Here is a 56665-nt window from a genome sequence, read left to right on the forward strand (position 1 = left end):
CCTGTTTGTTGCACATTACCTGATGGATGCCTCGACGCCGCAAAGCCGGGAGGCTTTCCTGGCGCAGGTAAGGCAGAAGCTGAAGGCGTTCTAGCGCTTTTCCTTCTCCCCGCTTGCGGGGAGAAGGTGGCCCAACGGGCCGGATGAGGGGCAGAACTCCCCTCGAACAGTTTGTACTGCCCCTCATCTGCCTGCCGGCATCTTCTCCCCGTAAACGGGGAGAAGAGAACTAAATCCGCACCCTCTCTGCCTTCGGATCATACATCGGCTTCAGCGAGGCTTCGGCATTGAAGCGTTCTCCTGCAATCTCGATCTCATAGCGGGAGCCGAGGACATCCGCTTCGCTCTCACCTTTGGCCGGCACATAACCCATGCCGACGGCACCGCCGAGATGGTGGCCGTAGTTGCCTGACGTGATGGTCCCGACGATCTTGCCGTCGCGCACGATCGCCTCATTGTGGAACAGCAGTGGTTCGGGGTCGGTCAGGCGAAACTGCGCCAGGCGGCGCTCCAGCCCGGCATCCTTCTTCGCCAGCACGGCGTCGCGGCCGATGAAATCACCTTTTGCCGTCTTCACCGCAAAACCGAGGCCGGCCTCCAGCACATGATCCTCGTCGGTGATGTCATGGCCGAAATGGCGAAAGGCCTTTTCGATGCGGCAGGAATCCAGCGTATGGAGGCCGCAGAGTTTCAAGTCCAGCTCTCTGCCCGCCTCCTCGATCCTCTCGAACACATGTGCGGCCTGGTCGGTCGGGACATAGAGTTCCCAGCCAAGCTCGCCGACATAGGTGACACGGTGGGCACGGGCGAGCCCCATGCCGACCTCGACTTCCTGAAATGTGCCGAATGGATTGTTTTCGTTCGAGAAATCGTTCGGGCTCACCTTTCGAATCAAGTCGCGTGAACGCGGCCCCATGAGACAAAGGACGGATTCTGCGGCTGTCACATCCGTGATGACGACGAACTCATCCTTCACATGCCTGCGCATCCAGGCGAGATCGCGCTGCAACGTGGCGCCCGGAACAACTGAGAAGAAAGCCGTCTCGGAAAGTCGCGAGACGGTCAGGTCGCTCTCGATGCCACCGCGCCGGTTGAGCATCTGCGTGTAGACGATCTTGCCCGGCGCGACATCGAGATCATTGGCGCAGAGCCGTTGCAGGAAGGCGAGGGCATCGCGTCCTTCGATCCGGATCTTGCCGAATGAGGTCATGTCGAACAGGCCGACATTGTTGCGCACGGACAGATGTTCCTCGCGCTGATTGTCGAACCAGTTCTGGCGTTTCCAGGAATAGCGGTATTCGCGTTCCTGTCCGTCCCTGGCGAACCAGTTGGCGCGTTCCCAGCCGGCGACCTCGCCGAACACGGCGCCGCGCGCCTTCAGATGCTCATGAATGGGCGAGCGTCGCACGCCACGCGACGTGACCACCTGCCGGTAGGGGAAATGGTCCGCATAAAGCAGGCCAAGCGTCTCGGAGACACGCTCTTTCAGATAGGCACGGTTCTTCTGGAAGGGCTGGGCGCGGCGGATGTCGACCTCCCAGAGGTCGAATGGCGCCTCGCCGTCGTTGATCCACTGTGCCAGCGCCATGCCAGCGCCACCCGAAGAGACGATGCCGATCGAGTTGTAGCCGGCGGCGACCCAGTAGCCGCCGAGTTCCGGCGCTTCGCCAAGATAATAGCGATCGTCCGGCGTGAAGCTCTCCGGGCCGTTGAAGAAAGTGTGGATGCCGGCGGTGCCCAGCATCGGCATGCGATTCACGCCCATTTCGAGGATAGGCTCGAAATGCTCGAAATCCTCGGGCAACTGGTCGAAGCAGAAATCTTCGCGGATGCCTTCCATGCCCCAGGGTTTCGCCCTCGGTTCGAAGGCGCCGAGCATCATCTTGCCGGCATCCTCCTTGTAGTAGGCGCATTCGTCCGGCACGCGCAGCACCGGCAGGCGGGTAAGCCCGGCGATCGGTTCGGTGACCAGATAGAAATGCTCGCAGGCGTGCAGTGGAATGGTGACGCCGTTTCGTGCGCCCAGTTCGCGCGCCCACATGCCGGCGCAGTTGATGACCACATCGGTCTCGATCGTCCCCCGATCTTCGCCCTGCGCCCAGGACACACCGGAGACGCGTCCGTTTCTGGTGTGAACCCTGGTGACCTTGACGTTCTCGACGATCCTGGCGCCACGCTGGCGTGCACCCTTTGCCAAAGCCATGGCGATGTTGGCAGGGTCGCATTGGCCATCGAGCGGCAGATGCACGGCGCCGACCACGTCCGACACGTTGAGATGGGGGTACATCTCCTTGACTTCGCTGGGAGAAATCTCGCGTACGTCGACGTCAAACGCACGGGCAAGCGACGCCTGCCTGTAGATCTCGTGTTTGCGTTCTTCGGTCAGGGCGACGGTGATGGAGCCGACCTGGCGCATGCCGGTACCGACGCCGGTTTCTTCTTCGAGCTTGACGTAGAGGTCGGCGGAGTACTTGGCCAGCCGTGTCATGTTCTGCGAGGCACGCAATTGGCCGATCAGGCCAGCGGCGTGCCAGGTCGTGCCTGACGTCAGCTGCTTTCGCTCCAGCAGCACGATGTCGGTCCAGCCGAGTTTGGCCAGATGGTAGGCGACCGAGCAGCCGGACACGCCGCCGCCGATGATGACGGCGCGGGCTTTGGAGGGCAGAACGCTCATGCGGCCTCACGTCGATAGGTGGAAACGAAACGGCGCAGCCTTTCGGCCGCTTCGAGAAGGATGGGTTCAGGCTGACAGAGGCTGATGCGAATATGGCCGGCCGCGGCGTCGCCAAAGGAGGATCCCGGCATGACACCGACATTCTCGCGATCAAGGAAAGCCCAGGCGAATTTCTCGTCGTCCGGCTCGACGGCGCTGATGTCGAGCATGGCATACATGCCGCCCTCCGAGCCGCGAACGGTCACGTTGTTCATGCCGCGCACCGCGTCAAGGAAGAGCTTGCGCCGTCCGGCATACAGCGCGGCGATCTGTTCCACGCCATAGTCATTGTTCAGCGCTTCGATGGCTGCGCGGCTGACAAAATCGGTCAGGCCGTAAGTGGTGACAAGATTGAGGCTGATCAGCCGTGTTATCAGTTCCTGGGGCCCGGTCAGCCATCCCAGGCGCCAGCCGGTCATGCCGTGGCTCTTCGACATCGAATTGACGACCAGCGTGCGCTCGTCCATGCCGGGCAGGGCGCGCGGCGAAAGATGCTCGCTATCGCCGAGTGTCCAATACACCTCATCACTCAGCAACCACAGATCGTGGTGGCGGCAGATGTCGGCGATGCTTTGGAGCGATTTCCTGGAGTAGACCGCGCCCGTGGGATTGTTGGGCGTGTTGATCAGCATGGCCCGCGTATTTGGCCGGACTGCGGCCTCGATTGTTTTAGGGTCTGGTTGGAAGCCGTCGGTGGCGCGGGTCTCGACGACCGTAAAATCGGCGCCGGCAGCGCGGAATGTGCCCGGGTAGGTGGCGTAGTAGGGCGCCACGACAATGGCGTGGTCGCCCGGGTCGAGCACGCCTTGCACGGCGGCATAAAGCGACGCCTGGCCGCCAGGTGTGGCAATGACCTGTTCGGGGCTCGTCGCGACGCCGGTGCATCGCGCGGAGATTCGCGCCATCGCCTCACGCAGTGCCGGAATGCCAGGCAACTGGGTGTAGTGGTGGTGGCCGGCCCGCAGCGCGGCAACTCCGGCTTCAACCGTCTCGGTGGGGGTGTGGAAGTCATGGTCGCCGACCGAGAGCATGATGATGTCCTGGCCGGCCTCCAGGCGTTGCCAGGCGGCGAAATGCACCTCCCAGCCATCCTTGCCGGAAGGCGTGATGCCGGAAATGCGGGAAGAGGGTTTCGGCATGTCAGGTTCCTGCAGTTGCAGAGGTCGTCGAACCGGATCTGGTGAGCACCAACCTGCGACCGTCATTGAGCAAGGGTACCAGAGAGCCATATCCGGCAATGGTTGGATGCGGTGTTTCAACCGCGTGCCTGTGCGTGGCGGTGATGACCACGACCTTGGTGCCGGCTGCCTCGGCGGCCTGGATGCCTGCCGGTGCGTCCTCGAAAACCAGGCAATCCTGCGGTTTCAGGCCGAGCCTGTCGGCGGCAAGCAGGAAGCAATCGGGCGCGGGCTTGCCGTTGGTCACGTCTTCTCCGGTAATCATCAGCGATGGTATGGGCAGGCCGGTGGCTTCCAGCCTGCGGATCGCCAGCCGGCGCGGCGACGAGGTGACGATCGCCCAGCGCTGCGGCGGCAGTGCGCTGAGGAACGCGGCAGCACCTGGAATAGCCTCGATGCCTTTGACATCTTCGAACTCCGCCTGGGTCAGCGCTTCGACCTCGGCCATGACGTCGATGCCCGGGAGGTTCAAGCGACGGATCGTTTCCACCGCCCGCACGCCGTGGATGGTGGGCAGAAATGTCTCGACATCAAGTCCGTGCTTTTGCGCCCACGCCGCCCAGACCCGCTCGGCAGCCGCGATCGAACTCAGGATCGTGCCGTCCATGTCGAAGAGGAAGGCGCCGAAGGCGTGATCAGGAAAGGGAAGGGTCATTATGCGCGTAGCCTTTGATTTTCGGGGTCCCACAAGGGTCTGTCTTCCTGGACCGTCGCCTTGAAGCGGTCGCCGAAAATCTCGATGTCGATTTCGGTGCCCGGCACGGCCAGATCGGCGCGCACCATGCCGAGTGCAATGGATTTGTCCACCCTGTAGCCCCAGCCTCCCGAAGTGGTTTCACCAACGATCGCCCCGTCATGCCAAAGCGTGGACATGTAAGGTGCGTCGCATTCCCCGGGTGCCTGGATGACCAGCGTCGCAAAACGTTTCTTCACACCCTGCTGTTTTTCGTTGAGCAGTGCTGCCTTGCCACGGAAATCCGGTTTGTCCCATTTGACGAAGCGTTCGAGCCCACCCTGCAGGATGGTGTAATCAGTCGAGAGGTCGCCCTTCCAGGCGCGGTAGCCCTTTTCGAGACGCAGGCTGTCGAGGGCGAACATGCCAAACGGTTTCAGGCCATGCCTCTGTCCGGCAGCCCAGACGGCGTCGAACACGGTGGCAGTATCCTCGACCTTGGTGTGCAGCTCCCAGCCGAGTTCGCCGGCGAAGGAAACGCGCACCAGTTGCAGCCACCGGCCGCCAATCTGACAGGATTGATGCGAGAGCCAGGGTTGGCTCAGATCAGCGTCCGTCACATCGGCCAGTATTGCGCGCGAATTCGGGCCGGACAGGATCTGGCAGGAAAAGCTCTCCGTCATGTCCTGCAGCGTGATGTCAGTGCTCTCGGGCAATTGCTTCGACAGCCACTCGAAATCGTGCAACTGCGCCACCGCGGCGGTGATCAGGAAGAAGGAATCCTCTTCCAGTGCCATGATCGACATCTCGGTGACGATACGGCCCTTGTCATCGGCGAAGTAACCGAGCCCGATGCGGCCGGGCTTTGGCACCACACCCGTGATCAAAGTGGACAGCCAGGCGCGGGCACCGGGACCTTTAAGACGGAAACGGCTGAAGCCGGGCAGATCGAGAATGCCGGCGGCGTCGCGCACGGCCAGGCATTCCTCGCGAATGCGTGGCTCCCAAGGTCCTGAGCGGGCGAAGGTCTGTGTCGACCGTTCCGAGATGTCGTCGCCGGGCTTGGCGTACCAGGTTGCGCGCTCCCAGCCGTTATAGGCGCCGAACTGTGCCCCCATGGCCTTGAGGCGTTCATGCAGCGGCGAAAGTTTGCGGTCGCGCACCGCAGGCCAGGCATGACGTGGGAACTGGATGGCGTATTCGTGGCCATAGACTTCCATGCCCTTGGCGACGGCATAGTCCTGCGCCGATCCGAACGCGGTGAAGCGGCGCGGATCGCATGACCACATGTCCCATTCGGTCTGGCCTTGCGTCACCCATTCGGCCAGCACCTTGCCGGCGCCGCCCGCCTGGGCGATGCCGAAGGTGAAGACGCAGGCTTCGAACGCGTTGGGTACGCCCGGCATCGGCCCAAGCAACGGATTGCCGTCCGGCGCGTAGGGGATCGGGCCGTTGATGACCTTTGAGAGGCCGGCAGTGCCGAGGATCGGGACCCGCTCGATGGCATCGTTGAGGTACCATTCCAGCCGCTCGAGATCGTCCGGAAACAGCTGGAACGAGAAGTCGGCGGGCATAGGGTCGCCGGGAGTGGCCCAGTGCGCGTGGCAATTGCGCTCATAGGGGCCAAGATTCATGCCGTTCTTCTCCTGGCGCAGATAATAGGAAGAATCGACATCTCGCAGCAGCGGCAGCTTGTGGCCCGCTTCCTTGGACCAGGCGGCAAGCTCGGGGATTTCGTCGAAGAGAATATACTGATGGCTCATCACCATCATTGGCACCTCGCGACCGAACATCCTGCCTACTTCGGCGGCACGATAGCCGGCTGCGTTGACGACGTATTCGCAACGGATTTCGCCTTGCTCGGTGACCACAACCCATTCGTCGCGTTCACGGCGTACGCTGGTGACCGGACAGAAGCGGATGATCCTGGCGCCCTTGTCGCGTGCGCCCTTGGCAAGAGCCTGGGTAAGCTGGGCGGGGTCGATGTCGCCGTCGTTCGGATCATAGAGCGCGCCCTGAAGTTCATGCGTTTCTGTGAAAGGGTAGCGCGCCTTGATCTCGTCGGTGCCGATGACCTCGATCGCCATGCCCTGATAGCGGCCCATGCCTTTGGCACGCTGGAACTCCTGCATGCGCTCCTTGCTGTGGGCCAGCCGGATCGAGCCGGTGACGTGATAGTTCATCGGATAGTCGACTTCATCCGCCAGCCCCCGATAGAGCTCGGTCGAATAGCGCTGCATGTTCATCAGCGACCAGGATGACGAAAATGTCGGCACGTTGCCGGCCGCATGCCAGGTCGAGCCGGAGGTCAGTTCATTCTTCTCGAGCAGGACGCAGTCGGTCCATCCGGCCTTGGCCAGGTGATAGAGGGCCGAGACGCCCACCGCGCCGCCGCCAATGATGACCACACGCGCCGTCGTCGGAATTCCGGCCATTTTGTCCTCCCCGATTTCCAGGGTCGAACGCGATCAGGAAAGATCGGCATTCCGCCCTATCTCATTGTTTTGGCGCATGATCTCTGAGGAGGCTGCGGTTTCGCAGACCTCCGGTTCGGGATCATGCCGCTAGTAGACCGGCGGCGAGACGACCCAGATCACGACCGCCGGCACCGCTCCCGGGTTCCTCCAGCGGAATGGCTTGCCGGCGAAGCGAAAGCTGTCGCCCTCGCCAAGTGTGTGCCAGACGCCATCGATTTCGATCTCGAACGTGCCGGACGTGACGTAGCCGGCTTCTTCCGTCGGCCTTGTTGCGGCTTTCTTCAATTCCGCGCCCGGCGCGAATTCCGAGCGCAGCATTTCGAAACTGCCGCCAAGATCGGGTGACAGAAGCTCTTCCACCAGTCCCGATTCGCTGGTACCCAGCGCGCGTCTCCGGCCGGCGCGCACAACGACACCTCGCTCGTTTTCTTCCGGCACGTCATGGCTGAAAAACAGGCTGACCGGTACGTCGAACAAGTCCGCCAGGGCTCGCAGGTCGCCGAGCGACGGCACCGACAGGCCGCGCTCGACCTGACTGACCCAGCCGACGGAGCGGCCCAGTTTCAAGGCGATTTCGGCCAGCGTCAGGCCCCGCGTCTTGCGTAGCGCGCGAATGTCTGCGGCGAGAAAACGTTCGCCGGTCTGCGCGTCCGGTTCGGCAGCAGGTGATGTCACTTTTCAACCGCTCGTGAAAAAATCATTCAGAATTTCATGAGACGCCAACTGCGTGAAAAGATCAAGCGCGATCTTGGGCCTGTCTAAAAAATCCGCAGAATGGGTGCCTTGCGCTTCTGGTGAGACCAAGATGCCCCGGTAGGCCAGACAAAATTGCTTGCGGTACTTTGGTGCTTCATGCAAAGGCACCCGCGACTGCGCGTTGGGGGGACGTGCTCCTTGAAATCCTGCGTTGAAGAGATTGCCATGCTGGCACCGGAAAGCAGAGCCCCGAAGTCGGACGAAACGACTGTGGTGGACGAAGCGATCATTTCGCGCCGCTCCGTGCGCGCCTTCCTGCCCGACCTGGTCGATGATGCAACGATCCGCGACATTCTGACGGTCGCTTCGCGCGCGCCGTCCGGCACGAACATGCAGCCGTGGAAGGTGTATGTCGTGAAAGGCGAGGTGAAGCAGACGCTGAGCGATGCCATCCTCAACTCCGGCATTCGCGCTGAGAAGGCTGAATGGGACGAATATCGCTACTATCCGGATCAGTTCTTCGAGCCTTACCTTACGCGTCGTCGTGCCAACGGCTTCGGTCTCTACGGTGCGCTGGGAATTGGCCGGCGCGAAGTCGACAAGATGCGTGCGCAGCACGACCGCAACTTCATCTTCTTCGATGCCCCCATCGGCATGATCTTCACCATCGACCGGCGCCTGAACCAGGGCTCATGGATCGATTACGGCATGTTCCTGGAGAACATCATGATCGCTGCGCGGGCCAGAGGGCTGCATACCTGCCCGCAAGCGGCCTTTGCGCCCTACCACAGGCAGATCCGTCCAGTGCTCGGTATTTCCGAGGAAGAAATCGTCGTGTGCGGCATGGCGCTGGGCCATGAAGACACATCAAAGCCGGAAAGCACATTCCGTACCGACCGCGCGCCGCTGGAGGAGTGGGTGAGGTTTGTGGAGTGAGGAGCGAATAGTGAGTGAGTAGGGCGTGAGACCTGCAAAGCTAAATCCCTCTACTCACTACTCACTGCGACATTGCCGCTGACATTCTGACCGTCCTGCGGCGTCAGTCTGCGATAGGCGATCAGGGCACAGAGCGTGATCAAGGCTTCGATCGCGAACAATATCTGAAAATCGATGATCGAGGCATGTCCTCCAGGGTCCCGCCAGGAACGACAGAACCGCTGCGGCAACGCCGACGCCGATGGCGACCCCAAGTTGCCACAGGATGTAATAGAGCGCGCTGAAACGGGCGAGTTGCTCAGGCTCGATATCGGCATAGGCAAGATTGCCGGTCGAGGCCCATTGCACCGAGCGGAACACTCCAAACAGGAAGATGTAGGTCAGCACGATCCACACCGGTGTCGTTGCCTGGATCAGGGCAAAACCGGCGACAAGGGCGGCCACGATAGGCGTGTTGGTGACCAGAACTCGGCGAAAGCCGTAGCGCCTCAGCATGGCGGGCATCACAAAGCGCGTGAGCAATGAACCGACCGCCGCCATGAAGGTCAGCGATCCTGCGTGAACGGCACTCATGCCGAAGCCGAGCTGGAACATCAGCGGCAGTATGAAGACGACAGAGCTCAAGCCGATCGTGTCGAGGCCGCCGCCGGTCAGGAACGCGACGCGGAAGGTGCGGATGCGCAGCAACCTGAGATCAAGGACAGGATTGCGTGCCCGCAGCAGGTAGAAGATGGCGAAGCCGAGCAGAACGATGGCGAGAGTCACCTGGGCCGCGATCACGCTTCCTGCCATGTCCTTGGCAGCGAGCGAATCCATGCCGAGCACCAGAAGCACCATGCCGACACCGACAAGGGCAAAGCCGGGAAAATCAAACGGAGTACGAACCGATTTCCTGGTTGTCGGGAACAGGGCTGCCGCAAGCAGAAGCGCGGCGAGTGCCAGTGGTACATTGATGAAGAAGATCCATCGCCACGAAATGTAGGTCGTCAGCGCGCCGCCGACGAGCGGGCCGACCAAAGGTCCCGACTGACCGGCCAGCGAGATGTACATGTTGATTTTCAGCGTGCGATTGCGCGGAAAGCTCTGCAGCACCACGATCTGGCCGAGCGTGCCCATCAACGCGCCGCCAAACCCTTGCAGGACGCGGGCGCCGACGAGTGTCCACATGTCGTTGGCGATGCCGCACAGCGCCGATGCGATGCCGAACACGATCAGCGCGAAACAATAGGCGTTGCGAAGGCCGAAGCGATCGGCAGCCCAGCCGCCCAGCGGCATCATGATGATCAGGCTGGCGACATAGGCGGTGACCAGCAGGCCGAGCTGGCTTGGCGGGCGCGCAAGCGTCTCACCGATGCCGGGAAGGGCGGTGACGACCACGTTCTGGTCGAGGCTGGTCATGAAGACGCCGCAGGCGACAGTGACCGGAATGAGCAGCGAAACGCTGTCCGGTGGCTCGACGCGACCGGCTATGGTCGCGGAATTCTGTGTATCCATGGGTGACGAAGTCGAAGTGCCGGCCTCTTGGTCAATCGGCGGCGGCCGAAACCGTCGATTCTCTCAGTCAACTATCGAGCCGGTGCTTATTTCCCTCTAGCGTCAGGAAGCGCTCTTCGTAAGGCCACGGCGCGGCAACGGAAAGAACTTCCCCGACTAGCGAGACGGCATGTAGGCCAAGCATTCGAGTTCGAGCTCCGCGCCCAATGCAAGGCCGTTCGTGCCGAAGGCAGAGCGTGCCGGCAAGCGGTCCGGGTCGAAGTACTCAAGATAAACCCTGTTGAAATCGCCCCATTTCGACATGTCGGCCAGCATGACCGTACATTTGAAGATGTCGGCGAAGCCAAGTCCGTTTTCTCTCAGAACGGTGCCGATGTTTTCCATCGTCTGGCGCGTCTCGGCCTCGATGCCTCCCGCTACCAGTTCCAGTTTGCCTGGCACGTTGCCGAGGGCACCTGACAGATAGAGGATGTCGCCGACACGCACCGCCTGGCTGAAGGGTAGCTTTGCTGCCCTGGCCGCCGGCGAATTGATGAATTCCATGACGTGGCGTCCTCGCAGGCGTTTTCAGGCGACCTCGTATCCGACTTCTTCCGCCGCATGCCCGAGTGCTTTCCAGAAGGAGCGTGCAAAGGAACGGAAGACGTAGATGTCGAAACGGTCGCCGCCCGTTCTCTGGATCTGTGCGAAGACGTCATGATGGGTGGTGGAGCGTGCCGCACCGACGGGAAAGGCGGGCAGGGTGAAGTCGATGGCGAAGAACTTCGCCAGGACCCATTCTGCCTCCGGACCTTCGATGCGGATGGCGGTGCGACCATGTGACAGATCCGTCACGGTGCCAATTGCCGGTGTGATCGCCTTGGCGAGCAGGGTGGCTATGCCTTCCGCTTCGTCGACTATGGTGAATTTGCCAGGCGCAAAGCCGAACGCGGCCTTTTCTCCGTCAACGGCGCCACCCCCGGCGCCGTCCGGCAAGCCAAGGCCGGTCACCTTGCGGATGGCGGCGATGGCGCGCGCCTCCTCACCCGGCCAGGCTGCAACCTGGATGATGGAACCGGGGCGTGTCTCGGACAGGATCACGCCGACGCCGTCCTCGAAGCGGCCGTGCGAGCCCGAGCGATAGACGGGTTCCAGTGGCGAAAGGCGCTCAACCATGCATGCGGCTCCCTTCCGGGTCGAAGAAGTGGTGGCTGACGATTTCGACAGGGCCGAAGCGCTTGCGCAATGGATCGGACACATAGGCGCGCGTGCCGCGACGGCCCTTGCCGCCTTGAACGAGCGCGAGAGCGATGTATTTGCCGAGTGCCGGCGCGTAACAACAGGCCGTGATATGGCCGATCGAACCGTGCGGATTTTCCTCGTCGAGCTCCTCGACGATATGCGCGCCACCGTTGAGCGGCCTGTTGTCGAGAGCGACAATGCCGACGAGTTGCAGCCGGTCGGTGGCAGCCAGACCCTCGCGATCCATCATGGCTGAGCCGATGAACGGCTTCTTCTTCGACAGCATCCAGTCGAGATGCAGATCGCGCGCGGTGGTGCGGCCGTCTATCTCGGCACCGGTGACGTGGCCCTTCTCGATGCGCAGCGTACCAAGCGCTTCCAGCCCGTAAGGCACAAGGTCGAACGGCTTGCCTGCCTCGACCAGCGCTTCCCAGACATGGGTGCCGTATCCTGCTCCACAGTAGACCTCGTAGGCCATCTCCCCGGAGAAGGAGAGGCGGCAGATCATCACCGGAACGCCGGCAATCTCGCCATGGACGATGCCCATGAAAGGCAGAGCGGCATTGTCCACAGCAGTGCCCTCGACGCAGGCGGCGAGGATTTCCCGCGCCTTGGGTCCGCCGATCGCGGCACCGGCCCATTCGTCGGTGACGGACGTGACGGTGACCTTCAATTCCGGCCAGATCACATCGAGGAAATATTCGAGATGTTGCATCACCTTGCCGGCATTGGCCGTCGTGGTGGTCATCAGGAAGTCATCCTGGCCGAGACGCCAGGTGGTGCCGTCGTCAAAGGCCAACCCATCCTCGCGCAGCATCAAGCCATATCGTGCCTTGCCAACCGGAAGGCTCGAGAAGATGTTCGTGTAGACGCGGTCGAGCAGTTCTGCGGCGTCCGGACCTTGAATAGCTATCTTTCCGAGCGTCGAGACGTCGACGATGCCTGCGGTCTCACGCACGGCCCTGGCTTCACGCACGTAAGCCTGCTCGACCGTTTCGCCAGCGTGACCATAGATCATTGGACGGAACCACAGGCCTGCGGAATACATCGTGGCGCCTTGGGAGAGGTGCCAGTCGTGCATCGGCGTCAGCCGCTCAGGCTTGAGATCGCCATATCGTTCCGCGGCCAGCGAACCGATGGAAACGGCGGTATAAGGCGGGCGAAAGCGGGTCGTGCCCACCTCGGGGATAGGCTTGCCAAGCGCCTCGGCCATGATGGCGAGGCCTGGGACGTTCGAGCTCTTGCCTTGGTCCGTCGCCATGCCGAGCGTCGTGTAGCGCTTCAGATGCTCGACCGAAACAAAGCCCTCACGATGGGCCAGTCGTACATCATCCGCGGTGACGTCGTGCTGGAAGTCGACGAAACTCTTGCCGCCGGCCTTGATCTCGAACACCGGCGCCGGTTCGGGATTGACCGAGCTCGGCTCGATTTCCGGCTGTTCGATGACCCGCGCCTTTTCTCCTGACGCAGTGAGGCCGGCGGTGTAGCCGTCGACGATCGCATCGGCGGTGGCGAGCCGACCGGTGAAGGCGCCGGCTCCGCTCCAATTCTGCGCCGGCTGCGGCGGCAGGAATGCCTGCAGCTTCTCATTCCATTCGGGTTTTGCACCGGCCTGGCTCGCCAGATGCAACACTGGCGACCATCCACCGGACATCAGGAGGCAATCGGTCTGGATGCCGCGCGGCTCGCCGGTCAGTGTCCCGCTCGCGCCATCCAGCCGCTGGATCCTGATGCCGCTCAATGTCTTGCCGCCATCGGTTGCCGATACTGCATGCCCCGCGATCAGTTCCGCGCCGGCTGACGCAGCCAGTGCGCGTGCCTGATCGGAAATCTCGGTGCGGACGTCGACGATCGTGGCGATATTGGCTCCGGCCTTCTTCAGGCTCGCGGCCGCCTGGTAGGCCGTGTCGTTGTTGGTGAAGAGGGTGACCTTTTCGCCTGGAAGCACGCCGAACTGGTTGGTGTAGCGCTGCGCTGCGCTGGCGAGCATGACGCCGGGGCGGTCATTGCCCGGGAAAACCAGGGGGCGCTCCAAAGCACCGGTCGCGAGCACGACCGACTTGGCGCGAATGGTCCAATGGCGATGGCGCGGCTCGCCGCGCGCTGCGGTTTCCTTATGGTCCGAGACGCGCTCCAGGGCAGCCAGCGTGTTGCCGTCGTAGTAGCCCCAAACCGCGGTGCGGGGCAGCAGCCGGACATTGTTGCGGCCCTTGAGGCCGTTGACGATTTCGCTTGCCCAGTCTGCAGCGCGCGCACCGTCGATGGTCTCGCCCGACCAATTGGCGGATCCGCCAAAACGCGGATCGAGCTCAGCCAGGATGACGCGTGCGCCGCCTTCGGCGGCAGCCTTGGCGGCCATCAATCCGGCAGGGCCAGAACCGACCACCAGCACATCGCAGAAGGCATTCATGCGTTCATAGCGGGAATCGTCGGCTACCGTGCCGGCGCGGCCGAGGCCGGCTGCGCGACGGATGAAGTGCTCGCAGAACATCCAGAAGCGGGTGCCCTTGAGCGGCCCGATCACCGGTCCCATGAAGGTCTTGTAGTAGAAACCGGCACCGATGACCTTGCTTCCGAGCTGGTTGATGGCGCCAACATCCCACTTCAGCGACGGAAACCGGTTCTGGCTCTCGGCCCGCAAGCCGTCATAGATCTCGACGGTGGTTGCCGGGATGTTCGGCTCACGCGCAGTGCCGCGCAGGATGGTGACCAGCGCGTTAGGTTCGTCCACACCGGCACTCAAAACGCCGCGCGGCCGATGGTACTTGAAAGAGCGACCCAAAAGCGTGACGCCGCCGGCAAGCAAGGCAGAAGCCAGCGTATCGCCGGCATGGCCGGTGAAAGGCACGCCGTCGAAGGTGAAGCGGATGGTTCTCAGCCGGTCGATCTGACCGCCGGTTTCGTTGCGGCGCGGGCTCATGCCTTGGCTCCGGGCTTGCGCCGCTCGGTTGTGCGATGGTGGGCGTTGCCGCGCACCGGCGCGGTGTTTGAAACGACATGGGTTATGGTGTTGCGGAGCACGCGGATGTGGCTGCGGCAGCCGCCGGAGTGCTGCCAGATCTCGTTATGGTCGCCGGCAGGATTTTGCCGGTCGTAGACATATTCGTTCCAGGCCTGAAGGTCCTGCGAACTGGGGGCAGGGCGCTGGCGATTGCCGTCGCCCTGATAGGTGAATTCGGACACGTCTCGCGGACCGCAATAGGGGCAGGTGAGCAGCATGGTCAGTCCTAATGCAGGCGGGGCGTTGCGCCCTGGCCCTTCTCGTCGATCATTGTGCCACGGTGGAAGCGATCGAGCGTGAAGGCGGCGTTCAGTTCGTGAGGTTCGTCCCGTGCGATGGTGTGGGCAAAGCAGAAGCCCGAGGCCGGTGTCGCCTTGAAGCCGCCGTAGCACCAGCCGCAATTGAGATACATGCCGGGCAACGGCCCCGTCGTGATGATGGGAGAGCCGTCCATCGACATGTCGCAGACGCCGGCCCAGGAGCGCAGCATGCGCACGCTGGCAAGGCTCGGGAACAACGCCAGCATCTCAGCCATCACCTCTTCCACGATCGGCAGGTTGCCGCGCTGAGCATAAGAGTTGTAGCCATCGAGATCGCCGCCGTAGATCAGGCCGCCCTTGTCGGACTGGCCCATGTAGAAATGGCCCATGCCGAAGGTGACGACGGTGTCGAGGAACGGCTTCAGCGATTCCGAGACGAAGGCCTGCAGCACGTGACTTTCGATCGGCAGCCTGTCGATGCCAGCGAGCTGCATGACGCGACCCGTACTGCCGGCTGCGGCCAGGGCCACCTTCCTGGCACGGATCTCGCCACGCGTGGTGACAACGCCGGTCACGCGATCACCGTCACGCAGGAAACCGGTGACTTCGCAGTTCTCCAATATGTCGACACCGCGCCGGTCGGCGCCGCGCGCATACCCCCAGGCGACGGCGTCGTGACGGGCTGTACCGGCACGCGGCTGCATCAGGCCGCCCATAATCGGAAAACGCGCGCTGGCCGAAACATCGATCGCCGGCATCAGTCGCTTGATCTCGGCAACCGACATCAACTCGGCATCGACGCCCTGATGACGCATTGAGTTGCCCCGGCGGGCATAGTCGTCGAACTGGGCCGGGGTGTGTGCGAGATTGAGCACGCCGCGTTGCGAGAACATGACATTGTAGTTGAGGTCGTGGGAAAGGTTCTCCCACAGCTTCATCGAATGTTCGTAGAAGCGGGTGTTTGGCGGCAGCAGATAATTGGAGCGCACGGCTGTGGTGTTGCGGCCGACATTGCCCGAGCCGAGATAGCCCTTCTCGACCACCGCAACATTGGTGATGCCGTGTTCCTTGGCGAGATAGTAGGCGGTCGAAAGGCCGTGACCGCCGCCGCCAATGATGACCACGTCATAGGAAGCCTTGGGGTCGGGCTTTCGCCAGGCGGGTTTCCAATCCTTGTTGCCTGACAGCGCATTGCGCAGCAGCGAGAGAGCCGAATATTCCGCCATGCCAACTCCATCCCGAATCCGCATGCGGCTCGGATAGCCCATTTCGGAAGGAGACTATAGAGCCAGCCTCGGCGCCAAAGCCAGAATTGCGCCACGGCTTTTCGACTGACCGACCAGCGTGTTCTGGTGGGAAGCAGCTTGCTCCGCCCCAATGCCGTCTCTATCAAGGGCAAGATTTCGCAGCCTTGAAGGTTGCTTTACGGGTTGCCGGTCTATGATTTTTCGATTTGTCCGCCTCTTGCTGATCCTGGTTCTCACCGCGGCGATGCCTGCGCTGGTGTTGGCGCAGGTCGACATGCCGCTCCTCGGGGAAACCGCCCAGCCGGCCACTCCCGCTCAGCAACCGGCTCAGCAGACCGCGCCGCAGCCGACTGATCCGAACGGCTCCGCTCAGCCGTCGCAACCTCCCGCACAGGTTACGCCGGCGGCCTCGCAGGTGGCACCCGTGCAGGCGCAGTCTTCCGATGCGCTGGTCGCGGAGCAACAGAAGGCGCTCAAGGCGCTGGTGGTGAAAACAGACAATTTTGCCAAGCAGATCGACGACAATCAGGAAGACGATGGCGCACTGGTCGAGATTCGCACGCAACTGGAGGAGCTCTCCAGGGCGGCACTCGGCACCGCGACCGTTTTTCGGCCGCGGCTGACCGAGATCAATGTCCGGCTGGAGCAATTGGGACCACCGCCAGCGCAAGGCCAACCGGCTGAGCCGGACATCGTCGCCACCGAGCGCAAGGCGCTGACAAACGAGAAGGCCGAGATCAACGCTGTCATCGCGGGAGCGCAGACACTTTCCGTCCGCATCGCGGCGATGGGAGACAAGATCTCCACCCTGCGCAGTGAACTGTTCCGCAAGACGCTGACCAAGCGCTACGCTTTGAATGATCTTCTGAGCAGCAAACTCGCCGTCGATGCGAACGCGGAATTCTCAAACCTTTACAGTGCCGTTTCGTCCTGGTTCTCGTTCGTCCTGAAGTTCAAGTACCAGGCTGCATTTGTGGCGACACTGATGGCGCTGGTGGCCGCGCTGGTATTGCACGTCGTGGTGCGGCGAATATTCGGTCGCATCTTCGAGCCGGATCCGACGGTTGAGGACCCGAGCTATCTCAGCCGTCTGTCGGCCGCTTTCTGGTCAACCTTGTTACCGACGCTCGGCCTGGGGGTTTTCCTGAGCCTGGCCTATTTCTTCTTCGACTATTACGGGGTGCTGAGAGGCGATATCGGCATCTTCCTGCGCTCGATCATCGGCGTGATCCTGATCGTGTTCTGCGTCTACCGCCTGACCAATAGCGCTCTCTCTCCCAGCATGCCGAAATGGCGGCTGATCCCGGTTGAATCCGGTCCTGCACGTTGGCTTGTGGCGCTGTCCACCGCCATGGCCGTCGTGTTGGGGGTCAACGGCTTCCTGTCCGTGGTGAACGAACAGATGGGGTCGCCGCTGTCGCTCACGGTCGGTCGGAGCTTTGTCGCGACCGTTATCGTCGGGCTGATCCTGATCATGATGGGCCTTGTGCGGCCGTTTCGCACGAAAACCGGCGAATGGCGGCCATGGCCGGCCTGGCTACGGTTCCTTGCCTATGCGCTCGGAGCCATAACGATCGTTGCGGCGCTGCTTGGCTACATCGGTTTTGCCATTTTCCTGGCAGGCCAGGTCGTTGTGACCACCACGCTGCTGATCACGGCCTACATCGGTTTCCTGTCGGCCCGCGCCATTGGCGCCGAGGGTGGTTTCGCGGAAACGTCCGTGGGACGCTGGATTGCCGGTCGGACAAGCCTGGAGGAAGGCACACTCGATCAGCTGGGCCTTGCGACGAGCATTGCTCTCAATCTGCTGATCGTCGTCGTGTTCCTGCCGATGCTGCTTCTGATGTGGGGCTTCCAGTTCGCCGATATCCAGGCCTGGGCCTACAGGATTGCGATGGGCGTTACGGTCGGGTCCGTCACCATCTCGCTGTTCGGCATTTTGACGGGCGTCATCGTTTTCATCCTCGGCTACTTCCTGACGCGCTGGTTCCAGTCCTGGCTCGACGATTCCGTCATGGCCCGCGGCAAAGTCGATACCGGCGTGCGCAACTCAATCCGGCTGGTGGTCGGCTATGCCGGCTTTGCCCTCGCCGCGGTCGTCGGCATATCTTCGGCAGGTATCAATCTTTCGAACCTTGCGCTCATCGCCGGTGGTCTTTCGCTGGGGCTTGGTTTCGGCTTGCAGAACGTCGTCTCCAACTTTGTCTCCGGCCTGATCCTGCTTGCCGAGCGGCCGTTCAAGGTGGGGGACTGGATCGTTGCGGGCGACGTCAGCGGTACGGTGAAAAAGATCAGCGTGCGCGCAACGGAGATCGAGACATTCCAGCGCCAGTCGGTGATCCTGCCGAACTCGAATCTCATCAACAGCGCGGTCGGCAACTGGACGCATCGCAACAAGCTCGGCCGTGTCGAGATCAATGTCGGTGTTGCCTATGGTTCGGATGTCCGGCGCGTGCATGAAGTCCTGACAGAGATCGCACGGGGACACCAACTGGTGCTGAAGAACCCGGAACCCTTCGTGCAATTCGCCAATTTCGGCCTGAATGCGCTGGAATTCCAGGTCCGTATCTTCCTGGCCGATATCACGAATGGCGGTTCGGTACAGAACGATATCCGTTTCGCCATCATGGATGCTTTCGAGAAGGAGGGCATCGAAATTCCGTCGGCGCCACGCCAGCAGATGCCCCACCCGGACAGGGAACCTTGGCCAATCGACGACGACAAGACCGAAGCGTTGCATGCTGAGGCTGCGGCGGCGAAGGAAGAGGCGGAACGCAACCAGCCGAAGGGCCGCCGCAAGCCGCGCCGGCCTGATCCGGGCTAGCTGCGCGGGCCGGCTACCCAATTGCGGCATGAATGAGGCATTCAGTTGCGGTTCAGCTTGTTTGTCCTATAAGCTTGATTGCGAAGGGCGAAAATGCCTCGCGAACGCAACAGAGGCGGTGGAAACACCGGAATAGCAATGTGGAAGATCCTCATCGCCGCCGTCGCTCTCATAGCCGCGAGCGAGGTTGGCCATTCGGCCAGCGCGGTCAACAAGGACAATGAAACGCGCACGCTGATCGTGACGGAAGGCGGCGGCAAGAGCGAGTTGACGCTTGCGGGCGGCGAGACCGTCGAATTCTGCGCGAGTGGCTGCTTCGTGACGCTGCCGAATGGCGACCTCGAAGCGCTGACCGGTTCCGAGACCGTCGTGATCTCCGGTGGCAATGCGACCGTGAAATAAGCGCAGGATACTGCTGCCAGGCGACAAGGCCGGACACCTGTCCGGCCTTTGACGTATGTGGAGAGCCGGGCCGGGACGCACATCTCCAATGCCTGTCGGGCGACCATCAGTTCGGCGCGATGATGTCCGGGCCAAGAGCCGTATTGAATTTGGGGTGGACAAACGCGTCATAACATTGGTTGAGCTTGAAGCGGCGGTGACTGGTCAGAGCCGGTTCGTAGAGCGTGTAGAGGATCTTGTTGTTCGCTGTTGGTGGACAGGTCGGCAACAGGACAAGGTCCGTGCTGGCAACGGCCTGTTCTTCGGCGGAACCAGGCAATGGCACGGTACGACCGGGATCGGCGCCGATCGTGATGTGCAACGGCGCGGAGCGCTCCATCAGCCAGGGAAACGGATTGACGAAATTCAGCGACATGATCGTGCCGAAGCGGACGCCAGTCCTGCTCTCGATATCCCGGATGGCTTCGATCGCCCTGTCGACCGTTTTCAAATAGGCGATCTGGAACTCGAAATCTGAATAGAACAGCGGGTTCGGCAATTCGTTGGCGTCTGCCAGGTCCCGGTAAAGTCTGCCGTGCTCGGAATAGAAACGCAGCATCTTGTCGGTTCGGGTCTGAACCTCCGGACGCATGTTGAGCGCACCGAGCGTCTTGAGGTTGTTTTCCTGCAGCGGCACGTTCCTGATGGCACCGACATAGGTACGCGCCGCACGTTCCACGACGCGCATGGCCAGTGGCAGGGCGGTCGCAGCGACCAGTGCGCCGATGCCAAGCACCAAGGCAGGGCGGTTGGCGATCCTGCTGGTACTGAGCAGAATTGCCAGCAGTATCGGCCACAGGAAGAGGAAAGCCTGGCTGCCCGTATTCTGCGTTTCGAAGAGGATGCCAGCCAGCAGCGCCACTGCCAGCCACAGGCCGTCGCTGCCAAGCAGCGAGCTTCTTTCGTCCGGTTGGGCAGCAAGTTTGCGCCACTCCACCCACAGCAGCACCGCTATCAGCGCCGTCGCTGCGAGTACGACGCCAAAATTCTGGGATAAGGCCCGCAGGAGGCGTGGCTCGAACGTGCTGCTGTTCAGGCCGACCAGCACGATGATATCGTGGACGTAGCTGCTGACCAATCCTGACGATATCTCCATGCCGGCAAGGATCGCCATGAAGGCGATCGCGGCGATCAACGCATCGCGCAAGGCAACGCGTCCGGCAATCAGGGCCCAGGCGCAGATCAGGCCCGCAGCAAGAAAGCCTGTTATCTTCACGAAGAAAAGGGAACCCATGCAAACGGCAATGAGGCCTGCAAGCAGTCGCCTGTCGCGAACGAAAGTGAAGGCGGCGACCAATACGTAGAGTATCTGACAGACGTGGCGGTTATAAACGCCGAAGCCGTCGGAGCCTGGATAGGCATACATATCGCGCGTGTCGAACGGCAGAAGCGCAAAGACCAGAAACGGAATGAGCAGAGAAAACGCCGCGAGGCGCGAGCGCTTGTCGACGTGCCAGACAATGGCTGCCATTGCCGGGGCGGTGATGGCCAGAAGCGACCAGTGGGCGAGCAGAACGGGGTGTCCGTTGGGAAAGAGCGTCAGCCAGCCGACAAAGAGATAGTAGCATAGCGGCCCGACCGGGATGAAAAAGTCACGCACCGGAAACTGGCCATCGAAGATGCGGTTGGCCGCATCGTAATAGATGTAGATGTCCCAATACATCGGCCCGACCGGCAGCCGCAGCGGGACCAGCAACAGGACGAAGACGAGGAGGAGCGCTGCCGCCAGCAGTGCTAGGGGGCTGGTCAAACCCGACAACACATGTCGGCTGCCGGCTTTGGAAGCCTGTTCGAACGCCACGTTCACCTCCGGTCTCCGCAGCGCTCCAGACGAGAACATCCGATCATCTTTTTCATCTATCAGCAAATCCGAAAGTAACGGTTAAGCCTACCGGATCGAGGAGAGCTGAATGGGTGGCCGCTGCGCACGTCGCGCCGCTTTTTTGCAATGTCGCAAACAGGCTGCAATCGCATCGCGGCGGCCTATAGTGTGCGCGCAAGCATCATCTCGGAGTGGCATGCAATGGCAGGGTTCCCGAAAAAGGCGAAGGTCGTCATCATCGGGTTGGGGGGTATCGTCGGGGCGTCGGTGGCGCACCATCTGATCGAGCGTGGCTGGGACGACATTGTCGGCATCGACAAGTCGGGGATCCCGACCGATGTTGGCTCGACCGCGCACGCCTCCGACTTCTGCTACATGACCAGCCACGACTTCCTGTCCTGCTGGACATCGCTCTATTCCCTCGAATTCTATGAGAAGATGGGGCACTACGCCCGCATCGGCGGTCTCGAAGTTGCGCGGGTCGGCGACGACACCCGGATGGACGAGATCAAACGCAAGGTGGCTTCCGCCAAGGCCTTCGGCACACGTGCGCGGTTGGTCGAGCCGGCCGAGATCAAGGAGAAATTCCCGCTCATCGAAGAAAGCCTGGTTCAGGGCGGCCTGTGGGATCCTGATGCCGGCCTCGTCATTCCGCGTTCGCAGACGGTGGCGGGCAAGCTGGTCGACCAGGGTGTCGCTGCCGGCAAATTGCAGGCTTTTGCCAACACTGCTGCGAAATCGCTGGTCATCGAGAATGGCCGTATCAAGGGCGTGGTGACCGATCGCGGAACGATCGAGGCCGACCATGTCGTCGTCTGTGCCGGTCTCTGGGGCAGGCTGATCGCCGAAATGGCGGGTGAGGACCTTCCGGTGATGCCGGTCGACCATCCGCTCACCTTTTTCGGCCCGTACAATGAGTTTGCCGGTACCGGCAAGGAGATCGGCTGGCCGCTGCTGCGCGATCAGGGCAATTCCGCCTATATGCGCGACACTGGCGACCCGAAGACAACGGAAGGCGGCCAGATCGAGTGGGGTTACTACGAGGAAAAGAACCCGCGCCTGTGTCACCCGCGCGAGTTGCTCGAAAAGCATGAAGCCCGCCTGTCGCCGTCGCAGCGCGATCTGGAGATGGAACAGATCCTCGAGCCGCTGGAGCGTGCGATCGAGCTGACGCCGATCCTTGGAGAAATCGGCTACAACGAAGGTCATTCCTTCAACGGCCTGCTTCAGGTGTCCGCTGCCGGCGGCGCATCCTGCGGCGAGAGCCAGAAAGTGCGCGGCCTGTGGTATGCCGTCGCCATCTGGGTCAAGGACGGCCCGGGCTACGGCAAGCTGATTGCCGACTGGATGACCGACGGGCGTACTCATGTCGATCATGCTTCGATCGACTACAGCCGCTTCTATCCGCATCAGCTCGAAGAAGGCTTCATCGAAGGCCGTTGCGGCGAAGCTGCGCAGAAGATCTACACGCCGGCCGTCCATCCGCGTGAGCCCTATGCAACGGGCCGCAACGTCAAGCACTCGCCCTTCTATGAGCGCGAGAAGGAACTCGGCGGCTATTTCATGGAACTCGGCGGCTGGGAGCGTGCGCATGGCTATGCCGCCAACGAGCACCTGCTCGAAAAGTATGGCAACCGCGTGCCGGTGCGCGAGAACGAATGGGACAACCGCCATTTCTGGCGCGTGTCGAATGCCGAGCATCTCGCCATGAGCGAGGATTGCGGCATCGTCAACCTGTCGCATTTCTACATGTTCGACGTGGAGGGGCCTGATCATGTCGAGCTGATGGAATGGCTGTGCGCGGCCAAGATCGGCGGCGACAACAACATCGGCAAGGGTATCTATACCCACTTCCTCGATGACGAAGGCATGGTTCGCGCCGACCTCACCGTCATTCGCATGGCCGATCGCTGTCGGGTCATCGACGGAGCCGATGCCGGCCCGCGCGATTTCCATTATGTGAAGCGGGTTGCCGAAGACAAAGGTTTCAACGTCACCGTCACCGATGTGACCGAGAAGTTCGTGACCATCGGCATCTGGGGACCAAATGCCCGTGCGACCTTGCAGAAGGTGGTCGAGGATCCGGCTGGGCTTGCGCAGGAGAACTTCCCGTTCGCCGCGATCAAGCCGATCAGGATCGCAGGCAAGGACGTGACGGCGTTCCGCATCTCCTATGTCGGCGAGCAGGGCTGGGAGTTGCACATGCGCTACGAGGACGGGCTTGCCGTCTGGGATGCATTGCGCGCCACTGGGGTCATGGCTTTCGGGGTCGAGACTTACGCCAATTCGCGCCGCATGGAAAAGAGCCTGCGTCTGCAGAACGCCGATCTGCTGACCGAGTACAATCTCCTGGAAAGCGATCTCCAGCGCCCGAAGGTCAAGGAAGCCGATTTCCGTGGCAAGGCGAAACATCAGGGGCACAGGGCGCGTGACCATCAGCCAGCAATGCTGTGCACACTGGTGATGACCAACAACATCGATTCCAAAGGTGTCGCCCGTTATCCGGTCGGCGCCATGCCGGTGATGAACCCGACAACCGGCGAAACGCTGGTCGACGAGCTTGGCCGGCGCTCGTTCACCACCTCGGTGGCTTATGGTCCGACGATCGGCAAGAACATCGCTTTGGCCTATCTGCCCTGGGCTTACGCCAGGGAGGGGCAGAAACTGCAGGTCGAATATTTTGCCGAAACCTATCCTGTCGAGGTGGTTGGTGTCGGCTACAAGCCGCTCTACGATCCGGAGAACCTTAAGCCGCGCAGTTGATGTTAGGCGTTTCCGTTTTTCACGAAAACGCTCTAACTTTTGTTTTTACGCAATTCCGGACGGAAAACCGTTACGCACTTTTCCGGGAATTGCTCTGGCGGGTTGTCACAAACCTCGCGAAATCGTGAGGGATAAAGCCTGGCAGTTGCCGGGCTTTATCTTTGTGGGAAGCCGAATCTCGCTTACCCTCGCTTCATGTCGGCATCCGCAGCCAGTTTCCTTCTTGCCGGCGCCGTCTCGGCGCTGACATTTGGATTGATGCCGATAGCTCAGGCCGCCGAACAGGTCGATGTCGAACTGGTGCTAGCTGTCGACGTCTCGCTTTCCATGTCCCCGGATGAATTGGAGATCCAGCGACGTGGCTATGCCGCCGCGCTCACCGACGAGGCGGTGCTGCGGGCCATTGCCGACGGCATCCACGGCAAGATCGCGATCACCTATGTCGAATGGGCCGGCACCAATTCACAGGTCGTGGTCGTTCCGTGGACACTGGTTGCCAATCGGGCAGATGCCGAGCATGTGGTGGCAAGGTTGACGGCGCGACCACCCAACAGCGCGCGCCGGACATCGATCTCGGCGGCGCTTGAATTCGGCGCGGATCTGTTCGCCGAGAGTGGTTTCGAAGGGGCCAAACGCGTCATCGACATTTCGGGCGACGGACCGAACAACCAGGGCGCTCCCGTGCCGCTCGTTCGTGATGCCGTGATCAAGCAGGGTATTGTCATCAACGGCCTGCCGCTGATGACCAACGGCGGCATGGAGACATCCTACGACATCCGCGATCTCGATCGATACTACCGGGATTGCGTGATCGGCGGGCCGGGCGCATTCATGATCCCGGTCAACGGCTGGGAACAGTTTCCCGAAGCGGTCCGCCGCAAACTGGTGCTGGAGCTGGCAGATGCTGCTTCACTGCAATGGGCCGTCGAGGAGGCGGCACATCCACCGATAGTGCTCGCCGAGGTCGGGTCGACAATCGATTGCCTTGCGGGCGAGAAGAAATGGCGTGATCGCAGTCTGATGTTCGACAGCCGGTGAGATGGCTCTCCCCGCCATGCGGGGAGAAGATCAGGCTCAGGCGGCCAGCAATTGCTTGCGATCGACCCGCTCCTGCTGTGGGGAGCGCGCATAGAGTTCGCGGTAGCATTTCGAGAAGTGCGAAGCCGACACGAAGCCACAAGCCACCGCGACTTCGACGACCGGCAGCGAAGACTGGATCAGCAGATGGCGGGCGCGATCCAGTCTGATCTCGAGATAGTAGCGGGCAGGGGAGCGACCCATCTCGGTCCGGAACAGACGCTCGATCTGGCGCCGCGACAGGTCGACATGATCGGCAATCTCGATCAGCGACAGCGGTTCAGCGAGATTGGCCTCCATCAATTCGATGATGGTCAGCACCTTCGAATTCTGCACGCCGAGGCGTGCCCGCAAAGGCAAGCGCTGACGGTCGGTCGGGCTTCTGACGCGATCGGTCAATACCTGCTCGCAGACGCGGTTGACGAGGTTCTCGTCGAAATCGTCGCCGATCAGCTTCAGCATCATGTCGAGCGCGGCTGTGCCGCCGGCACATGTGTAGACGTTCTGATCGACTTCGAAGAGATCGGCAAAGACGTTCGCCTTGGGGAAGGCTTCCTGGAAGCCGGGCAGGTTTTCCCAATGGATGGCACAGCGCTTGTTGGACAGAAGACCCGCGGCAGCCAGCACATAGGCGCCGGTGCACAGGCCGCCGACGGCAACACCGCGGTTATACTCCTCCCGCAGCCAGGCAAAGACCGACTTGTTGTGATACTTCTCGACGTCCATGCCGGTGCAGATGATGGCCATCGAAGGGCGCTCAGGTCCGGCCATCTTGCGGCGCTCTTCATCGAGGGAGGTGTTGACGGCACACAGCACGCCGTTGGAGGCAGGCACCGGCTTGCCGTCCGCACTGGCGAGGCGCCAGCGATAGGCCTCGTAACCAAGCATGCGGTTGGCGATGCGCAGCGGTTCGAGCGCTGTCGCAAATGCGACCATGGTGAAATCAGGAACCAGGAAAAAGACCAGCGATCGTTTGATCGGATGCTTAACAGCGTTCACGAAAATTCTTCCTCCCATGACGCGAACAGAATGTCGCGATCAGCATAGCGTCATCAGGAAACTTATTTTCTGTCAATCGTCTAGAATGGTTCTAAAAAATAAAATTTGCGACATGGGTCGCAAATCGGCTACCGAAAGCGCTTTGGATCCGCCAATGCCCGCTCGGCGCTCGCGACGATGCCGCAAAAATGCCAGCCTTTCGACGTTATGTCCGATCGCGCTGCTGTCGGGGAGCGTTCCAGTTGCGCTCTCGACTTGACATTCTTGTGAATGGAACGAAGCGTTAACCGTGTTAACCGACATACTGCGTCTTTGATCCGCAGCTACCGCTCATAAGCCCGTGTTCGCAAAACTCGCCAAACTCAGTTCCGCAATTCTGCTGGCCGCACTCGCTGCCGGATGCGTTTCGTCCGCGCTCGACGTTGGCGCGAAGGGCGTTCAGCCTATTGCAGCCAAGCTGGTCGCGGAGATGAAGCGCAAGGGGATGACGCCGTCGTCGCCCATCCTGGTGCGCATCTTCAAGGAAGAGAGCGAGCTCGAAATCTGGAAACGCGACGGCAATGGCAAGTATGCCTTGCTCAAGACCTATCCGATGTGTCGCTGGTCCGGTCAACTCGGGCCCAAGAAAAGGATCGGTGATCGCCAGGCGCCGGAGGGATTCTATCATGTCAGCGCGGACAGGCTGAACCCGAATTCGCAATACTACCTCTCCTTCAATCTGGGTTATCCCAACAAGCTGGAGTCCGCGCTCGGTTATTCCGGCGAGGCTTTGATGGTGCATGGCGCCTGTTCGTCCTCAGGCTGTTACGCGCTGACGGACGAGGGCGTGTCGGAGATCTATGCGGTGGCGCGTGAAGCCTTGAAAGGCGGTCAGACGTCCTTTCAGGTCCAGGCGTTTCCGTTTCGCATGACCGCCCAGAAGATGGCGCGCAATCGCGGCAATCCGAACTACGGTTTCTGGACCGATCTGAAGAAAGGCTACGACAGCTTCGAGGTAACGCGCCGCCAGCCCAGGGTGGCCTATTGCGACAAACGTTATGTCTTCGATACCGAATTTGCCGGCGGCGATCCGGTCGACCCGCTTGCGGCATGCCCGCCCGCTATATCCGGCGCCGATCCATTGGTGGCGGCGCGGACCGAGCGCGATCTTTCAACTGCCGAGACGATGGCGTCGACAATGACCGGCACGACAGTCCATGCCTATGCGGATGGCGGCATGCATCCCACTTTCCGCAAGCTGCTCGCAGCCAGCGGCGACAAGGTCCTGTCGAAAAGGACGTCGCTGACGAAAGTCCCGATCAGCAGGCCGGAGGCAGCGCTGGCGGATCCTTACAGCGCTTCGGAATAACGACCGCTGCACTTGGGTGCGTGTCAATCAGTACCCGCAACGAAAACGCCGCTGCGGCAAAGCCGAAGCGGCGTTAAGCAAAAGCGGCGGTCGTGCCGCGGCGAATTCTAAACCTTAGGCAACGAAACCGAGACGGGCAGCCGCGACCGCGCCGGTCTGGCCGGGCATGGTCTTGGCGAGGCGCTGACGCTCGAGGGCGGTGGTCAGGTTGATTTCGCGGCGGGCGAACAGGCGGGCGAAGAGCTTCATCGTTTTCTCCAATCGGTTGCTCAGACGGGTCGCCTTCGCGTGATGGAGTGGGGCAGCTCGTTTGCTGCAGTGCATATAGGCTCGTCCAAGCGAAAACAAAATCGCAAAAGCGAAGCGTTTCGCACGAAAAAACGACATGGTCATTGTCGCGATTTCGCTGAAAAGTCGATATTTGCAAGATTTTACAATTGCTTGGCTGGATTTTGTTCTGCTATGCGGCTTGTTCATATGCGTCATGCAGCCATTGCATGGCAGGTTAACGACGCTGGCCGACACGAAAAAGCCCGCCGGAGGGATCGCGGCGGGCTTCAGATGGGATATTGCGCTTTCATTTTGCGCCGGCCCAGCTTCCGACGCCGGGAGCAATCACTTTCGAACTGACATCCGGCCAGCCGATATCCTTCTGGACCTCGGCGGGAAGGGAATTGATGGCGCGCTCGGTGAGGTAGCGGCTACGGGCCGCGCCGAGTTCGGCGGCGATCCGACCGATGGTCGACAGAATAGTCATGCACTTCTCCTTCCATTGGTTGGCTGGACTCTGCTGATGGGCCAGTCGATGCGGCCGCTGTTCCAGCGATTGTCAGCAGTGACTGATCAGGCCTTCTCGACGCTGTTGACTATGAACTTTCCGTGATATTCAATCAAACGAAATGGGATGATGCTTTGCATCAGAAAATTTGAAGGTGATGCCATGAATGCGCCACTCAACCATCCGCTTCCTCTGCTTGATCTGGATGTGCTCCGCACTTTCGTGGCGATTGCCGAGACGGGCAGCTTCACCACGGCGGCCACAGCTGTCTTCCGCACCCCGTCGGCGGTTTCCATGCAGATCAAGAAACTCGAGGATGTGCTCGGTCGCTCGGTCTTCGCGCGCGATGCGCGTTCGGTGGCGCTGACCACCGATGGCGAAATGCTGCTCGGCTATGCGCGCCGGCTGCTCGCCATCAATCGCGAGGCCGTATCCAAGTTCATCGTGCCGGACATTGTCGGCATCGTGCGGCTGGGCTCTCCGGACGACTATGGCGAACGCATCCTGCCGCACGTGCTGAAGCGTTTTGCAAAGTCGCATCCGTCGATCGCCGTCGATGTCACCATCGATCAGTCGATCAACCTGCGCCGTCGTATGGACGACCGCGCGCTCGACCTCACGCTGCTCACCAATTCCTACAAGACCAGCGCGATCGGCGCCGAGGTGCTGCTGACCGAGCCTATCGTCTGGGCCGGTGCAAAGGGTGGCTGCGCGCATCTGCGCGAGCCGCTGCCGGTGTCGATCTGGGAGGAGGGCTGCGTCTGGCGCGCCGGCGCCCTGGAGGCGCTTGGCCGCGAAGGACGCAACTATCGTGTCGCTTACATGAGTGCGCATACCGCCGGCCAGCGGGCGGCAATCCAGGCTGATCTGGCCGTGGCGCCGCTGCCAAAATCCTTCCTCGGCAACGACATGGTCGAGCTCGGCCCTAAAGACGGCATGCCGCATATCGGCAATTACAATCTGGCTATGATCGTCACGCCTGATGCAAGTGCTCCGGTCAAGGCGGTCGCCGACCACATCCGTGCGACCTTCGACGTGTTCCGGGAAACGGGAAGGTTCTGAGTCTCCTCCGTTATTCGGCGGCGAGGGGCATCTCGATCCGGCGTTCCTGCCTGTTCAGGAACGCCACGATACGGTCACGGGCGCGGCGTGCCTCAGGCATGTTGATCAGCGGCCAGACATGGAACATGCCTTCCTCGTGAACCAGTTCGACCTCGACGCCTGCCGCACGTGCCTTTTCGGCGAAGATCAGGTTGTCCGGCGTCAGGAGATCGTGCGAGCCGGTGAACAGCAGGGTCGGCGGCAGAACGGTGAGGTCGCCGTAAAGCGGGCTGATGTGCCAGTCGCTGCGTTCCATGCCTGCGCCATAGAGGCGGACCGCTTCCAGGCCGCCGGCAATACCCAGCCAGGGATCGCGCTGCTCGGCTTCGAACACTTCGGGATTGGCCAGCGACATGTCCAGGCCCGGAGAGATCAGAACATGACTGCCGGGCGCCGGCAGGCCTTCCTCGGCCATCATCATGGTCAGCACCACGGCCATGTTGCCGCCAGCTGAATCGCCCATGAAGATGATGTCTTCCGCTGCCGTCTCGTCGAGCATTCCGCGATAGACCGAGCCAACCATGCCAAACATGTCGTGGAAGTCGTGTTCGGGCGCGATCGGATAGATCGGCACGGTCACGCCAAAGCCGAGACGTTCGGCCATCTCGGCGATCAGTGCCCAATGATAGGTCGTGATTTCAAAGACATAAGCGCCGCCGTGCAGGTAAAGAATCCGCTTGGTGCCGCCGTTCTTCGGCGCGATGTCGTAAACGGGGAAGCCGGCAACACTGCGCGTGGTGACGTCGAAACGCTGCGTTACCAAGGGCGGTGGCTGGTGGCACTGCTTCCTGCGCGCATGCAGAATCCAGCGGTGCATGTTCTCCGGGCTGGAGAACGCCTTCTTACGTGTGTGCTTCAAAACAAATGAGACGAGATGGCTACGGATGCTGGCCATGGAACACAACGGACTGATGCTGCGCCGGCTGGCCGGCTCTGACTGCCCCCAAGAACCAGAATTTTGGTCTGCAGGGACGAAAGTCAAGGATGACGTCGCGTCACCGATTGTGCCAGCGGTCGGTTGGATGATGTTGCGCCTTGGGGCACTCCGATATGTATTGTATCGGAGTTTGAATTAGCCGGTGTCCGAAGAGAAAACCTTTCACGCCATCGGGATCACCCGCATTGTCGACTTGAGGTAGAGCTTCATGAGCAACGGCGAGCAGTTCATCGATCGCCGCTTGGGCGTTTACTGTTGCGGGCATCTGTTCCGCCGCGAGCGCCCAGTGCGACTTGTGGAACGCCAAGGGGGCGATTGGCAATTCTTGTGTGGTGAAACAGACCATTCAGATCCGGATGAACTATACCATGTCAGCATAGGTGTGTTGCTGGACATGGATCCGTCGCTTGACGAGATTGCTGATCTGCCGGCCGAATGGGAGGCTGAGCGACAGGAACTTGGCTCTGTATGGATAAGAACCAGAAACGATGTACGGGACGCGTTCTATGTCCGCTGACAGCCGTCATCAAGCGGCAGGCACATTATCCTGCTGCAGCACGACAACACGCGTGCCGTTCTGGACACGCCGGTGCAGGTCGATGATGTCCTGGTTGAGCAGCCGGATGCAGCCTGACGAGATCGAACGGCCGATGGACCAGTCCTCATTGGTGCCGTGGATGCGATACAGCGTGTCGACGCCGTTCTTGAACAGATAAAGGGCGCGGGCACCGAGCGGGTTCGTCGGCCCCGGTTCCATGCCGCCGGCAAGCGGGCCATACCGCTCCGGTTCGCGCGCGATCATGTCCTGGGTTGGTGTCCAGCGTGGCCATTCGCGCTTGTACTGGATCACGCCGCTGCCTTCGAAGGCGAGACCGGCCTTGCCGACGCCAACGCCGTAGCGCAGCGCCCGCCCTTCGCCGAGTACCAGATAGAGGAAACGCTTCGGCGTATCGATGACGATGGTGCCCGACGGTTCGGGGCCCTGATAGGCGACTTCCTGGCGGTAATATTGCGGATCGATCTTGGTCAGGTCGGGCGCGGGAATGGGGAAGGCGTCGTCGGCGACGGCCGCGTACATGTCGCGATAGTATTGCGGGACTTCCCGTTTGCCTGGCTTTATCGCGCTGACCTTCTGGGTCGTGGTGCAGCCGGCCGCGACGAACGGCAAGGCAAGAACGAACATACGGCGGCTGATGGAAACGGGCATGGTTGAACCTGGATCTGTTGGCGTCTTTTGGACCGGTCGTCGCAGAAAAGTCTGAACGCTTCCAATCACCCAAAATCACGCTTTGGTGAAAGGCGCGGATCGGTTGGGAGTTTTTCAGCGGTTCGAACAGGCGTCGAAACGGCGGTTGCCGACCATGTCTTTGTTGAACGGGGCGAGAAAAAGGCGCCCGCGGCGAAGCAGGGGCGCGAGGCTGGGGCTTTGACATCGCCCTGTGTCGCGACGGCCACACCGGGTCTTGCAAAGCCGCTAGTCGTGATTGCGCAGATCCAGATGTGCCGAGAGCGCGGGAAAATCCGCCGCGACGATATCCCAGTGGCTGCTTGCCTTGAGATCAGTCACCTGACCGATGCCGTGCTCCTGCGGGCGTGCCACGAAGGCGGTCTTCAGTCCGCATGCGCGCGCCGCCGCCAGATCGTTGTTGTGCGCGGCCACCAGCATGACCTGCGCAGGTTCGAGTTTCAGCGCTTCGCAGCTTGTGAGATAGGCGCGCGGGTCGGGCTTGTAGGCGCGCGCAATGCCAGCGCCGAGAATACAGTCCCAGGGCAGGGCGCCATATCTGGCCAACCGTGTCATCAATGCGATCGAGCCATTGGAGCATGGCGCGATGATCCGGCTGGCCTTCAACCGTATCAGGCCCGGAACGACATCCGGCCAGGGCGGCAGCTTTTCCCAGGCGTGGTTGAGTGCTGTGCGCTCTTCCTCGTTGAAATGGCCTGCGATGCCGAAACCATCGAGGGTTGCATCGAGGTTCTCGCGGTGGAGCACGTCCAGGTCGACATAGGATCGGCCTCCGGAGCGTATTTCCTCCATCCTTGGCTGGTAAAGGTCACGCCAGGCATCGGCGAAAGCGACGCTGTCGACCTGAAGTCCCTTCGCGGCCGTCGCCGCCGCCGCCTCACGGGCCACGCCGGTGCGCCAATCGACGCAGGTGCCAAAAACATCGAAGATGAGGGCTTCAACCGTCATTGCCCAGTCTCATTCCGGCACCTCCACTGTGGTTGCCGGCTTGGAGAGCAACCTATTCGCGATTGCGCCGGGCGGCACGCTCCTCACGAGAGCGGCGGCGGGGCGTTGCATCTCCGGCGGCGGCATCGTCGCTTGCCATCTTGCGTGGCGGCAGTTTGACCTGTTCGGAAAGCTTGGGGAAGGGGTCGACCTTGTTCGGCAAAGCCATTGCGTCGATGAACAGCTGCTGGAAATTCGGCTCCAGCGCCGTTTCGATCTTTTCGATCTTCGCCACCTGTTTCTCAATCTCGCGACGGTGATCGCGGTTGAGCAGCGCCATCAAGGCGCCGGTGCCCGCGGCGTTGCCGACGGCCTTGACTTCCGACAGGTCGCAGTCGGGGATGAGCCCCAGCACCATGGCGTATTTCGGATCGATGAAGGAGCCGAAAGCACCGGCAAAACGGATGGTATCGACGGTCTCTACGCCCTGCTTTTCCATCAGCAGCTTCACGCCGGCATAAAGGGCGGCCTTGGCGAGCTGGATCGCGCGTATGTCGTTCTGGGTGACGGTGATGCGCGGTTCGCCCTGGCGACCTTCGCGCAGCAGATAAGAGAAGGTGCGACCGTTCTGGATGATGCGCGGGCTTTTCGCCGCGAGCGAGCCGTCGACGACGCCGTCTTCGGAAATGATGCCGGAGAGATACATCTCCGCCACCACCTCGATGATGGCCGAGCCGCAGATGCCTGTGACGCCGGTGGTCCAGGACGCTTCCTCGAAACCTTCTTCGTCCGACCATTTGTCGGTGCCGATGACGCGGTAGCGTGGCTCCAGCGTTTCGGGGTCTATGCGCACGCGCTCGATGGCGCCGGGCGCTGCGCGCTGGCCGGAGGAGATTTCCGCGCCTTCGAAAGCCGGACCCGTTGGCGAGGAGGCGGCAACAACGCGATTTCGGTTGCCCAGCACGATCTCGGCATTGGTGCCGACGTCGACCAGCAGCATCATGCTGTCCTGCCGGTAGGGACCTTCAGAGAGTGTAGCGCCGGCCGCATCCGCACCGACGTGGCCGGCAATACAAGGCAGCGTGTAGAAGCGCGCGCCACGGTTGACATCGATGCCGATGTCGTTGGTCCAGCCCTGCACCGCTCCGGAAACGGCGAGTGCGAAAGGCGCCTGCCCGAGTTCGGTCGGATCGATGCCCAGGAAAAGATGGTGCATGATCGGATTGGCGACAAAGACGCTGTCGAAGATGTCGTGACGGTCGATGCCGCCTTCCTCGCAGACCTTGCCGATCAGCGTGTTCACTGCCTCGCGCACGGCCTTGGTCATGGCTTCGCGACCATCGGGATTCATCATCACGTAGGAAACGCGGCTCATCAGATCTTCGCCGAAGCGGATCTGCGGGTTCGACGTACCGGAAGAGGCGACCACACGGCCCGAAAGCAACGACACCAGATGCATGGCAATCGTCGTCGAGCCGATGTCGCAGGCAATGCCGTAGGCTTCGTTCTTGAGGCCCGGATAAAGCGCGATCACCGTTGCGCGGGAGAATTCCATGTCCTTGTGGATCGCCGCCGTAACCGCCCAGTTCTCCTTGCGCAGGATCTTCTGGACCTCGGGGATGAGATGCGGCGCTACGCGCAGGTCCTTCCAGCCCCAGTCATTCTGCAGCACCGCCTTGAGGCGCTCCAGGTCGCCGGTGGGTTTGTGCATGTCGGGCTGTTCGACCTCGACGTAGCACATCTGTACCGCTGAATTACGCTCGATGACGCGGTCGGTGGCCGCCTTGCGCACCACCTGGGCGTTGATCACCGTATCCTGCGGCACGTCGATGACGAGGTCGCCCTGGATGGTTGCCGAGCAGGACAGACGCCTGCCTTCGGGCAGTCCGCGGACGCGTTCGTAACGCTCTTCCTTGGGACCTTTCGGAGAGATGTGGTCGAGCGAGGAAACGATCTTGTGCTTGGCGAAATTGCCTTCCTGCACTTCGATCTGGCAGCGCCCGCAGGTGGCGCGCCCGCCACAGACCGATTCCACATAGACGCCGAGCTGGCGTGCCGCATCGAGCACCGGCGTGCCGACCGGGAAGCGCCCGCGCTTGCCGGACGGCATGAACAGGACGAGGGGATCGGTGGAGTTGAGAGGGGCGTTCATCGCTTCGACACCACCAATGTTAACGCTGCCTTGGCGAAAGTTCGATAAAGACAAGGCCTGTGAGAAAGACACGCTTGCCGATGAAGCCCGACTTTTCGCTGGTTGCCCTGCTTCCCTCCGCTCTGTCGGCGATCTCCACCGGCATGCTTGCGGTACGCATAAGCAAAGGAAGCTGGACCCGGCATCCGCATTATCTCGCGGCCGCGATCATCGCTTCGACGGCCACCATTGTTTATCTGTTCCCGTCTCGCCCTGCGGATGCAGCCAGTATTGCCTCGATGCTGCTCTGCGGCATCGTGGGCGGCTGCGTCGGCGTGTTCGTCTTCAGCCTGGTGCTCGGCGGCACCAGAACCGAGGACTAGGCGCCTAACGCCAGTGGGCGCGGGGAAGGTCACGACTTAACCGGCTGCTCTTCTGGCTTCGCGGCCGCCGCGGCGACGTCCGCCTGCAGCAGCATCGCCAGGAGCAGTGACGGCCACCGGTGCGGGTGCGGCATGCTCGCCCGGCTTGTAGTCCTTGTAGGTCTTGATCCAGGTCATGCAATCCTTGTCGGTGCCGTTGAGCACGTTGGCGGCACGGACTGCTTCCATTTCCTGCGGGCGGACCGGGTTCATGATCGCCGAGGTCATGCCGGCACCGATCACCATCGGGATGAAGCCGGCGTTGATGCCATGGCGGTGCGGCAGGCCGAAGGAGATGTTGGAAAGGCCGCAGGTCGTGTTCACCTTCAGCTCTTCGCGCAGGCGGCGCAGCAGGGCGAAGACCTGGCGGCCGGCATCGCCCAGCGCACCGATCGGCATGACCAGCGGATCGACGACGACGTCCTCCGGCTTGATGCCATGATCCATGGCGCGTTCGACGATCTTCTTGGCTACGGCGAAGCGCACATCCGGGTCCATCGAAATGCCGGTCTCGTCGTTGGAGATGGCAACAACGGGCACATTGTACTTCTTCACCAGCGGCAGGATGGCTTCCAGCTTCTCTTCCTCGCCGGTGACCGAATTCACCAGCGGGCGCCCCTTGGCGACCTTGAGGCCGGCCTCGATCGCGGCGGTGACGGAGGAGTCGATCGACAACGGCAGGTCGACCAGGCCCTGCACGATCTCCAGGGTCTGAACGAGAAGGCCAGGCTCCGTGGCGTTGGGGTCGACGGCGGTCACGCCCGCATTGACATCCAGCATGGTGGCGCCGCAGGCGGCCTGTTCCAGCGCGTCCTTGATGACGGTCTCGAAATTGCCGGCCTGCATCTCCGCGGCCAGCTTCTTGCGGCCGGTCGGGTTGATGCGTTCACCAATGACGCAGAAGGGCTGGTCGAAACCGATGACGATTTCGCGAGTCGCCGAGGCGACGATGGTGCGGGTCATTTCAAACTCCCTCCGGATATAAAGACTTCTTTATATCGTTTCTGATGTGGATCAAGCCAATGATGTCAGTCACGGCTGTTCAATGCGCGGTCTTCACCATGTCGACCTGTGTTTCCGTGATGTCGTCCTGCAGGATGTGGCCGAGGCGTTCGGCAACCCGCGCGTCGTCCGAGCGGACTTCCCGCTTCCAGGGCCGACGGCCCTTGAGCACGCCGGATTCATCGACGATCTCCGCGACATACTCCTCCTGGCGATAGGCCATCACGTGGACGCCCGACACGCCTGGAATTTCCTTCACTTCGTTGATGATATCGATGCAGAAATTCTTGCCTTCCTTTTTCTGATCTTCGGCGCCTTCGAGGCGCTTGATAATGGCATCGGGAATGTGGATGCCCGGCACGTTGGAGCGGATCCATTTTGCGGTCTTGGCGGAGGCCAAGGGGCCGACACCGACCAGCACGAAAACCTTCTCGGTCAGGCCGAGGTCGCTCGCCTTCTGCATGAAGGTCCTGAACATCGGCACGTCGAAGCAGTACTGGCTCTGCACGAACTGTGCGCCGGCGGCGATCTTCTTGCCGAGATGGATGGGGCGGAAATCATAGGGTGGTGCAAAAGGATTGATCGCTGCGCCGAGGAAGACCTGCGGCGGTGTCGTCAGCTTGCGGCCTGACAGGAACTTGCCGTTGTCACGCATGATGCGGACGGTTTCGAGCAGCGACATGGAGTCGAGATCGAACACCGGCTTGGCTCCTGGCTGATCACCCGCCTGCACACCGTCGCCGGTGAGGCAAAGGATATTGGCCACGCCCATTGCGGCACCACCCAGAACGTCGCCCTGAATGGCGATGCGGTTCTTGTCACGACAGGCGATCTGCATGACCGGGGCATAACCCATGCGGGTCAGCAGTGCGCAGATGCCGACGGAGGACATATGGCAGTTGGCGCCGGACGCGTCGACGGCATTGATCGCATCGACCCAGCCGTCGAACACCTTGGCGCGGTTGTAGACGTCTTCCGGATCAGCACTGTCGGGCGGGTTCAGCTCGGTGGTCACCGCGAATTCGCCGCGGCGCAGCACGCGTTCCAGACGGCCGCGCGAGGAATGGCCGGGCAGGGGCTCCAGCGGCAGGTGGATGCCGGCCGGATTTTCGTCGCGCTGGGGCGGACGCGGGCTCATGCGGATGCTCCGGTGTTGGCGGCGTCGCGCGCCGCTGCCGCCTGGGCGGTGACACCCAGCCAGGCGGAGGTTTCCCGCAGCGACTGGTCGACCGGTTTCTGCACATTCAGGATGGCGTCGCCATTGACCATGTTGCGCGACCCTTCCCACGCCTTGACCCAGACGCAAGGCATGTCGGGTTCAACCTCGCAGTTGCCGTTGGCGCGCACACCGCCGCAAGGCCCGTTGCGCAGCTGCTTGGGGCAGTTCATCGGGCAGGACATGCCGGTGGAGGAAAGGATGCACTGGCCGCACATGCGGCAGTCGAACATGAAGCCCTTCACGCGCTTCTCGACAAATTTGACGGGTGCTTCGACGCGCCCGTAGCCTAGGCCCTTCCAGATCGGATGCAGGAGCAGGAACGCGTCGGCGAAGCGCCGGTAGAACCATTCCAGCAGCTTCGAATGGCGGATCGCCCAGAGCCGTACCGAATAGGACCTTTGCACACGCCGCTGCGGTGAAACATCGGCAGGCTTGTAGTCGCTTTTGGCTGCCGCCTTGCGTACCAGAGTCGCCTGGGTCACGCTGGCGCCGGTTCCCGCTGCGGTGGGAGCAGAGCCTGTATTCGGTGTCGGCTGGGTTTCAGACATTTTCCTTGCCGCCTGCTTTGGCGAGAGCGACCAGTCGCTCCCGGCTGTAGTCCGCGTCGATGGCCGCCGCCGCCTTTTCCACTTCCGCCTCGAGGTCGTCGCCGACCGGAATGGGGTCCGCCTTGCGCCATTCGGCCAGATAGGCGTCGGTTTCGGCCGCGCCCGACCGCATCGCAGCCATGTCGATGGCTTCGGTGAAGCGCAGTGGCAGCTCGCGCTTGGCGTTCTGCCGGCCCTTTTTCACGATGACCTGGGCAGGAATGTCGCGCCAGTAAACGACGATCAGATCGGCCATTTCTCAGTCTTCCTTCAATGGTTGGAGCATTGCCGGAAGCGGGAATACCCCGCTTCTCATCAGACGACGCGCGCGCCTTCAAAAACGACGCGCTCGAATGTCGCAAAACGATAGAGCGTCGCCGGGTTCAAGGCACCCCTGCGCCCGGTTCTATCCGTCGTGTTTGCCGAGATCGCTCACCAGCTTGCGATGGAAACGGACGTAGCCGCGTTCCGTCGAGCGCAGGTGCTCGGCGATGATCTCATGGAATCGCGGCAGCCGATGGAAGGGCACGGCGGGATAGGAGTGATGCTCTGCGTGATAAGGCATGTTCCAGGCCACGAAACGCACGACGCCCGTAGTGAAGGTGGTGCGTGTGTTTTCAAGCATGTTGGCGACATGCGGGCAACGCGTGTGTTCCGCCAGAAGATAGGCCCTCAGGAAGGGCTGGCCCAGCAGTGCCGGCACGATCCAGATCCACAGCAGCGCCGGCGATTGCAGGAGCGCCGAGCCTGCAACGAGCAGGGCATAAATGACAAGGAACCAGCGCGCCTCGGTGATCACCCTGGCGCGGCCCTTTTCCGGTACGAAGGAATCCCTGTTGCCACCGCGAGCGTTGACAATGACGACCTTGGCCATGCCGCTCCAATAAGGCCAGCCGGACAGATAGCGCAGATATTGCGCAATCGTTTCGGGTTTCGGGCTCATCAACTCCGGATCGTTGTCAGGATCGTGGGTGTAACGATGGTGGGCGAAGTGGAAATAGCGAAACCAGGCGGGCGGCAGCAGGATGAGGAAGCCGGAAACGACCGCAGCAAGACGGTTCAGACGTTCGGTGCGAAATGCTGTCTCATGGATCGTTTCGTGCAGCAGCGTGAAGAGGAAGACGATGAGGATGCCAAGCGGCAGCATCAGCAGTGGCCAGAGAGGTACCTTGAGCAGAATGAGGGCTGCGAGCAACATGATCGATCCGCCGTGGATGGCGAGTCGCCACACTCCGGGCGCATCCTGTTTGTCGGTCAGTTCACGTCGGTCTTGCACCGAGAGGGATGCGATGATCTGCCGGTGGTCGATCTCTGACATGCGAGAACCTTAATGCCGGCATGCCGCACCGTAAATGGGACGTGGCTTCTGGCCTACCAGATGCCACGACGGATTCCGGTCCACACATAGAACCAGACCGTCGGATGGAACCAGATCTGCGATGGCAGGCCAGGATCAAAGGGTTCTATGCCGCCGGCCAGAACCTTTTCGATCACGTCGACGCAGGCGTCGCGCGAAATCGCTGCCTGGCGAAGGGGGTAGGAAGAGATGGTATCGCCGCGACCGGGTGCGCCGCGCGTGTGGCGCAGGACGGCGCCGGTATCGACGCCGCCGTCGACGAGATGAACGGTCGTGCCAAAATTCTCGGCGTCGTTGTTCACCAGCGCCCAGTAGGCCCCGTTCATGCCGCGATACTTCGGATTGACGCCGGCATGGTAGTTGATGACGGGGCAGGGTATTGCGGCGAGTGTGTCACGCGTCAGCACGCGGCATCCCGCGAGCAGCACGACACCCGGTTTGATGTCTGCGATCGCTTTGATCGTCTCCGGCGCGTTGGCCGATGGCACATGCACGATATCCTGGCCCGGCTTCGGCTCGGTCTTGAGATTGTACTCGGCGACAATCTCCTCGGCATGTACAGCACCGAACCGTTTGCCAAGGCGCACCAGCACCATTGTGCCTATCTGGCCAAAAACGGAAATCCAGCCCTGGCGCTTCGCGCGGCGCTTCAGCAACGACCATTTGGAGACCGGCGTTTCAAGGATGACGGTGACGCTGGCGAAATGATCGGTTATGGCATTGACGATTGCCCAGATGTGGCCGCCGCCTTCAGTGACGACGACGATGGGTGCCGTGTCTGCAGCCTCGTTCATCCTTGGAAGTCCAGCCTCTTAGAACCTGATCGGGTGCGGTAGCTGCACAGGTCGCAAGTTCAGTCCCCAGTCAATACTCTCGGCCGAGCCGGTTAATCCTTTATCTCAGCGCCCGCTCATCGACCACAGCCGATCAGCGCTTGAATTCGATGATGTCGAGTTTTGATTCATAGTAGGGCGCCGGAAATTCGATGCGCCAGGCATTCGGTCCCGTGCGGAAAGCATAGCCGACCTGGTCGGTTTTCGGGCCGGCACCGTAGCGCTGTACCTTTTCACCGGCGACGAAGCCCGAGCCCAGATAGATCGAGCGCTTCTCGCCATCGTCATATAAGCGGCCTTTGGTACGCTGGGAACCGGTGGTCTTTTCGAGCATCCAGCCGGAGCCATCGTCGGTGACACGGCACTTGAACCAGCCATAGATGACGAGCGGGCCAAGTCCGCCAGCCTTGATGGTGCGGCATTGCCAGTTGCCGGTAAGATCCTTGTCCGAAAAAGCGACGAGGGGACGGGCAAGCACCATGTCGAGGTCTTTTACCTCGTTCGGCTGGCCTGCCTTGGCTTCGGCCAAGGCCGCCTTGCGGGTTTCGTCATATTTGGCAAGTCGCACCTTGTCTGCCGGAGTGATCAACTTCTGCACCACGCCGTCCGCATAGGCACCTCCAGCGAACAGGACGGCGGCAGCCGTGAATAGCAAGGCGCGCAGATGCATGTCGTGTCCCCTGTGTCTCGACGACGGCGTTATAGCCCGTGAGAGCAACAGAAAACCAGTCCAACCATCGGGAAATGTTATCTAACGAGCGGCCATGGGCCGGTTCAGTGTTCGGCTGCCGCAAGGAGCGCGGGCGCAAGATCGCCATAGCCGGTGAAGCGGTATTCATAGTCGAGGCCCAGATACTCTGCGGCCCATTTCGCCTTGTCCTGCAGGGCCTTGTCCTCGGTCTGCGCCAGATAGACGATCTTGGTGTAGTTGCCGAATACCATTTCTTTCAGTTCGGGGTGTTTGTCGAGCTTCAGGGGCTCGATGACGAAAGCTTCGAACTGCCGCGTGATCAGATCGGTCAGGTAGAAGGCGGTGAACTCGTCCTCAGTGATTTTCGCGAATGCCTCGTTGCCGCTGAAGAAGGCGTAACAATGTGGTCCGCCAATGCGTTCGACATGTTCTTCTTCGCAGATCCTGTCGAGCTCGCCGCGCGTGCCGCATTCGGCATAACCAATGAAAATACGGCTGTAGCCTTCCGCCCGCGCCCTGGCGATCGCCTCGCGCATCGCAGGCGCAATCTTGTCGGGATAGACATGCCAGATTGCCGGCAGGCAGATCAGATCAACATGGTCAAGATGGTTGGCCTTGCACACTGCCAGTACCTCTCGGGCAATGGCACCGCAGGCAATGACCCGTACGCGCTCGAGGAGAGGGGCAGTTGATGGAACTTCGCCATTCGTCATCACCACCGCATCGGCGAGTGCTGTCGGGTCTAGCTTCGGTCTTGTCGCCATGTGGATCACTCCAACATCGCCCTGTTGCATCGCGTGGAACCGGTTCATCTCTTTGGCGTTGATGATCGTTACATCATCATAAGGGAGACACCGTCCATGAAACTGTCACGCGTCGCACCGCTCGCCGTCATTGCCGTGGCGCTCGTACTTTCCGGCTGTGCCAACACGGTTCGTGGCGTCGGCAAGGACGTCAAAGGCACTGCTCGCGCTGTCGAACAGACGGTCAAGAACTGACCGGCTCCCCCAACAATTGGCAACGACAAGGCCGCGTCGCAAGACGCGGCCTTTCTGCAATCAGGCAGAAGCGCGCACGTTGTGCTTGCGCTTCATGAAGTCCTTGGCGGTTTCGACGGCTACTGCGGCGTCGCGGCAATAGGCATCGGCGCCGACAGCCTTGCCGAACTCCTCGTTGAGTGGCGCGCCGCCGACAAGGACCACATAGTCGTCGCGAATGCCCTTTTCCTTCATCGTGTCGATGACGACCTTCATGTAGGGCATGGTGGTGGTGAGCAGCGCCGACATGCCGATGATGTCGGGCTGATGCTGTTCGATCGCCTCGAGATACTTCTCGACCGGGTTGTTGATGCCGAGGTCAACGACGTCGAAGCCGGCACCTTCCATCATCATGCCGACGAGGTTCTTGCCGATGTCGTGGATGTCGCCCTTGACGGTTCCGATCACCATCTTGCCCTGCTTGGGAGCTCCGGTGGCGGCAAGCAGCGGACGCAGGATGAACATGCCTGCCTTCATCGCATTGGCGGAAAGCAGTACTTCGGGCACGAACAGGATGCCGTCGCGGAAGTCCTCGCCGACAATGCGCATGCCTTCGACCAGCGCCTCGGTGAGGACCGTGTAAGGTGCCCAACCACGCTCCAGAAGGATGTTGGTGCCTTCCTCGATCTCTTCCTTCAGGCCGTCATAAAGATCGTCGTGCATCTGCTGCACGAGTTCCTCGTCGGAGAGTTCGGAAAGGATGATCTCGTCGTCGGACATTTTTGATCCATCTCCCTGCGGTCGTGCGATCTGTCGCAACGCACCCAATCGTCGCTTCAATACCTACCGTGCAGCGACGCGCATCCATAGCTGATTTGCGACTTTCCGCAAAAGGAAAGCGACCGGGAATCTGTTGTTCTTCTTGTCGATTTTGCGACAGTGCTTGGCGCTCGCTGGCCGTTTCGGATAGGGTGCATGACTACGATCCGGGGAAGCAGCCGCCGCGAGGCGGTCGAACGGATTTCAAGGAAGAACGATCATGAGCGAGAACGCGGCAGTCGATCAAGAAGCGGCGGCGGGCGGCAGGCGAGGACGCGGTGACCGCGGCGGTGCTGCTGCGAGACGGGCTGCGCGCACCGGCGGCGGACCCGGTCAGCAGCTCACCTATATCCGGCGCCAGATCAAGGTCTATGAGGTGCTGGACGAGGAAGGCCTGGCGCTGATCGAGAAGAACGCCGACACCGTTCTGGAAGAGACCGGTATCGAATTCCGCGATGACGCCGAGGCGCTTCAGTTGTGGAAGCAGGCCGGCGCCGATGTGAAGGGGGAGCGCGTTCGCTTCCCGCGCGGGCTCTGCCGCTCACTGCTCAAGACCGCGCCAAAGCAGTATATCCAGCATGCGCGCAATTCGGAGCGCTCGGTGCAGATCGGCGGAAATGCCACCGTTTTCGCACCGGTCTACGGACCGCCCTTTGTGCGCGACCTTGATGGCAACCGTCGCTATGCGACGATCGAGGATTTCCGCAACTTCGTGAAGCTCGCCTATATGGCGCCCTCGATCCACCATTCCGGCGGGACGGTGTGCGAACCGGTCGACGTGCCGGTGAACAAGCGCCACCTCGACATGATCTATTCGCATATCAAATATTCGGACAAGCCGTTCATGGGCTCGGTGACCGCGCCGGAGCGCGCGGAAGATACGGTAGCGATGGCCAAGCTGGTGTTCGGCGACGACTTCGTCGAAAACAACACGGTGCTGACCTCGTTGATCAACGCCAATTCACCGATGGTCTTCGACGAGACGATGCTCGGCGCGCTGAAGGTCTATGCACGCCACAACCAGGCTTGCATCGTCACCCCCTTCATCCTGGCCGGTGCGATGAGCCCGGTGACCGTCGCCGGCACGCTGACGCAGGTCCTGGCCGAGGTCCTCGCGGGAGCTTCTTTCACCCAGCTGATCCGGCCCGGCGCTCCGGTGCTTTTCGGCACCTTCGCGTCGTCGATCTCGATGCAATCCGGTGCTCCGACCTTCGGTACACCCGAGCCGTCGCTGGTTTCATACGGTGCCGCGCAACTCGCGCGTCGGCTTGGCCTGCCGTTCCGTACCGGCGGTTCGCTGTGCGCTTCCAAGGTCCCGGATGCGCAGGCTGCCTACGAGAGCGCCAACACGCTGAACTCGACCATCCTTGCCGGCACCAATTTCGTGCTGCATTCGGCCGGCTGGCTCGAGGGCGGATTGGCCTCCTGCTATGAGAAGTTCATGATGGACATCGATCAGCTCGGCATGCAGCAGAAATTTGCCGAGGGCGTCGATCTGTCGGAGAATGGCCAGGCAATGGATGCCATCCGCCAGGTTGGCCCGGGCAGCCACTATCTTGGTTGCGACCACACCCAGGCCAACTTCCAGACGGCGTTCTACCGTTCGTCGATCGCCGACAACAATTCCTACGAGCAGTGGCTGGCAGAAGGCGAGAAGACCGCGCCGCAGCGCGCGAACGAACTCGCCCGTCGCTGGCTGGAGAGCTACGAGGCTCCGGATCTCGACCAGGGCATCGACGAGGCACTGCAAGGCTTCATCGCTAAAAAGAAGGAGTCGATGCCCGACGCCTTCACTTGAAAGGAGCCCGATTCAGGCCGGGCTAAAGTGGCCAACATCATCCACAAGGAAGTCTGGCGGAGCGCATTTTCCGATCCGGACAAGAAGTGATGTCTGTCGCGTGCCAATGAAGGTCGGGTCGCCGTGAGCAACCGTCATCAGGCCAAAAATCGACAACTGCAGACGATTTCGAACCAACTCGCCGCGCATGGTCTCATCCTGCGCGGCGGTTTTGTGTTTGGCGACGAAGAGGCGGTGCCGGTAGGTCCGGAAAGCAGGCCGGCGAAGTCCGCTCTTCTGATTGGGCAGGCCGGCGCGGCGCCTTGGCCGCACTTCATGAAATGGCGGCAACGGCAGCCACTGGATCTGCCAAACCCGCTCGACGCGTGGTCGCGGGAGATCATCGACGGGGTCGCTGCACATCTGGGAGCGTCGGCCGTCTATCCGTCCGACAAGCCTTACCAGCCGTTCCAGCAATGGGCGATGCGGGCGGAAGGATTGAAGCCGTCACCGCTCGGCATTCTCATGCATCCTGAATATGGCCTGTGGCACGCCTATCGCGGGGCGTTGCTGTTTGCCGGTGAGGTTCCGATTCAAGGCCCTCGCAATCCGATTCATCTTTGTGACCTATGCGTCGGAAAACCTTGCCTGAAATCCTGTCCGGTCGAGGCCTATTCAGGCGAAGGTTTTGCTTATCAGTCCTGTCTCGGGCATGTCCGTGGCGCGGCTGGCGGGGCGTGCCGGAGCGGCGGTTGCCTGGATCGAAACGCGTGCCCCTATGGGGCAGACTATCGTTATCCCGCCGAGGTGCAGGCTTTTCATATGGCAAGCTTTGCTGGCCTGTAGCAGGCTCGTTTCAAGGGCGCGGTCTGGCCCAACCGTTTCGGCCGCTCACCGGCGATTCCCTGATTGACCCCGAGCAGAGACACGACTATTCATCATGTCATCCGATGACTTGATGAGTAGTCGCATGCAACCAGCCAGCCGCACAAATCTGACCGACAGCGCCACTGAGAGCTTGCGGGCTGAAATCCTCGGTGGTCATTGGTCGGTCGGTGCCCGCATTCCCAACGAGGCTGCCCTGTCCGACCAGCTTTCGGTCAGCCGGGGTACGGTGCGGGAGGCCGTACGCGCACTGGTTTCGCAGGGTCTGCTCGAAACACGGCAGGGATCCGGAACCTATGTGCGCTCGGCTGTCGACCCGACCGCGGCGCTGGTGCGGGTCAGGCGGGCCTGTCTGCGCGATCAGTGGGAAGCGCGCACCGCGCTCGATGTGGAGGCGGCACGGCTGGCGGCGCTGCGGCATGCACCGACTGACATTGAAAGGCTCAACCGCCTGCTCGCTGAGCGCGGTACGGTCGCCGACGGCGGACAACACAATTTCGTCTGCCGCGATCTCGCTTTCCACAAGGCGATCGTGGCGATGTCGGGCAACCGCGCGATGGTGGAGCTCTACGACTTCTTTACCGCGGCGATTGCCGAAACCATCCAAGCGACCCTGGGCGGCGATCTGCCGGAGCCGGACACTCCGATGCACGCGCAGATCGTCGAGGCAATCGCCTCCGGCGATCCGGACCGCGCCGGCGATGCCGTTCGCGCTTTCATGGCGCCCGTCCTTTCGCAACTCGACCGGCATCTCGCGCAATGAACCAGACCTTCCGTCAAGGCGATAGTCAGGCTGCTGTCATGAAGGGTATCGACGATCAGCTTGTCGATGCCGAGGCCGACAGCCTGCCGCCGCCGCAAGCTCCGGTGCTTGAAAGCCCAGCCGCGCGCATCCTGCTTGGCGCCAGCCTCGTGCTGATCGCCTTCAACCTGCGCCCGTTGTTTTCCAGCCTTTCGGTGCTTTTGCCGGAGATGATGCAGGCAACGGGGCTGTCCAGCGCTGGTGCTTCGCTGCTGACGACGTTGCCGGTGGTTTGTCTTGGCATCTTTGCCCCGTTCGCGCCCAGGCTGGCACAGCGCTATGGGGCCGAGCGCACGCTGCTCGGCGTCATGGCCTTGGTGACGCTGGGTACGGCGCTGCGCGGCTTCGGGTCCGTGCCGATCCTGTTTGCCGCTACCTTTATCGCGGGCGCTGCCATCGCGGTCGGCAACGTGCTGCTGCCCGGCCTTGTCAAACGCGATTTCCCCGACAGCATGGCCTTGATGACTGGTCTCTACACGATGGCTCTGTGCGCCGGCGCGGCCGCTGCATCAGGGCTGACGCTGCCGGTCGAACACTATATTGCCGGTTCCTGGGCGGCTGCGCTTGCTGCCTGGGCGGTGCCGGCCTTCGCCGTGCTGTTGTTATGGGCGCCGCAGGCATTCGCCAGCCGCCACCGGGCAAGCCATAGCGGTTTCCGTGTCACGGGGCTCTGGCGCGACCGTCTGGCCTGGCAGGTCACGCTGTTCATGGGACTGCAGTCGGCACTGGCCTACAGTATCTTCGGTTGGCTGGCCCCGATCCTGCGCGAGCGTGGCTTCGACGCGACCGCGGCAGGCGCGATCGTCTCGGTGTCGGTGATGGCGCAGGTCGTCGCGTGCCTGGCAGTGCCGCCGATTGCGGTTCGCTGCCGCAACCAGAGCCTCGTCAATGTCGCGCTCGTCACCGTGGCGGTCATTGCGTTGCTCGGCATCCTGTTTGCTCCGACCTCGATGACGCTGCCGCTGGCCATCGTGCAGGGGCTGGGGCAGGGCGGCCTGATCGCCGCCGCCATGACGCTGATCGTCCTGCGCTCACCCGACCCGCACGTGGCGTCGCATCTTTCCGGCATGGCGCAGGGCGTTGGCTATGTGCTGGCGGCGATCGGCCCGCTGCTGGTCGGCTTGATCCATGGCTGGACAGGCAGCTTCGCCGCTTCGGCGATCCTCTTCGCGGCTCTCGGTCTCGGGGTTGCCGTGATGGGGTTCGGAGCAGGTCGTGCGCTGCTGGTCGGGGCGCGCACTGTACGCCTTGAGGGGTGAATAATCCGGGTTGCCTGTCGCGATACCTGCGCTATCTATCCGCTCCTGTTCCGAACATGGAGACGGATGGTGCCATCAGCCAGCAAGCGCGACATCACGATCAAGACCCAGGATGGCGTGGCGCGGGCCTCCCTATTCCGCAACGGGCAGGTGAAGGCGGGCGTCATCTTCTACATGGATGCCTTCGGTCCTCGTCCCGCGCTCTACGACATGGCTTCAAGGCTTGCCGGGCATGGCTATGCCGTTCTGCTGCCGGATCTGTTCTATCGCAACACGCCCTATGGACCGTTTGACGCCAAGACCGGTTTTGTCGAAGAAAAAAGCAAGGCGGCGCTGACGGCGCTGGTCGGCGGCACGACGCAGGACATGACCGTGCGCGACAGCGGCGCGTTCATCGCGGCGCTTGAAGCCGAAGGCGTGCGTGGTCCCGTGGGCACCGTCGGTTATTGCATGGGCGGTGGACGGGCTCTCAATGCGGCGGCAGCTTATCCGGACAGGATCGCCGCAGCCGCCAGCTTCCACGGCGGTCGGCTTGGGACGGATGCGCCCGACAGTCCCGCTTCGAATGCGGCCGGGATCAAGGCGCGTGTCTATATCGGCTCGGCCGGTGTCGACGGCAGTTTTCCGCCGGAGCAGTCGGCCCGGCTGGCACAGGCCTTGCGGCAAGCGGAGGTCGATCACGTCATCGAGAATTATGTCGGCATGCAGCATGGCTGGTGTGTTCCCGACCACAGCGTCTACGACACCGCCGGTGCCGAACGCCATTGGAAGCGCTTGACCGACTTCTTCGGCGAGACATTGCGCTGATTGATCGGCGAAGCCCGCCACAGCAATCTCGAACACATCTGGAAAAAATCTTCCCATCCGCCCAAGGATTGGCCAATAGGCGTCGTCCAACAGGCAAATGATGGCGATGATGCTGGACGACGAGGCATCCGACAGCGAGCTGATCGGACGAGCCAGGCAGGGAGACAGGAACGCGTTCGGCCAGCTGGTCGGGCGTCACTATGACTTTGTCTACCGCGTCGCCTATCGCTGGAGCGGCCGCAAGGCCGATGCCGAAGATGTCGCCCAGGACGTGTGCGTGCGGCTCGGCCGCGCGATCCGCGACTATCGCGGCGGCGGCGCCTTCACCACCTGGCTTTATGCCATGACCCTCAACGCCGCGCGTGACCTTGCCCGCAAGAGTGCGCGAGAGAGCGCAAAGACGGAAGCTTATGGTGGCCACATGCTCATCGTCGGACAGGCGCAGGCCGCTGAACCGGACGATCCAGTGGATGCACTCTGGGCGGCCGTGCGTCTCCTTCCCGACAAGCAGCGCGAAGCCGTCCTGCTGGTCTATGGCGAAGGGCTCAACCACGGGGCAGCGGCCGAAACGATGGCAATCTCGGAGGCGACGGTTTCATGGCACATCCATGAAGCGAAGAAACGGCTGAAAATTCTTATGCGTTCAGCCGGGGAAGTGTGACCATGGTCGATGACAACGAACTGAAAAAGTTGCGCGATGCGGCACTGCCAGGCCCGGATGCCGAGGCGCGCGCCCGCGCGCTTTCTGCCGCCATGATGGCCTTCGATGAAAAAGATGAGGTGGCAGCCCAAGGAACGGCGGCAAGGCCGCGTCTCACTTCCCGAGCACTCACGCTCTGGAGAGAGATCATGCAGAAGAAGCTCATCGCCGCACCGGCTATTGCCGGTCTCGTCGCACTGCCGATCGCGGGTTACACGGCGTTTCATCTGATGCGAGATGGCGGTCCAGCGCTCGATGCGGGCGGCACGGTCGCCGAAACGCTCGCCGACAAGCCGACGCCGCCAAAACCGGATGCGCAGGCACAGCCGCCGATGGTTGAGGCACCTCCGACAGAGGATCTCAAGCAAAAGGCTGCTCCCTTGGCTTCTACCGCCAAAACCGAGGCTGCCGCGCCTGCCGGCAACGTGCAGGTTGTCCCGCTCAAGGAATTGACGCGAATGAGAAGCGCCGAGATGAAGCTCGCCGCACCGCTGGCCGAAAGTGAAGCCGCCGATGCGCTGGCACGCAGTCCGGCAAGCACGACGCTGATGGCCGAGCCGACAATCGCAGCGGCCCCGATGCCCGCCGACACCATGCAGCCGCCTGAGGAAAACCGCGACCGCATCCAGGATTTCAAGACCAATCCGGTCCGCTCGGCGAAGGAAGATCCGGTCTCGACCTTTTCCATCGATGTCGATACCGCGTCCTATTCATTTGTGCGCCGCTCGTTGAAGGACGGAGCGCTGCCGCAGGCCGACACGGTGCGCGTCGAGGAAATGGTCAACTACTTCCCGTATGACTGGAAGGGGCCGAACGCCGCCGAAACGCCGTTCAATACCACCGTCAGTGTCATGCCGGCGCCTTGGAATGCCGAACACAAACTGATGCATGTCGCCATCAAGGGCTACGATATGCAGCCAGCGGTGCAGCCAAAGGCCAATCTGGTCTTCCTGATCGATGTCTCCGGTTCGATGGACGAGCCGGACAAGCTGCCGCTGCTGAAATCCGCTTTCCGCCTGCTCATCAACAAACTCAAGGCCGACGATACCGTTTCCATCGTCACCTATGCGGGCAATGCCGGAACCGTGCTCGAACCAACCAGGGCGGGTGAGAAGGACAAGATCCTGCGCGCTATCGACAATCTAGCGCCGGGTGGCTCGACAGCCGGTGAAGCTGGCATCCGTGAAGCCTACCGTCTGGCGCAGAGATCCTTCGTCAAGGGTGGCATCAACCGGGTCATGCTTGCCACCGACGGTGATTTCAACGTCGGCCAGACCGATGACGACGATCTCAAGCGGCTGATCGAGAAGGAACGGGAGACCGGTGTTTTCCTTTCGGTTTTCGGTTTCGGCCGTGGCAATCTCAATGACCAGATGATGCAGACCATCGCCCAGAACGGCAATGGCACTGCCGCCTATATCGACACGCTGGCCGAGGCGGAAAAGGTGCTGGTGGAAGGGGCATCCTCGACGCTGTTCCCGATTGCCAAGGATGTAAAGATCCAGGTCGAGTTCAATCCGGCAAAGGTTTCGGAATACCGGCTGATCGGCTACGAGACACGAGCCCTCAACCGCGAGGACTTCAACAACGACCGCGTCGATGCGGGTGAGATCGGTGCAGGCCATTCCGTGACGGCGATCTATGAGCTGACGCCGAAAGGCACCACGCAACAGGTCGACGATCTGCGCTACGGTGAAGCGACGACCAACAATGGCGGGGTTTCCAATGCGGATGAATATGCATTCGTGAAGATCCGCTACAAATTGCCGGACGCAGATACATCCAAGCTGATCACCACTCCGGTGACAGGAGCCAATGAGGTCTCATCCTTCGATGCGGCCGGTATCGATCAGCGTTTCTCGATAGCCGTGGCGGCTTTCGGGCAGAAGTTGCGCAACGAGGATGCGACCGCCAAGTTCGGCTACGACCGGATTCAGGAGATCGCCAACGCGGCACGCGGCGCCGATCCGTTCGGCTACCGGGCGGAGTTCCTGTCGCTGGTGCGGCTGGCTGCTGCGATGAATTGATCGCTTCTCCGCTTGGCGAAGAGTCGGTCGGCGAGGGTTGCGGCTTGCCCGCTACCCTCATTGCACTCTGTCTCGGGCCAGTGTGATCGGCTGCTCAGTCGCCGATCGTTAAAATGCCGAATAGTTTCGATACTGCACTGCAATGTAACGTGGGGTAAGAAGCTTGCGGGGACGCTCTTTAAGGGTTTGGACGTGCGCATAGACGGGATTTCGACTTCGGTTCAGGTGGCGACCACACAGGTTGCCGAGCCGAGCAGGGTATCACAAACGACGATCAGCAGGGATGTGGAGACCGCGCGCAAGACGGCGCTGTCCGCCCTCACCAACGAGCGCTTTCGCGCGGCGCTGGAGAAACTCAGCGATCCACGTGCCTCGGAAACGATCGCGCTGATGCGCAATGACGGACCGTCGGCCGACTTTGGCTCGGCGCAGGCACGCTACGCCGATAACAGCAACTAGAGCAATTCACAGAAACAACGGCAGTTCCAAGAAAAGTGCGTTGCGCTTTTTCACCCGGAATTGCCTGAAAACAAAGAATTGGAGCGCTTCCGAGAAAGACGGAAACGCTCCGGGAGCGATCTGGTCAGGCCCGCGAACGACGACGCTCGCGGCGGCCTTCAGCGGTCTCGTTGGCGTTGGCACTGGCCGCCTTGTTGCGCAGTGGCCCGATGCGCTCGACGATGGTTTCAACCGTCGGGCGCACGTCCTTCTTGTGCACGTCCAGAGCTTTGCGCATCGCAGCCAGGTGGGCGAAAGAGGTACCGCAACAGCCACCAACAATCTTGGCGCCGGCGTCGACGGCCAGGCGCACATAGTCGGACATCAGTTCCGGCGTACCGGAGTAATGAATTTCCGTGCCGCGGAATTCCGGGATACCGCAATTGCCCTTGACGATGACGGTGGCCTCAGGCTTCGCCTCGGTCATGTCCAGCAAGGACGCCAGAATGTCGGAGGCGCCGACACCGCAATTGGCGCCGACGCCGAGCGGGGCTTCAGACAGGCCGTCGGCGACCGCATGGATATCCTTCGGCAGCAAGCCCATCATGGTGCGGCCGGCGGTGTCGAACGAGCCGGTATAGGTATAGGGCAGGCCAACGCGGATGGCGGCTTCGGCAGCTGCGCGGATTTCATCGGGCGCTGACATGGTCTCGATCCAGGCTACTTCAGCGCCGCCGGCCTTCAGGCCTTCGATCTGCTCGGCAAAGGCTTCGACGGCATCTTCGTAGCTCAGGGCTCCGAGCGGGATGAGAAGTTCCCCGGTCGGACCGACGGAACCGGCGACGATGACCTTTCGGCCGGCACTGTCGGCAACCGAACGGGCGATTTCGGCTGCCTTCTTGTTCAGCGCGAAGACGCGATCCTGCGCATGGTGCAGCTTCAACCGGTGACGAGTGCCGCCGAAGGAGTTGGTGAGAATGATGTCGGCGCCGGCGTCGACGAAGCCCTGGTGCAGTTTTGCAATGGTTTCGGGCGCGGTCTCATTGAGAATTTCCGGAGCTTCGCCAGCCGGCAGGCCCATGGCGAACAGATTGGTGCCGGTGGCACCATCGGCCAGCAGCACACCCTTTTCTGCGATCAGGGCATCGATCGGATTGATGGTCGTCATGGCGCGCGCTTTCAAACTCGAGTTTGAATAAGGATATAAAGAAGTCTTTATGTCTAGTCAACCGAGGCGCGCCTTCTCCGGGGCAGAAGAAGGCGTGCTGGTCGACTAAGTTGCGGGAAACAACTCGACCTCGATTTCGGTGCAGGTATCGCCATTGGTGGGGTGATGGTCGACCGAGCAAGCGGTGACGACGATCAGGAGATCGCGTTCGGCGCGCAAGGTCACCGACCCACCCGGCGGGTTGATTGAAGCATCGACCAGCAGCGTGCCGTCCGCTGTCGGCAGCGAATTCTGGAAGAAGTCGACCGGGTCCGGCGTGAAGGGAAGTGTGATCCCCTCGGCCGCGAGCACTTTGTGCAGATTGTCCTGGCAGCTTGGATGCTCGTCGAAGCCGGCGCGGCGATAGAGTGCCGCGTTGCAGGCGGGAAACAGCATATCATGCGGTCCGGGGGAATCGTTTGCTACCAGGGTCAGCAGCGGCTCTCCGGTTGTGCCGTAGAAATGCTCGCCGACCGCCGGAAACAGCCGCTCGATGATATCGCGGGTGTTCGAGGTACTCAGCCAGTCCGGCGTATCCCCTGTCACGAAAGCCCAAAGATCGGCCACCTGCTGGCCCTTCGGGTCGACGATGCGGATGAGTTCGCCCTCCCTGATGCGGAAGGCGCGACCGGATTGTGGAGGCACGACAATATGACGACCCAAGGATGGCTCCTGTTCTGATGACGGCGGGAAGGTGGCGTCAGGAGCGCGAAACCGCAAGGGGCAGGTCGGCCAGACGCTGGGCGAAGGCCGCGGCTTCATGCGCGTTGATCTCGGCTGCACGGATCAGATTGTCGAAATGACCGGTCAACGTGCGGATCGGCTGGGTGGCGTTGAGCACGATATACATGTCGCCAACGTAAATCGCGGCGCGGTAAGGCCCGAAGATGGTATAGGGGATCGAATAGCGCATCCGCCCGTCATAGAGATAGAGGCGGAACGTCGGATAGAGGTCGTCGAGCAGCGCAGCCATATGAAGCAGTTGCTCGCGCCGCTCTTCGGCAGGAAAGGCATCCCAGACACCCAGGCCACGCGCGAATATCTCCAGCGTATGGCGCGGCATGCAGACTTCCATGTCCGTCTCCGGGCGCCGGCTGTAGTCGATGCGATACTGCGTTTCACCGGCCTGCGCCTGCCTGCTCTTGTTGGAGATGCCCGCCTCGTAGTCCACCAGCGCCTCGGTGCGCAGAAGATCGGGGATGCCGGCCGGCACGTAGCGAATCTTGGTGCCGACCGCTTCGGCGTGCCATTTGGCAATCAACGTGCGCTCGAAACCGCCCGAGGCCTCTTCGATTTCCAGGCTTTCCCGGATTTCGCCGGTCACGCCTTCATCCTGAGAAAGGCCAAGCAGCCAATCGAGCGAAACCTTGAATTCGGCGGCGATGTTGAGAAGCGTTTCGGCGCGCGGCAGGCGCACGGATGCACCGGAAAGCAGCTGAGACAGCGCTGAACGATCGATGCCGACGGCAGAGGCGAAGGCCGACTGGTTGAGGTCGGATCGTGTCAAGAGCAATTTCAGCCGCTCCCGGAACACAGTGGAGAGGTCGCGCTTGTCCATTGCGTTGTTCCTCCGAAACCTAGCAAAAAGTTCTACACATCAGCTTCATTCGCGCAAACAGGCGGAAATGAATCTCCAGGTTTGTTTACTGAACACATCATATGCTTGCAAAGGTGCGCAATCGCAACATTTTGTGCGCTTTGTCGCGTTGAGACAGCGTATGACTGCTGACACAATGCTGTCAGGAATCACAGACCGGTTCCGGCGACTGAAAGGGCAGTGGTCGATCGCATGGCGAACAAACGTAAGAAAGTGAGCAGCAAACCGGCGGTGGAATGGCCAACCGTTTTTCTCGCCATCGGTTGTTACGGGATCTGGCTCACAGCCGGCCTGCTGATCTGGCCCTCCTATCCGCTGGTAGCCCTTTTCGTGCTCACACTGACGGTCGCGTTGCAGTCGTCGCTGATCCATGAAGTGCTGCACGGCCATCCGACCCGCAATGCGTTGGCCAACGAAGCCTTCGTTTTCCTGCCGATAGGTCTCATATGGCCATTCCGCCGCTTCAAGACGCTGCATCTGCGCCATCATGCCGACGAGCGCCTGACCGACCCGCTCGACGACCCGGAAAGCTACTACAAGGCGCTATGGCACCATGACGAGTTGCCGCAGGTGATGAAGTTGCTGCTCCGGATCAACAATACCATGGTCGGCCGCTTTTTCCTTGGCCCATGGATGTCGATGATCGGCTTCTTCATCGACGACGCCAAACAGATGCTTGCCGGGGATAAGGCGATCCGCCAGGCTTGGCTGCTGCACGTCATCGGGCTCGCCGCCGTGCTTTTGGTGATTCAGTTCGGTTTCGGCATGCCGCTGTGGCTCTATATTCTGGTGCCGATGTGGTTCGGCCAGTCGCTGATAGCCATCCGCACCTACGCAGAACACCAATGGTCGGAACATCCCGAGGGCCGCACGGTGATCGTGGAACGCTCGCCGCTCTCCTTCCTGTTCCTCAACAACAACCTGCACTTCGTGCATCACAGCAAGCCGACCGTTGCCTGGTACAAGCTGCCCAAGCTGTTCCGGGATGAGCGCGAAAAGTGGTTGAAGGCCAACCATGGCTATTCCTATCCGAACTACTTCGCGCTGCTGAAGGCCTATGCTTTCAAGGCGAAGGAGCCGATTGTGCACCCTGTGCTGCGGCGTGTACCGGAAAAGGGCAGGGCTTTTGCCCCGCGCGTGCGAGCTCGTAATGTCGGCGGTCTCGGCACTGCCCCGGTTCCTGCCGAGCCGTCGAAGGAATGAGGCGTTCCTCCAAAGGTTTTTCCCCCGCTTGAAACCGGCGACCAGCAGCGGCCATATCTTCGACATGAGAAAGTTTGTTGCGGCTCTGCCGATGTATGACTGGCCTGAGGCACGAGCCGAGGTCGATGCCCAGTGGGCAAAGATCCGTGCCGCATTGCGGCACGCCGGCGTCGATGCACCTGAAATGGTGGTGCGGCGCAATGCCGACCTGCCTGCCGTTCCTGGCGATATCCGCGACGCTTCCGGACAGGTCATCGTTGCCGATCCCACCAGACTGCCGCCAGACGAGCTTGATTTCCATGCCGTCTGGCTGCATCCGGCACTGCTGTTTACGCAGACCTGCTGGGGGCCGATGGAACTCGGCCTGGAACGCCATGTGCAGGTGGTCGGCCAGCCGAGCTACGATGGCATCGAAGGCGGGCGGGATGGTTTCTACTCCAGCGCCATCGTGATGCGGCGGCCGGGAAAACACGTTGCCGCGCCCGAGAACGGTCAGGCGCTCATTCCGCTGGAGCTGATCCGCGGCAAGCGTTTGGCCTTCAACAGTCTCGATTCCATGTCCGGAATGATCGCCATAACCCGCGACCTCGAGGCGATGGGCGAAGGCCTCGATATCTTCGCCGAACGTCTGGAAAGTGGCGGTCACCGCAATTCCATTGTCGAAGTCGCCGAGGGCCGGGCCGACGTCGCGGCGATCGATTGCCAGAGCTGGGCTTTGGCGCAGCGCTTCGAACCGAAGGCGAAGGACGTTGCCGTCGTCGGCTGGACGGCGCGCCGCAAGGGACTGCCCTTTATCACCGCGCGCGCCACCCCGCCGGCACTGCTGGCAAAACTGCGTGATGCTCTGGTCGGCGAAAACGAGTCGATTGCCGGCTGAAGTTTCCCCATCACGCGAGATCGCTGGCCCTATCTAGCCGGTACACCTTTCTGCCAGTCTGCCCATCCGTTGATGACGGCATCGGCGAATTTCGAGCCGACCCGGTAGGCATTGGCGGTTGCTGGGCCGAAACCGCCTGAATCCGCGCTGAGCGATTCAATGGCCGTCTTGCCTTCCGGCTCGCGATCGAAGTTGGATGCGGTGCGCAAAAGCGCGATGCGGTCGAATTGCAGCAGGCCGGCATCGGCGCCGCGCTGAAGCGCTGTCAGGGAGGCATTGTCCTCCATCTGCGTGGTACAGTAGTTGCCGGCGCCGTCGGTCAGCAGCGAGACCCATTTGCCCATGCTCTCCGCGGTCTTCGAGCCGTGCCAGTAAGTGTCCGTCGAGAGTGTGTCGCAGATACTGACGACGGGTGCCGCGTTGCCTGGCGCGGTCTTGTATGCCGCTCGATAGGCCTTGGCCTCATCGCTGTCTGCCAACTCGACGCCACTGGTCAGGGTGAACGCCTTGTTCACCAGCTTCTCGTTCAGCCTGTAGACTTCAGTTCCGGAGCCCCATTTGGGCTTCTCCCCAGGTTTCTGGGCGCCGAGCCCGACCACGCCGTCTGGCCAGTCGGCGGGGATCTGGCGTGGATCGATCTCGTGGCGAAGGCCGGCGTCGACCGCGAAGCGGGCCCAGTGGGCGGAGCCCAGCGTGCCGTCGCCTGGATCGACGCCGGCAATACCGGCGATCAGGACGTAGCTCTGCTTAAGGTCGAACAGGCCGCTGTAGATCACGGCCGACACCGAACTGGCAGCATTGGCGTAACCCATTGCCGTCGTCATCACGCATAGGCCCGCTGCATCGCAGGCGACTTCCGGATACTCCTTCGGCAGGCCTGGCACGTTCA

General features: G+C 61.6%; 53 protein-coding genes (2 of these 53 cut by a window edge). 21 read left to right on the plus strand and 32 right to left on the minus strand.

The window, feature by feature from the left end; all coding sequences use genetic code 11:
- Positions 1–94, plus strand: partial view of an NAD(P)H-dependent oxidoreductase gene (locus tag ACFJIU_RS08155; RefSeq protein WP_379069742.1) — the end only. Its footprint begins 491 nt before the window's first position; only the last 94 of its 585 coding nucleotides appear in the window; its start codon lies beyond the left edge, outside the window; the stop codon is at positions 92–94.
- Positions 95–229: 135 nt separating this feature from the next.
- On the opposite strand, the gene ACFJIU_RS08160 is transcribed toward ACFJIU_RS08155, so the two are convergent.
- From ACFJIU_RS08160 to ACFJIU_RS08180, 5 genes are all read right to left on the minus strand, one after another.
- Positions 230–2674 (minus strand): FAD-dependent oxidoreductase, encoded by a 2445-nt coding sequence (locus ACFJIU_RS08160; protein ID WP_379069745.1) that lies wholly within the window; start codon positions 2672–2674, stop codon positions 230–232.
- Positions 2671–3852, minus strand: a complete 1182-nt coding sequence (locus tag ACFJIU_RS08165) for a pyridoxal phosphate-dependent aminotransferase (protein WP_379069748.1) — start codon at positions 3850–3852, stop codon at positions 2671–2673. Before ACFJIU_RS08165 ends, ACFJIU_RS08160 begins: the two co-directional genes overlap by 4 nt.
- 1 nt (position 3853) lies before the next feature.
- Entirely contained in the window at positions 3854–4546 is a 693-nt protein-coding gene (locus ACFJIU_RS08170) for an HAD family hydrolase (protein ID WP_379069750.1), read from the minus strand.
- Complete coding sequence (locus ACFJIU_RS08175; protein WP_379069753.1) at positions 4546–6999, minus strand: FAD-dependent oxidoreductase; 2454 nt, start codon at positions 6997–6999, stop codon at positions 4546–4548. The genes ACFJIU_RS08170 and ACFJIU_RS08175 overlap by 1 nt, the downstream gene beginning before the upstream one ends.
- A gap of 129 nt (positions 7000–7128) precedes the next feature.
- On the minus strand, positions 7129–7716 hold the full coding sequence (locus ACFJIU_RS08180) for a helix-turn-helix domain-containing protein (protein WP_379069756.1): 588 nt from the start codon (positions 7714–7716) through the stop codon (positions 7129–7131).
- Between the two features lie 246 nt (positions 7717–7962).
- Here ACFJIU_RS08180 and ACFJIU_RS08185 point away from each other — a divergent pair, with 246 nt between their 5' ends.
- Positions 7963–8673, plus strand: coding sequence for a nitroreductase (locus ACFJIU_RS08185; protein WP_379069759.1), 711 nt, complete (start codon positions 7963–7965; stop codon positions 8671–8673).
- A 57-nt stretch (positions 8674–8730) separates the two neighbouring features.
- Here the strand turns inward: ACFJIU_RS08185 and ACFJIU_RS08190 are convergent, their stop codons facing one another.
- The 6 genes from ACFJIU_RS08190 to ACFJIU_RS08215 form a co-directional block, all read right to left on the minus strand.
- Complete coding sequence (locus tag ACFJIU_RS08190; RefSeq protein WP_379069761.1) at positions 8731–10167, minus strand: MFS transporter; 1437 nt, start codon at positions 10165–10167, stop codon at positions 8731–8733.
- Positions 10168–10323: 156 nt separating this feature from the next.
- Positions 10324–10710, minus strand: coding sequence for a RidA family protein (locus ACFJIU_RS08195; RefSeq protein WP_379069764.1), 387 nt, complete (start codon positions 10708–10710; stop codon positions 10324–10326).
- A 24-nt stretch (positions 10711–10734) separates the two neighbouring features.
- On the minus strand, positions 10735–11322 hold the full coding sequence (gene soxG / locus ACFJIU_RS08200) for a sarcosine oxidase subunit gamma family protein (protein WP_379069767.1): 588 nt from the start codon (positions 11320–11322) through the stop codon (positions 10735–10737).
- Entirely contained in the window at positions 11315–14308 is a 2994-nt protein-coding gene (locus ACFJIU_RS08205; protein WP_379069769.1) for a sarcosine oxidase subunit alpha family protein, read from the minus strand. The genes soxG and ACFJIU_RS08205 overlap by 8 nt, the downstream gene beginning before the upstream one ends.
- On the minus strand, positions 14305–14607 hold the full coding sequence (locus ACFJIU_RS08210) for a sarcosine oxidase subunit delta family protein (RefSeq protein WP_379069772.1): 303 nt from the start codon (positions 14605–14607) through the stop codon (positions 14305–14307). The genes ACFJIU_RS08205 and ACFJIU_RS08210 overlap by 4 nt, the downstream gene beginning before the upstream one ends.
- A gap of 8 nt (positions 14608–14615) precedes the next feature.
- Complete coding sequence (locus ACFJIU_RS08215) at positions 14616–15875, minus strand: sarcosine oxidase subunit beta family protein (protein ID WP_379069775.1); 1260 nt, start codon at positions 15873–15875, stop codon at positions 14616–14618.
- 214 nt (positions 15876–16089) lie between these two features.
- Here ACFJIU_RS08215 and ACFJIU_RS08220 point away from each other — a divergent pair, with 214 nt between their 5' ends.
- Both ACFJIU_RS08220 and ACFJIU_RS08225 read left to right on the plus strand, forming a co-directional pair.
- Complete coding sequence (locus ACFJIU_RS08220) at positions 16090–18720, plus strand: mechanosensitive ion channel domain-containing protein (protein ID WP_379069777.1); 2631 nt, start codon at positions 16090–16092, stop codon at positions 18718–18720.
- A 138-nt stretch (positions 18721–18858) separates the two neighbouring features.
- The gene (locus tag ACFJIU_RS08225; RefSeq protein ID WP_379069780.1) at positions 18859–19122 is read left to right on the plus strand and encodes a hypothetical protein; all 264 of its coding nucleotides are present in this window, start codon (positions 18859–18861) and stop codon (positions 19120–19122) included.
- Between the two features lie 106 nt (positions 19123–19228).
- Here the strand turns inward: ACFJIU_RS08225 and ACFJIU_RS08230 are convergent, their stop codons facing one another.
- Complete coding sequence (locus tag ACFJIU_RS08230) at positions 19229–20962, minus strand: hypothetical protein (RefSeq protein WP_379069783.1); 1734 nt, start codon at positions 20960–20962, stop codon at positions 19229–19231.
- Positions 20963–21184: 222 nt separating this feature from the next.
- Here ACFJIU_RS08230 and ACFJIU_RS08235 point away from each other — a divergent pair, with 222 nt between their 5' ends.
- Complete coding sequence (locus ACFJIU_RS08235; protein WP_379069786.1) at positions 21185–23746, plus strand: FAD-dependent oxidoreductase; 2562 nt, start codon at positions 21185–21187, stop codon at positions 23744–23746.
- Between the two features lie 195 nt (positions 23747–23941).
- The gene (locus tag ACFJIU_RS08240; protein ID WP_379069789.1) at positions 23942–24784 is read left to right on the plus strand and encodes a DUF1194 domain-containing protein; all 843 of its coding nucleotides are present in this window, start codon (positions 23942–23944) and stop codon (positions 24782–24784) included.
- Positions 24785–24820: 36 nt separating this feature from the next.
- Here the strand turns inward: ACFJIU_RS08240 and ACFJIU_RS08245 are convergent, their stop codons facing one another.
- Positions 24821–25759, minus strand: a complete 939-nt coding sequence (locus ACFJIU_RS08245) for a GlxA family transcriptional regulator (RefSeq protein WP_379073007.1) — start codon at positions 25757–25759, stop codon at positions 24821–24823.
- A gap of 403 nt (positions 25760–26162) precedes the next feature.
- Here ACFJIU_RS08245 and ACFJIU_RS08250 point away from each other — a divergent pair, with 403 nt between their 5' ends.
- Positions 26163–27170, plus strand: a complete 1008-nt coding sequence (locus ACFJIU_RS08250; RefSeq protein ID WP_379069792.1) for a hypothetical protein — start codon at positions 26163–26165, stop codon at positions 27168–27170.
- Positions 27171–27284: 114 nt separating this feature from the next.
- Here the strand turns inward: ACFJIU_RS08250 and ACFJIU_RS08255 are convergent, their stop codons facing one another.
- Together ACFJIU_RS08255 and ACFJIU_RS08260 are read right to left on the minus strand one after the other, a co-directional pair.
- Positions 27285–27419, minus strand: coding sequence for a hypothetical protein (locus ACFJIU_RS08255; protein WP_129414556.1), 135 nt, complete (start codon positions 27417–27419; stop codon positions 27285–27287).
- Positions 27420–27747: 328 nt separating this feature from the next.
- On the minus strand, positions 27748–27927 hold the full coding sequence (locus tag ACFJIU_RS08260) for a hypothetical protein (protein WP_379069795.1): 180 nt from the start codon (positions 27925–27927) through the stop codon (positions 27748–27750).
- A 183-nt stretch (positions 27928–28110) separates the two neighbouring features.
- Here ACFJIU_RS08260 and ACFJIU_RS08265 point away from each other — a divergent pair, with 183 nt between their 5' ends.
- Positions 28111–29010, plus strand: coding sequence for a LysR substrate-binding domain-containing protein (locus ACFJIU_RS08265; RefSeq protein ID WP_129414558.1), 900 nt, complete (start codon positions 28111–28113; stop codon positions 29008–29010).
- 10 nt (positions 29011–29020) lie between these two features.
- On the opposite strand, the gene ACFJIU_RS08270 is transcribed toward ACFJIU_RS08265, so the two are convergent.
- Positions 29021–29944: an alpha/beta hydrolase gene (locus tag ACFJIU_RS08270; RefSeq protein ID WP_379069797.1), complete on the minus strand. Its 924-nt coding sequence runs from the start codon at positions 29942–29944 to the stop codon at positions 29021–29023.
- Positions 29945–30194: 250 nt separating this feature from the next.
- Here ACFJIU_RS08270 and ACFJIU_RS08275 point away from each other — a divergent pair, with 250 nt between their 5' ends.
- Positions 30195–30503 carry a hypothetical protein gene (locus ACFJIU_RS08275; RefSeq protein WP_379069799.1) on the plus strand — a complete coding sequence of 103 codons (309 nt, stop codon included), beginning with the start codon at positions 30195–30197 and terminating at the stop codon, positions 30501–30503.
- 9 nt (positions 30504–30512) lie between these two features.
- Here the strand turns inward: ACFJIU_RS08275 and ACFJIU_RS08280 are convergent, their stop codons facing one another.
- The 3 genes from ACFJIU_RS08280 to ACFJIU_RS08290 all read right to left on the minus strand — a co-directional run bounded on the left by ACFJIU_RS08280 (position 30513) and on the right by ACFJIU_RS08290 (position 34311).
- Positions 30513–31193 carry a L,D-transpeptidase gene (locus tag ACFJIU_RS08280; RefSeq protein ID WP_379069801.1) on the minus strand — a complete coding sequence of 227 codons (681 nt, stop codon included), beginning with the start codon at positions 31191–31193 and terminating at the stop codon, positions 30513–30515.
- A gap of 267 nt (positions 31194–31460) precedes the next feature.
- The gene (locus tag ACFJIU_RS08285; protein WP_379069804.1) at positions 31461–32180 is read right to left on the minus strand and encodes a haloacid dehalogenase type II; all 720 of its coding nucleotides are present in this window, start codon (positions 32178–32180) and stop codon (positions 31461–31463) included.
- Positions 32181–32232: 52 nt separating this feature from the next.
- Positions 32233–34311, minus strand: a complete 2079-nt coding sequence (locus ACFJIU_RS08290; protein ID WP_379069807.1) for an ASKHA domain-containing protein — start codon at positions 34309–34311, stop codon at positions 32233–32235.
- Positions 34312–34370: 59 nt separating this feature from the next.
- On the opposite strand from ACFJIU_RS08290, the gene ACFJIU_RS08295 reads away from it, so the two are divergent.
- Entirely contained in the window at positions 34371–34673 is a 303-nt protein-coding gene (locus ACFJIU_RS08295; protein WP_379069810.1) for a hypothetical protein, read from the plus strand.
- A 36-nt stretch (positions 34674–34709) separates the two neighbouring features.
- Here the strand turns inward: ACFJIU_RS08295 and ACFJIU_RS08300 are convergent, their stop codons facing one another.
- From ACFJIU_RS08300 to ACFJIU_RS08335, 8 genes are all read right to left on the minus strand, one after another.
- Positions 34710–35675: a methyltetrahydrofolate cobalamin methyltransferase gene (locus ACFJIU_RS08300; RefSeq protein ID WP_379069813.1), complete on the minus strand. Its 966-nt coding sequence runs from the start codon at positions 35673–35675 to the stop codon at positions 34710–34712.
- Positions 35676–35754: 79 nt separating this feature from the next.
- The gene (locus ACFJIU_RS08305) at positions 35755–36852 is read right to left on the minus strand and encodes a methylenetetrahydrofolate reductase (protein WP_379069816.1); all 1098 of its coding nucleotides are present in this window, start codon (positions 36850–36852) and stop codon (positions 35755–35757) included.
- A complete protein-coding gene (locus ACFJIU_RS08310) occupies positions 36849–37481 on the minus strand; it encodes a methylenetetrahydrofolate reductase C-terminal domain-containing protein (protein ID WP_379069818.1) in 633 nt (210 codons plus the stop codon). The genes ACFJIU_RS08305 and ACFJIU_RS08310 overlap by 4 nt, the downstream gene beginning before the upstream one ends.
- Complete coding sequence (locus tag ACFJIU_RS08315) at positions 37474–37776, minus strand: virulence factor (RefSeq protein WP_379069821.1); 303 nt, start codon at positions 37774–37776, stop codon at positions 37474–37476. Before ACFJIU_RS08315 ends, ACFJIU_RS08310 begins: the two co-directional genes overlap by 8 nt.
- A gap of 150 nt (positions 37777–37926) precedes the next feature.
- Positions 37927–38838, minus strand: a complete 912-nt coding sequence (locus ACFJIU_RS08320; RefSeq protein ID WP_379069824.1) for a fatty acid desaturase — start codon at positions 38836–38838, stop codon at positions 37927–37929.
- A gap of 53 nt (positions 38839–38891) precedes the next feature.
- The gene (locus ACFJIU_RS08325) at positions 38892–39671 is read right to left on the minus strand and encodes a formyl transferase (RefSeq protein WP_379069827.1); all 780 of its coding nucleotides are present in this window, start codon (positions 39669–39671) and stop codon (positions 38892–38894) included.
- Positions 39672–39804: 133 nt separating this feature from the next.
- On the minus strand, positions 39805–40380 hold the full coding sequence (locus ACFJIU_RS08330) for a DUF4893 domain-containing protein (protein ID WP_379069829.1): 576 nt from the start codon (positions 40378–40380) through the stop codon (positions 39805–39807).
- Between the two features lie 104 nt (positions 40381–40484).
- On the minus strand, positions 40485–41114 hold the full coding sequence (locus tag ACFJIU_RS08335) for a DUF1638 domain-containing protein (RefSeq protein ID WP_379073009.1): 630 nt from the start codon (positions 41112–41114) through the stop codon (positions 40485–40487).
- Positions 41115–41261: 147 nt separating this feature from the next.
- Here ACFJIU_RS08335 and ACFJIU_RS08340 point away from each other — a divergent pair, with 147 nt between their 5' ends.
- A complete protein-coding gene (locus ACFJIU_RS08340) occupies positions 41262–41399 on the plus strand; it encodes a hypothetical protein (protein WP_326892683.1) in 138 nt (45 codons plus the stop codon).
- Positions 41400–41459: 60 nt separating this feature from the next.
- On the opposite strand, the gene ACFJIU_RS08345 is transcribed toward ACFJIU_RS08340, so the two are convergent.
- The gene (locus tag ACFJIU_RS08345; protein ID WP_379069832.1) at positions 41460–42158 is read right to left on the minus strand and encodes a corrinoid protein; all 699 of its coding nucleotides are present in this window, start codon (positions 42156–42158) and stop codon (positions 41460–41462) included.
- Between the two features lie 259 nt (positions 42159–42417).
- Between ACFJIU_RS08345 and ACFJIU_RS08350 the strand changes: the two genes are divergently transcribed.
- The 8 genes from ACFJIU_RS08350 to ACFJIU_RS08385 all read left to right on the plus strand — a co-directional run bounded on the left by ACFJIU_RS08350 (position 42418) and on the right by ACFJIU_RS08385 (position 50913).
- On the plus strand, positions 42418–43995 hold the full coding sequence (locus tag ACFJIU_RS08350; RefSeq protein ID WP_326892681.1) for a trimethylamine methyltransferase family protein: 1578 nt from the start codon (positions 42418–42420) through the stop codon (positions 43993–43995).
- Positions 43996–44118: 123 nt separating this feature from the next.
- Complete coding sequence (locus tag ACFJIU_RS08355) at positions 44119–44820, plus strand: hypothetical protein (protein WP_379069834.1); 702 nt, start codon at positions 44119–44121, stop codon at positions 44818–44820.
- A 124-nt stretch (positions 44821–44944) separates the two neighbouring features.
- The gene (locus ACFJIU_RS08360; protein ID WP_379069836.1) at positions 44945–45622 is read left to right on the plus strand and encodes a FadR/GntR family transcriptional regulator; all 678 of its coding nucleotides are present in this window, start codon (positions 44945–44947) and stop codon (positions 45620–45622) included.
- Positions 45619–46920 carry a CynX/NimT family MFS transporter gene (locus ACFJIU_RS08365; protein WP_379069839.1) on the plus strand — a complete coding sequence of 434 codons (1302 nt, stop codon included), beginning with the start codon at positions 45619–45621 and terminating at the stop codon, positions 46918–46920. The genes ACFJIU_RS08360 and ACFJIU_RS08365 overlap by 4 nt, the downstream gene beginning before the upstream one ends.
- A gap of 66 nt (positions 46921–46986) precedes the next feature.
- Complete coding sequence (locus tag ACFJIU_RS08370; protein WP_379069842.1) at positions 46987–47727, plus strand: dienelactone hydrolase family protein; 741 nt, start codon at positions 46987–46989, stop codon at positions 47725–47727.
- Positions 47728–47827: 100 nt separating this feature from the next.
- Entirely contained in the window at positions 47828–48388 is a 561-nt protein-coding gene (locus ACFJIU_RS08375) for an RNA polymerase sigma factor (protein ID WP_379073010.1), read from the plus strand.
- Positions 48389–48390: 2 nt separating this feature from the next.
- A complete protein-coding gene (locus ACFJIU_RS08380; RefSeq protein WP_379069845.1) occupies positions 48391–50454 on the plus strand; it encodes a von Willebrand factor type A domain-containing protein in 2064 nt (687 codons plus the stop codon).
- A 192-nt stretch (positions 50455–50646) separates the two neighbouring features.
- Complete coding sequence (locus ACFJIU_RS08385) at positions 50647–50913, plus strand: hypothetical protein (RefSeq protein WP_379069847.1); 267 nt, start codon at positions 50647–50649, stop codon at positions 50911–50913.
- Positions 50914–51037: 124 nt separating this feature from the next.
- On the opposite strand, the gene bmt is transcribed toward ACFJIU_RS08385, so the two are convergent.
- The 3 genes from bmt to ACFJIU_RS08400 all read right to left on the minus strand — a co-directional run bounded on the left by bmt (position 51038) and on the right by ACFJIU_RS08400 (position 53657).
- Positions 51038–52060, minus strand: coding sequence for a betaine--homocysteine S-methyltransferase (gene bmt, locus ACFJIU_RS08390; RefSeq protein ID WP_379069850.1), 1023 nt, complete (start codon positions 52058–52060; stop codon positions 51038–51040).
- A 105-nt stretch (positions 52061–52165) separates the two neighbouring features.
- A complete protein-coding gene (locus ACFJIU_RS08395) occupies positions 52166–52762 on the minus strand; it encodes a DUF1989 domain-containing protein (RefSeq protein WP_379069853.1) in 597 nt (198 codons plus the stop codon).
- Between the two features lie 37 nt (positions 52763–52799).
- Complete coding sequence (locus ACFJIU_RS08400; protein WP_379069856.1) at positions 52800–53657, minus strand: helix-turn-helix domain-containing protein; 858 nt, start codon at positions 53655–53657, stop codon at positions 52800–52802.
- A 231-nt stretch (positions 53658–53888) separates the two neighbouring features.
- Here ACFJIU_RS08400 and ACFJIU_RS08405 point away from each other — a divergent pair, with 231 nt between their 5' ends.
- Both ACFJIU_RS08405 and ACFJIU_RS08410 read left to right on the plus strand, forming a co-directional pair.
- Positions 53889–54899 carry a fatty acid desaturase gene (locus ACFJIU_RS08405; protein WP_379069859.1) on the plus strand — a complete coding sequence of 337 codons (1011 nt, stop codon included), beginning with the start codon at positions 53889–53891 and terminating at the stop codon, positions 54897–54899.
- Between the two features lie 64 nt (positions 54900–54963).
- Complete coding sequence (locus ACFJIU_RS08410) at positions 54964–55776, plus strand: phosphate/phosphite/phosphonate ABC transporter substrate-binding protein (RefSeq protein ID WP_379069862.1); 813 nt, start codon at positions 54964–54966, stop codon at positions 55774–55776.
- 29 nt (positions 55777–55805) lie between these two features.
- Here ACFJIU_RS08410 and ACFJIU_RS08415 read toward each other — a convergent pair whose 3' ends face one another.
- Positions 55806–56665, minus strand: the 3' portion of a protein-coding gene (locus tag ACFJIU_RS08415) for a purine-nucleoside phosphorylase (RefSeq protein ID WP_379069865.1). 169 nt of this gene lie beyond the right edge of the window; the window shows 860 of its 1029 coding nt (coding positions 170–1029); its start codon lies off the right edge, out of view; it ends in the stop codon at positions 55806–55808.

The organism is Mesorhizobium sp. UC74_2 (assembly GCF_042701485.1).
GTDB lineage: Bacteria > Pseudomonadota > Alphaproteobacteria > Rhizobiales > Rhizobiaceae > Mesorhizobium.

What these genes read in the sequence shown, in the direction of transcription:
- ACFJIU_RS08195 (WP_379069764.1), bottom strand. Translation starts at nt 10,710, where the DNA reads ATGGAATTCATCAATTCGCCGGCGGCCAGGGCAGCAAAGCTACCCTTC.
- ACFJIU_RS08345 (WP_379069832.1), bottom strand. Translation starts at nt 42,158, where the DNA reads ATGTCCGACGACGAGATCATCCTTTCCGAACTCTCCGACGAGGAACTC.
- bmt (WP_379069850.1), bottom strand. Translation starts at nt 52,060, where the DNA reads ATGACGACCATCAATCCGATCGATGCCCTGATCGCAGAAAAGGGTGTG.
- ACFJIU_RS08255 (WP_129414556.1), bottom strand. Translation starts at nt 27,419, where the DNA reads ATGAAGCTCTTCGCCCGCCTGTTCGCCCGCCGCGAAATCAACCTGACC.
- ACFJIU_RS08380 (WP_379069845.1), top strand. Translation starts at nt 48,391, where the DNA reads ATGGTCGATGACAACGAACTGAAAAAGTTGCGCGATGCGGCACTGCCA.
- ACFJIU_RS08210 (WP_379069772.1), bottom strand. Translation starts at nt 14,607, where the DNA reads ATGCTGCTCACCTGCCCCTATTGCGGTCCGCGAGACGTGTCCGAATTC.
- ACFJIU_RS08220 (WP_379069777.1), top strand. Translation starts at nt 16,090, where the DNA reads ATGATTTTTCGATTTGTCCGCCTCTTGCTGATCCTGGTTCTCACCGCG.
- ACFJIU_RS08265 (WP_129414558.1), top strand. Translation starts at nt 28,111, where the DNA reads ATGAATGCGCCACTCAACCATCCGCTTCCTCTGCTTGATCTGGATGTG.
- ACFJIU_RS08335 (WP_379073009.1), bottom strand. Translation starts at nt 41,114, where the DNA reads ATGACGAATGGCGAAGTTCCATCAACTGCCCCTCTCCTCGAGCGCGTA.
- ACFJIU_RS08175 (WP_379069753.1), bottom strand. Translation starts at nt 6,999, where the DNA reads ATGGCCGGAATTCCGACGACGGCGCGTGTGGTCATCATTGGCGGCGGC.
- ACFJIU_RS08240 (WP_379069789.1), top strand. Translation starts at nt 23,942, where the DNA reads ATGTCGGCATCCGCAGCCAGTTTCCTTCTTGCCGGCGCCGTCTCGGCG.
- ACFJIU_RS08205 (WP_379069769.1), bottom strand. Translation starts at nt 14,308, where the DNA reads ATGAGCCCGCGCCGCAACGAAACCGGCGGTCAGATCGACCGGCTGAGA.
- ACFJIU_RS08165 (WP_379069748.1), bottom strand. Translation starts at nt 3,852, where the DNA reads ATGCCGAAACCCTCTTCCCGCATTTCCGGCATCACGCCTTCCGGCAAG.
- ACFJIU_RS08360 (WP_379069836.1), top strand. Translation starts at nt 44,945, where the DNA reads ATGCAACCAGCCAGCCGCACAAATCTGACCGACAGCGCCACTGAGAGC.
- ACFJIU_RS08310 (WP_379069818.1), bottom strand. Translation starts at nt 37,481, where the DNA reads ATGTCTGAAACCCAGCCGACACCGAATACAGGCTCTGCTCCCACCGCA.
- ACFJIU_RS08260 (WP_379069795.1), bottom strand. Translation starts at nt 27,927, where the DNA reads ATGACTATTCTGTCGACCATCGGTCGGATCGCCGCCGAACTCGGCGCG.
- ACFJIU_RS08225 (WP_379069780.1), top strand. Translation starts at nt 18,859, where the DNA reads ATGTGGAAGATCCTCATCGCCGCCGTCGCTCTCATAGCCGCGAGCGAG.
- ACFJIU_RS08215 (WP_379069775.1), bottom strand. Translation starts at nt 15,875, where the DNA reads ATGGCGGAATATTCGGCTCTCTCGCTGCTGCGCAATGCGCTGTCAGGC.
- ACFJIU_RS08270 (WP_379069797.1), bottom strand. Translation starts at nt 29,944, where the DNA reads ATGGCCAGCATCCGTAGCCATCTCGTCTCATTTGTTTTGAAGCACACA.
- ACFJIU_RS08305 (WP_379069816.1), bottom strand. Translation starts at nt 36,852, where the DNA reads ATGAGCCCGCGTCCGCCCCAGCGCGACGAAAATCCGGCCGGCATCCAC.
- ACFJIU_RS08370 (WP_379069842.1), top strand. Translation starts at nt 46,987, where the DNA reads ATGGTGCCATCAGCCAGCAAGCGCGACATCACGATCAAGACCCAGGAT.
- ACFJIU_RS08290 (WP_379069807.1), bottom strand. Translation starts at nt 34,311, where the DNA reads ATGAACGCCCCTCTCAACTCCACCGATCCCCTCGTCCTGTTCATGCCG.
- ACFJIU_RS08350 (WP_326892681.1), top strand. Translation starts at nt 42,418, where the DNA reads ATGAGCGAGAACGCGGCAGTCGATCAAGAAGCGGCGGCGGGCGGCAGG.
- ACFJIU_RS08340 (WP_326892683.1), top strand. Translation starts at nt 41,262, where the DNA reads ATGAAACTGTCACGCGTCGCACCGCTCGCCGTCATTGCCGTGGCGCTC.
- ACFJIU_RS08280 (WP_379069801.1), bottom strand. Translation starts at nt 31,193, where the DNA reads ATGCCCGTTTCCATCAGCCGCCGTATGTTCGTTCTTGCCTTGCCGTTC.
- ACFJIU_RS08235 (WP_379069786.1), top strand. Translation starts at nt 21,185, where the DNA reads ATGGCAGGGTTCCCGAAAAAGGCGAAGGTCGTCATCATCGGGTTGGGG.
- ACFJIU_RS08315 (WP_379069821.1), bottom strand. Translation starts at nt 37,776, where the DNA reads ATGGCCGATCTGATCGTCGTTTACTGGCGCGACATTCCTGCCCAGGTC.
- ACFJIU_RS08410 (WP_379069862.1), top strand. Translation starts at nt 54,964, where the DNA reads ATGAGAAAGTTTGTTGCGGCTCTGCCGATGTATGACTGGCCTGAGGCA.
- ACFJIU_RS08245 (WP_379073007.1), bottom strand. Translation starts at nt 25,759, where the DNA reads ATGGTCGCATTTGCGACAGCGCTCGAACCGCTGCGCATCGCCAACCGC.
- ACFJIU_RS08160 (WP_379069745.1), bottom strand. Translation starts at nt 2,674, where the DNA reads ATGAGCGTTCTGCCCTCCAAAGCCCGCGCCGTCATCATCGGCGGCGGC.
- ACFJIU_RS08400 (WP_379069856.1), bottom strand. Translation starts at nt 53,657, where the DNA reads ATGGACAAGCGCGACCTCTCCACTGTGTTCCGGGAGCGGCTGAAATTG.
- ACFJIU_RS08365 (WP_379069839.1), top strand. Translation starts at nt 45,619, where the DNA reads ATGAACCAGACCTTCCGTCAAGGCGATAGTCAGGCTGCTGTCATGAAG.
- ACFJIU_RS08320 (WP_379069824.1), bottom strand. Translation starts at nt 38,838, where the DNA reads ATGTCAGAGATCGACCACCGGCAGATCATCGCATCCCTCTCGGTGCAA.
- ACFJIU_RS08285 (WP_379069804.1), bottom strand. Translation starts at nt 32,180, where the DNA reads ATGACGGTTGAAGCCCTCATCTTCGATGTTTTTGGCACCTGCGTCGAT.
- ACFJIU_RS08190 (WP_379069761.1), bottom strand. Translation starts at nt 10,167, where the DNA reads ATGGATACACAGAATTCCGCGACCATAGCCGGTCGCGTCGAGCCACCG.
- ACFJIU_RS08275 (WP_379069799.1), top strand. Translation starts at nt 30,195, where the DNA reads ATGAGCAACGGCGAGCAGTTCATCGATCGCCGCTTGGGCGTTTACTGT.
- soxG (WP_379069767.1), bottom strand. Translation starts at nt 11,322, where the DNA reads ATGGTTGAGCGCCTTTCGCCACTGGAACCCGTCTATCGCTCGGGCTCG.
- ACFJIU_RS08375 (WP_379073010.1), top strand. Translation starts at nt 47,828, where the DNA reads ATGGCGATGATGCTGGACGACGAGGCATCCGACAGCGAGCTGATCGGA.
- ACFJIU_RS08405 (WP_379069859.1), top strand. Translation starts at nt 53,889, where the DNA reads ATGGCGAACAAACGTAAGAAAGTGAGCAGCAAACCGGCGGTGGAATGG.
- ACFJIU_RS08330 (WP_379069829.1), bottom strand. Translation starts at nt 40,380, where the DNA reads ATGCATCTGCGCGCCTTGCTATTCACGGCTGCCGCCGTCCTGTTCGCT.
- ACFJIU_RS08325 (WP_379069827.1), bottom strand. Translation starts at nt 39,671, where the DNA reads ATGAACGAGGCTGCAGACACGGCACCCATCGTCGTCGTCACTGAAGGC.
- ACFJIU_RS08300 (WP_379069813.1), bottom strand. Translation starts at nt 35,675, where the DNA reads ATGACCCGCACCATCGTCGCCTCGGCGACTCGCGAAATCGTCATCGGT.
- ACFJIU_RS08170 (WP_379069750.1), bottom strand. Translation starts at nt 4,546, where the DNA reads ATGACCCTTCCCTTTCCTGATCACGCCTTCGGCGCCTTCCTCTTCGAC.
- ACFJIU_RS08185 (WP_379069759.1), top strand. Translation starts at nt 7,963, where the DNA reads ATGCTGGCACCGGAAAGCAGAGCCCCGAAGTCGGACGAAACGACTGTG.